The organism is Streptomyces sp. NPDC031445, assembly GCF_055581365.1.
This window is the reverse complement of record NZ_JBVIJO010000011.1, coordinates 222,390-277,861: the sequence shown is the minus strand read 5'-3', so window position 1 is coordinate 277,861 and position 55,472 is coordinate 222,390. Positions and strand designations below refer to the sequence as shown.

The 55,472-nt window shown below is 69.4% G+C and carries 53 protein-coding genes, 1 tRNA gene and 4 pseudogenes (1 of these 58 only partly in view); 18 read left to right on the top strand and 40 right to left on the bottom strand.

Annotated features, from left to right (window positions below):
* Window positions 1-58: 58 nt before the first annotated feature.
* The 19 genes from ACZ5DC_RS27815 to nrtL all read right to left on the bottom strand — a co-directional run bounded on the left by ACZ5DC_RS27815 (window position 59) and on the right by nrtL (window position 20,873).
* On the bottom strand, window positions 59-874 hold the full coding sequence (locus tag ACZ5DC_RS27815) for a F0F1 ATP synthase subunit delta (protein ID WP_468657099.1): 816 nt from the start codon (window positions 872-874) through the stop codon (window positions 59-61).
* Entirely contained in the window at window positions 871-1,422 is a 552-nt protein-coding gene (locus ACZ5DC_RS27810) for a F0F1 ATP synthase subunit B (protein ID WP_468657098.1), read from the bottom strand. The genes ACZ5DC_RS27815 and ACZ5DC_RS27810 overlap by 4 nt, the downstream gene beginning before the upstream one ends.
* Before the next feature lie 39 nt (window positions 1,423-1,461).
* Window positions 1,462-1,701, bottom strand: a complete 240-nt coding sequence (gene atpE, locus ACZ5DC_RS27805) for an ATP synthase F0 subunit C (RefSeq protein ID WP_030656107.1) — start codon at window positions 1,699-1,701, stop codon at window positions 1,462-1,464.
* 77 nt (window positions 1,702-1,778) lie between these two features.
* Window positions 1,779-2,549 (bottom strand): F0F1 ATP synthase subunit A, encoded by a 771-nt coding sequence (gene atpB, locus ACZ5DC_RS27800; protein WP_366752075.1) that lies wholly within the window; start codon window positions 2,547-2,549, stop codon window positions 1,779-1,781.
* Between the two features lie 273 nt (window positions 2,550-2,822).
* Window positions 2,823-3,260 (bottom strand): hypothetical protein, encoded by a 438-nt coding sequence (locus tag ACZ5DC_RS27795; protein WP_468657096.1) that lies wholly within the window; start codon window positions 3,258-3,260, stop codon window positions 2,823-2,825.
* A 301-nt stretch (window positions 3,261-3,561) separates the two neighbouring features.
* Window positions 3,562-4,887 carry an MraY family glycosyltransferase gene (locus ACZ5DC_RS27790; protein ID WP_468657094.1) on the bottom strand — a complete coding sequence of 442 codons (1,326 nt, stop codon included), beginning with the start codon at window positions 4,885-4,887 and terminating at the stop codon, window positions 3,562-3,564.
* Window positions 4,888-5,015: 128 nt separating this feature from the next.
* Window positions 5,016-6,254: a serine hydroxymethyltransferase gene (locus ACZ5DC_RS27785; protein ID WP_468657092.1), complete on the bottom strand. Its 1,239-nt coding sequence runs from the start codon at window positions 6,252-6,254 to the stop codon at window positions 5,016-5,018.
* A gap of 84 nt (window positions 6,255-6,338) precedes the next feature.
* Window positions 6,339-7,016, bottom strand: a complete 678-nt coding sequence (locus tag ACZ5DC_RS27780) for an arsenate reductase/protein-tyrosine-phosphatase family protein (RefSeq protein ID WP_366751878.1) — start codon at window positions 7,014-7,016, stop codon at window positions 6,339-6,341.
* Complete coding sequence (locus ACZ5DC_RS27775) at window positions 7,013-7,660, bottom strand: L-threonylcarbamoyladenylate synthase (RefSeq protein WP_468657089.1); 648 nt, start codon at window positions 7,658-7,660, stop codon at window positions 7,013-7,015. Before ACZ5DC_RS27775 ends, ACZ5DC_RS27780 begins: the two co-directional genes overlap by 4 nt.
* 52 nt (window positions 7,661-7,712) lie before the next feature.
* A complete protein-coding gene (gene prmC, locus ACZ5DC_RS27770; RefSeq protein ID WP_366751879.1) occupies window positions 7,713-8,558 on the bottom strand; it encodes a peptide chain release factor N(5)-glutamine methyltransferase in 846 nt (281 codons plus the stop codon).
* A 45-nt stretch (window positions 8,559-8,603) separates the two neighbouring features.
* Window positions 8,604-9,671: a peptide chain release factor 1 gene (gene prfA / locus ACZ5DC_RS27765; protein ID WP_468657087.1), complete on the bottom strand. Its 1,068-nt coding sequence runs from the start codon at window positions 9,669-9,671 to the stop codon at window positions 8,604-8,606.
* A gap of 106 nt (window positions 9,672-9,777) precedes the next feature.
* The gene (rpmE, locus tag ACZ5DC_RS27760) at window positions 9,778-10,002 is read right to left on the bottom strand and encodes a 50S ribosomal protein L31 (protein WP_019326867.1); all 225 of its coding nucleotides are present in this window, start codon (window positions 10,000-10,002) and stop codon (window positions 9,778-9,780) included.
* Between the two features lie 150 nt (window positions 10,003-10,152).
* Window positions 10,153-11,286, bottom strand: a complete 1,134-nt coding sequence (locus tag ACZ5DC_RS27755) for an LCP family protein (RefSeq protein WP_468657084.1) — start codon at window positions 11,284-11,286, stop codon at window positions 10,153-10,155.
* Between the two features lie 341 nt (window positions 11,287-11,627).
* Complete coding sequence (gene rho / locus ACZ5DC_RS27750; protein WP_468657082.1) at window positions 11,628-13,643, bottom strand: transcription termination factor Rho; 2,016 nt, start codon at window positions 13,641-13,643, stop codon at window positions 11,628-11,630.
* Between the two features lie 419 nt (window positions 13,644-14,062).
* Window positions 14,063-14,980, bottom strand: coding sequence for a homoserine kinase (gene thrB / locus ACZ5DC_RS27745; RefSeq protein WP_468657080.1), 918 nt, complete (start codon window positions 14,978-14,980; stop codon window positions 14,063-14,065).
* Between the two features lie 658 nt (window positions 14,981-15,638).
* The gene (gene thrC / locus ACZ5DC_RS27740) at window positions 15,639-16,697 is read right to left on the bottom strand and encodes a threonine synthase (RefSeq protein WP_366751884.1); all 1,059 of its coding nucleotides are present in this window, start codon (window positions 16,695-16,697) and stop codon (window positions 15,639-15,641) included.
* A gap of 6 nt (window positions 16,698-16,703) precedes the next feature.
* The gene (locus ACZ5DC_RS27735; RefSeq protein ID WP_468657078.1) at window positions 16,704-18,053 is read right to left on the bottom strand and encodes a homoserine dehydrogenase; all 1,350 of its coding nucleotides are present in this window, start codon (window positions 18,051-18,053) and stop codon (window positions 16,704-16,706) included.
* Window positions 18,054-18,210: 157 nt separating this feature from the next.
* A complete protein-coding gene (gene lysA / locus ACZ5DC_RS27730) occupies window positions 18,211-19,602 on the bottom strand; it encodes a diaminopimelate decarboxylase (RefSeq protein ID WP_468657076.1) in 1,392 nt (463 codons plus the stop codon).
* 53 nt (window positions 19,603-19,655) lie between these two features.
* Window positions 19,656-20,873, bottom strand: a complete 1,218-nt coding sequence (gene nrtL, locus ACZ5DC_RS27725) for an ArgS-related anticodon-binding protein NrtL (RefSeq protein WP_468657074.1) — start codon at window positions 20,871-20,873, stop codon at window positions 19,656-19,658.
* A gap of 411 nt (window positions 20,874-21,284) precedes the next feature.
* Here nrtL and ACZ5DC_RS27720 point away from each other — a divergent pair, with 411 nt between their 5' ends.
* The gene (locus tag ACZ5DC_RS27720) at window positions 21,285-21,416 is read left to right on the top strand and encodes a hypothetical protein (RefSeq protein ID WP_468657211.1); all 132 of its coding nucleotides are present in this window, start codon (window positions 21,285-21,287) and stop codon (window positions 21,414-21,416) included.
* On the opposite strand, the pseudogene ACZ5DC_RS27715 reads toward ACZ5DC_RS27720, so the two are convergent.
* Window positions 21,408-21,959: pseudogene (locus tag ACZ5DC_RS27715) on the bottom strand (response regulator); the annotation flags it as partial. The gene ACZ5DC_RS27720 and the pseudogene ACZ5DC_RS27715 sit on opposite strands and share 9 nt — an antisense overlap.
* 111 nt (window positions 21,960-22,070) lie before the next feature.
* Here ACZ5DC_RS27715 and ACZ5DC_RS27710 point away from each other — a divergent pair.
* Window positions 22,071-22,142, top strand: a tRNA-Arg gene (locus ACZ5DC_RS27710).
* Window positions 22,143-22,360: 218 nt separating this feature from the next.
* On the opposite strand, the gene ACZ5DC_RS27705 is transcribed toward ACZ5DC_RS27710, so the two are convergent.
* The 12 genes and pseudogenes from ACZ5DC_RS27705 to ACZ5DC_RS27650 form a co-directional block, all read right to left on the bottom strand.
* On the bottom strand, window positions 22,361-22,669 hold the full coding sequence (locus ACZ5DC_RS27705; RefSeq protein ID WP_402077279.1) for a putative quinol monooxygenase: 309 nt from the start codon (window positions 22,667-22,669) through the stop codon (window positions 22,361-22,363).
* Window positions 22,670-22,810: 141 nt separating this feature from the next.
* A complete protein-coding gene (locus tag ACZ5DC_RS27700; protein ID WP_468657072.1) occupies window positions 22,811-24,184 on the bottom strand; it encodes a tyrosine-type recombinase/integrase in 1,374 nt (457 codons plus the stop codon).
* A complete protein-coding gene (locus tag ACZ5DC_RS27695) occupies window positions 24,181-24,351 on the bottom strand; it encodes a helix-turn-helix transcriptional regulator (RefSeq protein WP_067237348.1) in 171 nt (56 codons plus the stop codon). Before ACZ5DC_RS27695 ends, ACZ5DC_RS27700 begins: the two co-directional genes overlap by 4 nt.
* Before the next feature lie 16 nt (window positions 24,352-24,367).
* A pseudogene (gene repSA, locus ACZ5DC_RS27690) lies at window positions 24,368-25,740 on the bottom strand (replication initiator protein RepSA).
* Window positions 25,737-26,042: a SpdD protein gene (locus tag ACZ5DC_RS27685; RefSeq protein WP_402216150.1), complete on the bottom strand. Its 306-nt coding sequence runs from the start codon at window positions 26,040-26,042 to the stop codon at window positions 25,737-25,739. Before ACZ5DC_RS27685 ends, repSA begins: the two are co-directional and overlap by 4 nt.
* Before the next feature lie 23 nt (window positions 26,043-26,065).
* Window positions 26,066-26,221: a hypothetical protein gene (locus ACZ5DC_RS27680; protein ID WP_168218148.1), complete on the bottom strand. Its 156-nt coding sequence runs from the start codon at window positions 26,219-26,221 to the stop codon at window positions 26,066-26,068.
* Between the two features lie 16 nt (window positions 26,222-26,237).
* Window positions 26,238-26,417, bottom strand: a complete 180-nt coding sequence (locus ACZ5DC_RS27675; RefSeq protein ID WP_167795699.1) for a mobile element transfer protein — start codon at window positions 26,415-26,417, stop codon at window positions 26,238-26,240.
* 15 nt (window positions 26,418-26,432) lie between these two features.
* Complete coding sequence (locus tag ACZ5DC_RS27670; protein ID WP_468657069.1) at window positions 26,433-27,113, bottom strand: DUF2637 domain-containing protein; 681 nt, start codon at window positions 27,111-27,113, stop codon at window positions 26,433-26,435.
* 87 nt (window positions 27,114-27,200) lie between these two features.
* A pseudogene (locus ACZ5DC_RS27665) lies at window positions 27,201-27,776 on the bottom strand (FtsK/SpoIIIE domain-containing protein); the annotation flags it as partial.
* A gap of 142 nt (window positions 27,777-27,918) precedes the next feature.
* Window positions 27,919-28,833: an ImmA/IrrE family metallo-endopeptidase gene (locus ACZ5DC_RS27660; protein WP_468657067.1), complete on the bottom strand. Its 915-nt coding sequence runs from the start codon at window positions 28,831-28,833 to the stop codon at window positions 27,919-27,921.
* Window positions 28,834-28,915: 82 nt separating this feature from the next.
* Window positions 28,916-29,245 (bottom strand): hypothetical protein, encoded by a 330-nt coding sequence (locus tag ACZ5DC_RS27655; RefSeq protein WP_468657065.1) that lies wholly within the window; start codon window positions 29,243-29,245, stop codon window positions 28,916-28,918.
* Window positions 29,238-29,339: a colicin E3/pyocin S6 family cytotoxin gene (locus tag ACZ5DC_RS27650; RefSeq protein WP_468657203.1), complete on the bottom strand. Its 102-nt coding sequence runs from the start codon at window positions 29,337-29,339 to the stop codon at window positions 29,238-29,240. Before ACZ5DC_RS27650 ends, ACZ5DC_RS27655 begins: the two co-directional genes overlap by 8 nt.
* A 364-nt stretch (window positions 29,340-29,703) precedes the next feature.
* Between ACZ5DC_RS27650 and ACZ5DC_RS27645 the strand changes: the two are divergent.
* Window positions 29,704-30,021: pseudogene (locus ACZ5DC_RS27645) on the top strand (IS1380 family transposase); the annotation flags it as partial.
* Window positions 30,022-30,164: 143 nt separating this feature from the next.
* Here the strand turns inward: ACZ5DC_RS27645 and ACZ5DC_RS27640 are convergent.
* On the bottom strand, window positions 30,165-30,821 hold the full coding sequence (locus ACZ5DC_RS27640; protein ID WP_468657063.1) for a PDDEXK family nuclease: 657 nt from the start codon (window positions 30,819-30,821) through the stop codon (window positions 30,165-30,167).
* A gap of 253 nt (window positions 30,822-31,074) precedes the next feature.
* Window positions 31,075-32,778 carry a DNA methyltransferase gene (locus ACZ5DC_RS27635; protein WP_468657061.1) on the bottom strand — a complete coding sequence of 568 codons (1,704 nt, stop codon included), beginning with the start codon at window positions 32,776-32,778 and terminating at the stop codon, window positions 31,075-31,077.
* Window positions 32,779-32,842: 64 nt separating this feature from the next.
* On the opposite strand from ACZ5DC_RS27635, the gene ACZ5DC_RS27630 reads away from it, so the two are divergent.
* The 5 genes from ACZ5DC_RS27630 (at window position 32,843) to ACZ5DC_RS27610 (ending at window position 39,678) form a co-directional block, all read left to right on the top strand.
* A complete protein-coding gene (locus ACZ5DC_RS27630; RefSeq protein WP_468657059.1) occupies window positions 32,843-33,082 on the top strand; it encodes a helix-turn-helix domain-containing protein in 240 nt (79 codons plus the stop codon).
* A 1,756-nt stretch (window positions 33,083-34,838) separates the two neighbouring features.
* Window positions 34,839-36,767 (top strand): ATP-binding protein, encoded by a 1,929-nt coding sequence (locus ACZ5DC_RS27625; protein WP_468657057.1) that lies wholly within the window; start codon window positions 34,839-34,841, stop codon window positions 36,765-36,767.
* Window positions 36,768-36,769: 2 nt separating this feature from the next.
* Window positions 36,770-38,179, top strand: coding sequence for a hypothetical protein (locus ACZ5DC_RS27620; RefSeq protein ID WP_468657055.1), 1,410 nt, complete (start codon window positions 36,770-36,772; stop codon window positions 38,177-38,179).
* 384 nt (window positions 38,180-38,563) lie between these two features.
* Entirely contained in the window at window positions 38,564-39,064 is a 501-nt protein-coding gene (locus ACZ5DC_RS27615; protein ID WP_468657053.1) for a hypothetical protein, read from the top strand.
* Between the two features lie 158 nt (window positions 39,065-39,222).
* Complete coding sequence (locus ACZ5DC_RS27610) at window positions 39,223-39,678, top strand: GNAT family N-acetyltransferase (RefSeq protein WP_468657051.1); 456 nt, start codon at window positions 39,223-39,225, stop codon at window positions 39,676-39,678.
* Here the strand turns inward: ACZ5DC_RS27610 and ACZ5DC_RS27605 are convergent, their stop codons facing one another.
* Both ACZ5DC_RS27605 and ku read right to left on the bottom strand, forming a co-directional pair.
* Window positions 39,679-40,275: a hypothetical protein gene (locus ACZ5DC_RS27605; RefSeq protein WP_468657049.1), complete on the bottom strand. Its 597-nt coding sequence runs from the start codon at window positions 40,273-40,275 to the stop codon at window positions 39,679-39,681.
* 123 nt (window positions 40,276-40,398) lie between these two features.
* Window positions 40,399-41,469 carry a non-homologous end joining protein Ku gene (ku, locus tag ACZ5DC_RS27600; protein ID WP_468657047.1) on the bottom strand — a complete coding sequence of 357 codons (1,071 nt, stop codon included), beginning with the start codon at window positions 41,467-41,469 and terminating at the stop codon, window positions 40,399-40,401.
* A 54-nt stretch (window positions 41,470-41,523) separates the two neighbouring features.
* Here ku and ligD point away from each other — a divergent pair, with 54 nt between their 5' ends.
* Window positions 41,524-42,411 carry a non-homologous end-joining DNA ligase gene (gene ligD / locus ACZ5DC_RS27595; protein ID WP_468657045.1) on the top strand — a complete coding sequence of 296 codons (888 nt, stop codon included), beginning with the start codon at window positions 41,524-41,526 and terminating at the stop codon, window positions 42,409-42,411.
* A 280-nt stretch (window positions 42,412-42,691) separates the two neighbouring features.
* Here ligD and ACZ5DC_RS27590 read toward each other — a convergent pair whose 3' ends face one another.
* Window positions 42,692-43,495, bottom strand: coding sequence for a nuclease-related domain-containing protein (locus ACZ5DC_RS27590; RefSeq protein WP_468657043.1), 804 nt, complete (start codon window positions 43,493-43,495; stop codon window positions 42,692-42,694).
* A gap of 100 nt (window positions 43,496-43,595) precedes the next feature.
* On the opposite strand from ACZ5DC_RS27590, the gene ACZ5DC_RS27585 reads away from it, so the two are divergent.
* From ACZ5DC_RS27585 to ACZ5DC_RS27565, 5 genes are all read left to right on the top strand, one after another.
* The gene (locus ACZ5DC_RS27585; protein WP_468657041.1) at window positions 43,596-44,102 is read left to right on the top strand and encodes a protein-tyrosine phosphatase family protein; all 507 of its coding nucleotides are present in this window, start codon (window positions 43,596-43,598) and stop codon (window positions 44,100-44,102) included.
* Between the two features lie 92 nt (window positions 44,103-44,194).
* Complete coding sequence (locus ACZ5DC_RS27580) at window positions 44,195-44,920, top strand: hypothetical protein (protein WP_468657039.1); 726 nt, start codon at window positions 44,195-44,197, stop codon at window positions 44,918-44,920.
* On the top strand, window positions 44,920-46,164 hold the full coding sequence (locus ACZ5DC_RS27575; RefSeq protein WP_468657037.1) for an ATP-binding protein: 1,245 nt from the start codon (window positions 44,920-44,922) through the stop codon (window positions 46,162-46,164). The genes ACZ5DC_RS27580 and ACZ5DC_RS27575 overlap by 1 nt, the downstream gene beginning before the upstream one ends.
* Before the next feature lie 158 nt (window positions 46,165-46,322).
* Window positions 46,323-47,684, top strand: coding sequence for an FtsW/RodA/SpoVE family cell cycle protein (locus tag ACZ5DC_RS27570; protein WP_468657035.1), 1,362 nt, complete (start codon window positions 46,323-46,325; stop codon window positions 47,682-47,684).
* 32 nt (window positions 47,685-47,716) lie between these two features.
* Complete coding sequence (locus tag ACZ5DC_RS27565; protein WP_468657201.1) at window positions 47,717-49,174, top strand: penicillin-binding transpeptidase domain-containing protein; 1,458 nt, start codon at window positions 47,717-47,719, stop codon at window positions 49,172-49,174.
* Between the two features lie 476 nt (window positions 49,175-49,650).
* Here ACZ5DC_RS27565 and ACZ5DC_RS27560 read toward each other — a convergent pair whose 3' ends face one another.
* The gene (locus ACZ5DC_RS27560; protein WP_468657199.1) at window positions 49,651-50,475 is read right to left on the bottom strand and encodes a hypothetical protein; all 825 of its coding nucleotides are present in this window, start codon (window positions 50,473-50,475) and stop codon (window positions 49,651-49,653) included.
* Window positions 50,476-50,533: 58 nt separating this feature from the next.
* Entirely contained in the window at window positions 50,534-51,643 is a 1,110-nt protein-coding gene (locus ACZ5DC_RS27555) for a ferritin-like domain-containing protein (protein WP_468657033.1), read from the bottom strand.
* Between the two features lie 123 nt (window positions 51,644-51,766).
* On the opposite strand from ACZ5DC_RS27555, the gene ACZ5DC_RS27550 reads away from it, so the two are divergent.
* From ACZ5DC_RS27550 to ACZ5DC_RS27535, 4 genes are all read left to right on the top strand, one after another.
* Entirely contained in the window at window positions 51,767-52,705 is a 939-nt protein-coding gene (locus tag ACZ5DC_RS27550; protein ID WP_468657031.1) for an AurF N-oxygenase family protein, read from the top strand.
* 96 nt (window positions 52,706-52,801) lie between these two features.
* Window positions 52,802-53,452: a TetR/AcrR family transcriptional regulator gene (locus tag ACZ5DC_RS27545; protein WP_468657029.1), complete on the top strand. Its 651-nt coding sequence runs from the start codon at window positions 52,802-52,804 to the stop codon at window positions 53,450-53,452.
* On the top strand, window positions 53,445-53,765 hold the full coding sequence (locus tag ACZ5DC_RS27540) for a hypothetical protein (RefSeq protein ID WP_468657027.1): 321 nt from the start codon (window positions 53,445-53,447) through the stop codon (window positions 53,763-53,765). The genes ACZ5DC_RS27545 and ACZ5DC_RS27540 overlap by 8 nt, the downstream gene beginning before the upstream one ends.
* A 112-nt stretch (window positions 53,766-53,877) precedes the next feature.
* Window positions 53,878-54,951 carry a C40 family peptidase gene (locus ACZ5DC_RS27535; protein ID WP_468657025.1) on the top strand — a complete coding sequence of 358 codons (1,074 nt, stop codon included), beginning with the start codon at window positions 53,878-53,880 and terminating at the stop codon, window positions 54,949-54,951.
* A gap of 126 nt (window positions 54,952-55,077) precedes the next feature.
* On the opposite strand, the gene ACZ5DC_RS27530 is transcribed toward ACZ5DC_RS27535, so the two are convergent.
* Window positions 55,078-55,472: the 3' portion of a tyrosine-type recombinase/integrase gene (locus tag ACZ5DC_RS27530; protein ID WP_468657023.1), read on the bottom strand. It continues 844 nt past the right edge of the window; only the last 395 of its 1,239 coding nucleotides appear in the window; its start codon lies off the right edge, out of view; the stop codon is at window positions 55,078-55,080.

Sequence of the window (55,472 nt, the reverse complement as noted above, 5' to 3'; positions counted from 1 at the left end):
GCACGGCCCAACCAGGGCCGTAAGTACGTACTGCTCTTCTCGGAATATCGAGTTGCTGCTAGCTCGCCATGCGGCGGGCGGCCTCGTCCAGCCGGTCCGCGACGGAGCCGTTGATGACCTCGTCACCGACCTGCACCCGGATCCCGCCGACGACCTCGGGGTCGACGTCGAGGTTGAGGTGCATCCGGCGCCCGTAGAGCTTGGTCAGTGCGGCGCCGAGGCGCTCGCGCTGCCCGTCGCTCAGCGGCACCGCGGAGGTGACGACGGCGACCATGCGGTCCCGGCGTTCGGCGGCGAGCTTGGACAGGGACTCCAGTCCCGTCTCCAGGCTACGTCCACGCGGCGCGGTCGCGAGGCGCGTCACCAGCCGCTCGGTGGCCGGCTTGGCCCGCCCGCCCAGCAGCCGGTGCAGCAGCTCGGTCTTGGCCGAGGCGCCGGCGGCACGGTCGGTGAGCGCGGCGCGCAGCCCGGTGCTGGAGGAGACGATCCGGCCGAACCGGAACAGCTCGTCCTCGACGTCGTCGAGGGTGCCCGTCTTCTCCGCGGCCGTGAGGTCGGCGATGCTCGCCAGCTCCTCAAGCGCGTCCACCAGGTCGCGGGGCTGCGACCAGCGGGACCGGGCCATTCCGGACACCAGGTCGGCGGCGGTGCCGCTGACCTGGCCGCCGATCAGGCGCTGGACCAGCTGCGCCTTCGCCTCCCCGGACTGCGCCGGGTCGGTGAGGACCCGGCGCAGGCCGCCCTCGCGGTCGAGCAGCGCGGTGACGGCCGCCAGCTCGTCCGCGAGCTTCGCGGCGTCGACGGACGTGGAGTCCGTCAGCACGTCGAGACGCTCACGTGCGGCCGCCAGGGCCTCGCGGCTCGCTCCGTTCATCGCGTGGCCTCGGCCTTCTCCTCGAGCTCGTCGAGGAAGCGGTCGATCACACGGCTCTGGCGGGCGTGGTCCTCGAGGGACTCGCCGACGAGCTTGCCGGCCAGTTCGGTGGCGAGCTTGCCGACGTCCTGACGCAGCGCGGACGCGGCGGCCTTGCGGTCGGCGTCGATCTGGGCGTGGCCGGCGGCGACGATCTCCTCGCGCTGCCGCTGGCCCTCGGCCCGCATCTCGGCGATGAGCGCGGCACCCTGCTCCTGCGCCTCCTGGCGCAGGCGCGCGGCCTCGTGCCGGGCCTCGGCGAGCTGGGCCTTGTACTGCTCAAGGACGCTCTGGGCCTCGACCTTCATGGCGTCGGCCTCTTCGATGCCGCCTTCGATCGCCGCGCGACGCTCCTCCAGAACCCTGTTGATGTTCGGAAGCAGCTTCTTCCAGAAGAAGAAGAACACGATGGCGAAGGCGATGGTGCCGACGAGCAGCTCAGGACCAGCCGGGACGAGCGGGTTCTGCTCCGTCTCCTCGGCCGCCAGCTGTGCCAGGTTGGCGATCACATCAGTGCCTTTCGTCGATTCGTGTCAGGTAAGGGGTGATTACTTACCGAACACGAACGGCATAACGATGCCGATGAGGGCGAGCGCCTCACAGAAGGCGAAGCCCAGGATCTGGTTGGCGCGGATCAGACCCGCGGCCTCAGGCTGGCGGGCCAGGGCCTGGGTGCCGTTACCGAAGATGATGCCGACGCCGATGCCCGGGCCGATGGCCGCGAGGCCGTAGCCGATGGAGCCGAGGGAACCGGAGACGCCGGCGGCGAGGTCGATGGCAGCGGACATGCCGTTTCTTCCTTCTCTTTTACGGACCGGTGGGGGTTGGCCACCGGACGACTGGGGATAGGGGCGGGTGGATCGGCTCAGTGGTGCTCGGCGAGAGCACCCTGAATGTAGGAGCAGGCCAGCAGTACGAAGACGTACGCCTGGACGGCCTGCACGAAGAGCTCGAAGCAGATCATGGCCATCGTCATCACGAAGGAGACGCCGGCGCCGACGACCAGCCAGCTGTTCAGCAGGTACCAGGAGGCGACGGTGAACATCACCAGCATCAGGTGGCCGGCGAACATGTTGGCGAAGAGTCGCACCGCGTGCGTGAACGGGCGGACGATCAGGTTCGAGAGGAACTCGATGACCATGACCAGCGGAAGGACCGCGCCCAGCGACTTGTCATAGCCCGTGACGTTCTTGAAGAAGCCGACGAAGCCGTGGCGCTTGAAGGTCAGGCCGACCCAGAGGAGCCACACGATGGCGGCCAGGACGACCGGGAAGGCGAAGACCGACGACACCGGGAACTGGGCCAGCGGGATCACGGACCAGATGTTCATGAGCCAGATGAAGAAGAAGAGGGAGACCATGAACGGCACCCACTTCTCGCCCTCGCGCTTGCCGAGGGTCTCGTACACGATGCCGCGGCGGACGAAGTCGTAGCCGGCCTCGCCGATCATCTGGAGCTTGCCCGGGACGACCTTGGCCTTGCCGAAGGCAGCCGAGAAGAACACGACGACCAGCAGCGTGGTGACGAGCGCGAGCAGCATCACCTTGTTGAACTCGAAGCCCCCCACCGTGGCGAGCGGCTTGAAGAGGAAGGAGTGCAGGCCCGGAGCCGGGAAGCCACACCCGTTGTCGGACATGATCCGACAACTCCAGTCGAAGGCGAGCTGGGTCTGGTCAGCACTCACCGCGGGCTCCTTCGGCGTGACGCATGGGTTCGGCAACCTCGTTGTGTCGGCGCGGCGCACGGCCGCGGTTCGGCACCGGACTGGTGTTACGGATGTGGGGGCGGCTGGGGGGCATCGAGCCTCGCGATCGAGCAGGCGTCAGCTCGGATGCCCGCGCCCGCGATGCCGCAGTTGGCACCGGACGATAGCAGGAGATCTCACAAGCCTTTATCCCGCCCCTACCCCTCACGGCTTCGGCCCTGTCTTCTCCGGCTTCTCACTCTTCGCGGAGTCCGGATCGACGTAGAAGATCTTGGCCTTCATGTGCGCGCGCGCCTGGGCGGCCATCCACACGACGGTCGCGACGACGAGCGACGCGGCGAACGTCTTCGCGTTGAAGAGGGAGGTGTCCTTGAAGACGGCGACGAAGATCAGCAGGAGGAGCAGCTGGGCGACGTAGAGCAGCAGCCCCATCGCCTGGAAGAGCTGCGGGAGCGTTTTCGCCGTCCACTGCAGCACGTAGAGGCCGAGTCCCATGAACAGGATGGCCAGCACCGTGCCGACGACCGCGCCGAGCGCGCCCTTGCCCCCCGCGACCGCGGCGCTCACGGCGACGGCGATCACGCCGGCGGCCGCTGTGGGCACAGCGATCTGCGCAAGGTTCCGGACGTCATTGGACGGCATGGCGGCAACTCCGCTTTTCACAGGGGGCAGGGTGTCGTCATGGACGAGCGTAGTCCCGGGCTGAGTGATCGAGACCTCACACCAATGGACCGTCGCACTCGGGTCCTTCGGTTCTATCCGGGGTTCTCGTGAACCGTATCACAAACTATTTGATGAGGTCTTTACCTGATGGGTGTGCTGGCTGTCACACATGAGAGTGACAGTGCCCGTCTGTGCAAAAACCGCGCCCACTTGTCTGGTATTAGGGGTCTTTGCTCCCCCACGAGATGGCAATGCTCTAGTCAGATTCTTACCTTGCGCGTCAACGGCGATCGAGGAATCGCGACCTGGCACCGAGCGCGGTCGCCCCGTTGACACCCGAGACGCCGGCCGTGACCGGGGTCCGCTCCTCGCCGTCCGGAGCCTCCGCTTCCGCGGCCCCGGCGGCCTCCGGAGCCGCGGCGGCCTCCGGAGCCCGGCGCCGCCTGCGGTACCGCGGCGGCACGAACCGCTGGGCCCACACCGGCACGCGCGGGGTGAAGCGCGGGAGCAGCAGCAGGACCAGGCCGACCGCGCTGAGGAACACCACGCCCAGCACGATCCACATCGACGCCGAGTTGACCGAGTACGCCAGTGCCCCGAAGCCGATCAGCGCCGACCAGAAGTACATGATCAGCACGGCCCGGCTGTGCGAGTGGCCGATCTCCAGCAGACGGTGGTGCAGATGGCCGCGGTCGGCGGCGAACGGCGACTGGCCGCGCCAGGTGCGGCGCACGATCGCCAGCACCAGGTCGGCGGCCGGCACGGCGATGATCGTCAGCGGCAGCAGCAGCGGGATGTACACCGGGACCGTCTGGTGGACCGCCGCCTTCTCCGAACCCGCGTACAGGTTCAGCGCGTCCGGGTCCACCTGGCCGGTGATCGAGATCGCGCCGGCCGACAGCACCAGGCCGATGAGCATCGACCCCGAGTCGCCCATGAAGATCCGCGCGGGGTGCATGTTGTGCGGCAGGAAGCCCAGGCACATGCCCATCAGGATCGCCGCGAACAGCGTGCCGGGGGCGGCGGCCTCGATGCCGTACGAGTACCAGATCCGGTAGGCGTACAGGAAGAACGCGGCCGCAGCGATGCAGACCATGCCGGCCGCGAGGCCGTCCAGGCCGTCCACGAAGTTCACCGCGTTGATCGTGATGACCACCAGCGCGACCGTCAGCAGCGTGCCCTGCCACTGGGTCAGCGCCACGTTGCCGACGCCCGGGATGGGCAGCCACAGGATCGTCAGGCCCTGCATGACCATCACGCCCGCGGCGATCATCTGACCGCCCAGCTTGATCAGCGCGTCGATCTCGAACTTGTCGTCCAGGACACCGATCAGCCAGATCAGGGCCGCGCCGGAGAGCAGCGCCCGCGGCTCGTTGGACTTCGCGAAGACCTCGTTGAGGTTGGTCAGGTGGTCGGCGACCAGCAGCCCCGCGCACAGCCCGAAGAACATCGCGATACCGCCGAGGCGCGGGGTGGGTTCCCGGTGCACGTCCCGGGCACGGATCTCCGGCATCGCCCCGGCCACGATCGCGAACTTCCGTACCGGTCCGGTCAGGAGGTACGTCACCGCAGCCGTGATGCAGAGCGTCAGGAGGTATTCACGCACGGGCTTCCCCACAGGTCTCGCTGGCCATCACAGCCCCACACCCTAGCGACGGACGCATATGGATGAGGACTTCCGGGTAGCGACGATGGTTGCACGAGTGGCTGTGCACCCCCGACGGCTGCCCCGGTTCAGCCGGGATACGGCGGAAACCGGCCGGTGAGCGCGCGGACCTCCTCCCGCGCCGCGACCGGCTCCGTCTCACCGCGCAGCACGGCCGCGAGCAGCGCCGCGATCCGCACCATCTCCGGCTCGCCCATGCCCTGGGTGGTCACCGCGGCCGTGCCCATGCGCAGCCCGCGGCCGTCGCCGTGCGGCAGCGCGCAGCAGTCCAGCACCAGGCCGGCCGCCAGCAGCCGGCCGCGCGCGGTACGGCCGTCCACCCCGAGCGGGGCGGTGTCGGCGGTGATCAGGTGGGTGTCCGTGCCGCCGGTGGTGACGGCCAGGCCCTCCGCGGCCAGATGACCGGCCAGCACGCGCGCGTTGGCGACCACCTGGTGGGCGTACACGGCGAACGCCGGGGTCGCCGCCTCGCCGAACGCGACGGCCTTGGCGGCGATGGTGTGCATCTGGGCGCCGCTCTGGGTGAAGGGGAAGACGGCCCGGTCCACGCGCTCGGCCAGCTCGGCGCCGCACAGGATCATCCCGCCGCGCGGGCCGCGCAGCACCTTGTGGGTGGTCGCGCACACGATGTCCGCGTACGGCACCGGGTTCGGCGCCGCTCCCCCGGCGACCAGGCCGATCGGATGCGCCGCGTCGGCGATCAGATACGCCCCGACCTCGTCGGCGACCTCGCGGAAGAAGGCGTAGTCCAGGTGCCGAGGGTAGGCGATGGAGCCGCACACGATCGCCTTGGGCCGGTGGTTGCGGGCGAGATGGCGCACCTGGTCGTGGTCGATCAGCCCGGTCTCGGCGTCGACGCCGTAGCCGACGAAGTCGAACCAGCGGCCCGAGAAGTTCGCGGGCGAGCCGTGGGTGAGGTGGCCGCCGTAGGGCAGTCCGAGGGCGAGGACGGTGTCGCCGGGGCGCAGCAGGGCCGCGTAGGCGGCCAGGACGGCCGAGGAGCCGGAGTGGGACTGGACGTTGGCGTGCTCGGCGCCGAACAGGGCCTTGGCCCGGTCGATGGCCGCGCGTTCGGCGACGTCGACGAGCTCGCAGCCGCCGTGGTGCCGGGCGCCGGGATAGCCCTCGGCGTACTTGTTGGCGAGCGCGGAGCCGAGGGCGGCGAGCACGGCCGGGGAGCAGAAGTTCTCGGCCGCGATCAGCTGGAGCGTGGTCGACTGCCTGTCCAGCTCGGCCAGGAGGATCTCGGCCATGGCCGGGTCCTGCCGGCGCAGGACGTCGGTCTCGAGGGGATGGGTGACCGACATGGCGGGCTCCCGGAGCGGTCGGCGGTGAGTATCCCCAATGTAGGCCGGGGAGGTGCGGGACGCCCGGTATTGCGGCCAGGCGCCCTACGTCCGTGCCGGAACCCCGGTCAGCGCCGTCACCACCGGGTCCAGGGCGTCCCGTATCTCGTCGCCGATCGAGCGGAAGAAGGTGAGCGGGGCGCCGTACGGGTCGTACACCTCGTCGGCCTCGGCGGTCGGGGCGAGCAGCCAGCCGCGCAGTGCCGCCGCCGCGCGCACCAGCGCCCGGGCCCGCATGACCACGCCGTCCTCCAGGGGCGGCAGGGTGGCCGGATCTATCGCCCGGACCAGACGGGTGAACTCCTTCAGGGTGAAGGTGCGCAGGCCCGCCGAATGGCCCATGGAGATGACCTGGGCGCGGTGGTCGCGGGTCGCGGTCAGCACCAGGTCCGCCCTGATCACGTGCTCGTCCAGCAGCTCCCGGCCGACGAAGCCGGAGGCGTCCGCCCCGAACTCGGCCAGCACGGTCTCGGCGTGGGACTCCATGGGCGCGCCCTCGTGGCCCCAGGTGCCGGCGCTCTCCACGATCAGCCCGCCGCCGAGCACGCCGAGCCGCTCCGCGACGAAGTGGCGGGTCAGCCGCTCGGTGATGGGCGAGCGGCACACGTTGCCGGTGCTGACGTGGAGGATGCGGAAGGTGTCGCGGGGGAACCCGAACGTGGTCGTCTCCTCCGCGCTGTAGCCCCCGCCGCCTATGCCACGCCCCGCTTCAGGGGCCGTCAATTCGCCACCTCGAGGTCGGGTACGACCTTGCGCAGCTCCTCCGCGGAGAGCGCGCCCGCCCGCAGCAGCACCGGCACCTCGCGCGAGACGTCCACGATGGACGACGGCACGTTGCCCGGGGTGGGGCCGCCGTCGAGGTAGACGGAGACGGAGTCGCCGAGCATCTGCTGCGCGGCGTCGCAGTCCTCCGGCGCCGGGTGGCCGGTGAGGTTCGCCGAGGAGACGGCCATCGGGCCGACCTCGGTGAGCAGTTCGATGGCGACCGGGTGCAGCGGCATGCGCACGGCGACCGTGCCGCGGGTGTCGCCGAGGTCCCACTGGAGGGACGGCTGGTGCTTGGCGACGAGCGTCAGCGCGCCCGGCCAGAACGCGTCGACCAGCTCCCAGGCCAGCTCGGAGAAGTCCGTGACGAGGCCGTGCAGGGTGTTCGGGGAGCCGATGAGGACGGGGGTGGGCATGTTGCGGCCCCGGCCCTTGGCGGCGAGCAGGTCGGCGACGGCCTCCGAGGAGAACGCGTCGGCGCCGATGCCGTACACCGTGTCGGTCGGCAGGACCACCAGCTCGCCCCGGCGGACGGCGGACGCGGCCTCGCGCAGACCCGTCACACGGTCGGTCGCGTCGTTGGTGTCGTATCGCCGTGCCATGTCTAGCTGGCCTCCTCGTACACGTACTGCGGGGTTGAGATCCGGGGGGTGCTCACGGCAGCGCCTTGCGGGCGGTGGCGAACCGCGGGCGGTTGTTGAGGTCGGGGTGATCGGCCGCGTCGGCCCAGCCCCGCTCCTCGGTGAAGATCCACGGCACCTGGCCGCCCTGGGTGTCGGCGTGCTCGATCACGACGACGCCGCCCGGGCGCAGCAGCCGGTGCGCGGTGCGTTCGATGCCCCGGATGAGGTCCAGGCCGTCCTCGCCGGAGAACAGCGCCAGCTCCGGGTCGTAGTCGCGGGCCTCCGGGGCGACGTACTCCCACTCGGTGAGCGGGATGTACGGCGGGTTGGAGATGACCAGGTCGACCTGGCCGTCGAGATCCGGGAAGGCGGTCAGCGCGTCGCCCTGGCGCAGGTCGACGCGGGAGCCGGCCATGTTCTTGCGGGTCCACACCAGGGCGTCCTCGGACAGCTCCACGGCGTGCACGCGCGAACGCGGGACTTCCTGGGCGAGGGCGAGCGCGATGGCGCCGGAGCCGGTGCACAGGTCGACGATGCAGGGCTCGACCACGTCCATGGCGCGCACGGCGTCTATGGCCCAGCCGACCACGGACTCGGTCTCCGGGCGGGGCACGAACACCCCCGGCCCGACCTGGAGCTCCAGGTACCGGAAGTAGGCCCGCCCGGTGATGTGCTGGAGCGGCTCGCGCTGCTCGCGCCGGGCGATGACCTCCCAGTACCGGGCGTCGAAGTCGGCGTCCTTCACGGAGTGCAGTTCGCCGCGCTTCACGCCGTGCACGAACGCGGCCAGCTCCTCCGCGTCGGTGCGCGGCGAGGGCACGCCGGCGTCGGCCAGCCGCTGGGTGGCCTGGGCCACCTCCGCGAGCAGCAGGTTCACGCGAGTCCTCCGTGTCGTACTCGTGCTCGTGCGTGCGTACGGCTCTCAGGCGGCGGCGAGCTTCGCCGCCGAGTCCGCGTCGACACAGGCCTGGATGACGGCGTCGAGGTCGCCGTCCAGGACCTGGTCCAGGTTGTACGCCTTGAAGCCGACGCGGTGGTCCGAGAGGCGGTTCTCCGGGAAGTTGTAGGTGCGGATCTTCTCGGAGCGGTCGACGGTGCGGACCTGGCTGCGGCGGGCGTCGGCGGCCTCCCTCTCCGCCTCCTCCTGCGCCATGGCGAGCAGCCTGGAGCGCAGGATACGCATCGCCTGCTCCTTGTTCTGCAACTGGCTCTTCTCGTTCTGGCAGGAGGCGACGACTCCGGTCGGGATGTGCGTGATGCGCACGGCGGAGTCGGTGGTGTTGACGGACTGGCCGCCCGGGCCGGAGGAGCGGTAGACGTCGATGCGGAGGTCGTTGGGGTTGATCTCCACGTCCACCTCCTCGGCCTCGGGGGTCACGAGGACACCGGCGGCGGAGGTGTGGATACGGCCCTGGGACTCGGTGGCCGGGACCCGCTGCACGCGGTGCACCCCGCCCTCGTACTTCAGCCGGGCCCACACGCCCTGGCCGGGCTCGATCTGCCCGCGGGCCTTCACCGCGACCTGGACGTCCTTGTAGCCGCCCAGCTCGGACTCGGTGGCGTCGATGATCTCGGTCTTCCAGCCGACGCGCTCGGCGTAGCGCAGGTACATGCGCAGCAGGTCGCCCGCGAACAGCGCCGACTCGTCGCCGCCGGCGCCCGCCTTGATCTCCAGGATGACGTCCTTGTCGTCACTGGGGTCGCGCGGGACGAGCAGCAGGCGCAGCTTCTCGGTCAGCTCCTCGCGCTGCTTGTCCAGGTCCTTGACCTCGGCGGCGAAGTCGGGGTCGTCGGCGGCCAGCTCGCGCGCGGTCTCGATGTCGTCGCCGTTCTGCTTCCAGGAGCGGTACGTGGCGACGATCGGGGTCAGCTCGGCGTAGCGCTTGTTCAGCTTGCGCGCGTTCGCCTGGTCGGCGTGGACCGACGGGTCGGCGAGCTTCTTCTCCAGGTCGGCGTGCTCGGCGACGAGTTCCTCGACGGCCTCGAACATCTTGGGCTCCTGTACTGCGGTGAAGGGAAGGGCGGGCGACCAAAAACGCCGGTCCCGGGCACACCCCCGTGAGGGGCGTGACCGTGGACCGGCGAAATGGGGCTCGCTACTTCTTGGAGCCGGCCGCAGCCTTGCCGAAGCGGGCCTCGAAGCGGGCCACACGGCCACCGGTGTCGAGGATCTTCTGCTTGCCCGTGTAGAACGGGTGGCACTCGGAGCAGACCTCGGCCCGGATGGTGCCGGACTCGATGGTGCTGCGGGTGGTGAACGACGCACCGCAGGTGCAGCTGACCTGCGTCTCGACGTACTCGGGGTGGATGTCGCGCTTCAAGGTGTCTCCTAGGTTCCGGGAGGGCGCCGGGTCGCTGCCGCGGGATGCGGAGGCGTGAACCGGAGCCGACGTACCAGTCTGCCAGGACTGGGGCCATCCCCCAAAACCGGGGGTGCGGCTGTTCTATTCCGGCTCGCGGTTCCCCGCGTCCTAACCGGCGCTGACGACGCCCTTGGCCTCGCCCGTGGCCGTGCCCCGAGTGGCCGACTTCGGGATCGGCCTGTCGCCCTTCAGCGCGTTCCACACCAGTTGGGCCTTGGACTTGGCGACGAGGACGCGGTTGGGGTTGGCCGGGTCGTACTGGACCGGCATCGTCACCATCGTCATGTGGGACGAGCCGATGCCCTTCAGTCCGCCGGCGAAGTCGATCAGGGAGTTGACCGAGCCGAGGTCGGAGTCGGTGGTGACGGCCTTGGTGGCGGTGTCGGCGAGGTCGTAGAGCTTCTTCGGGTTCGTGAGGACGCCGACGTGCTTGACCTGGTCGGTCAGGGCCTTGATGAACGCCTGCTGGAGCTGGATGCGGCCCAGGTCGGAGCCGTCGCCCACGCCGTGCCGGGTGCGGACCAGGCCGAGGGCCTGCTCGCCGTTCAGGGTGTGGGTGCCGGCCTGGAGCCTCAGGTGGCTCTGCGGGTCGTCGATGTCCTTGGTGGTGGTGACCCGGACCCCGCCGAGGTCGTCGATGAGCTTCTGGAAGCCCTGGAAGTCGACCTCCAGGTAGTGGTCCATGCGGAGGCCGGTGAGGGACTCGACGGTCTTGACCGCGCAGGCCGCGCCGCCGGTGGAGTAGGCCTCGTTGAACATCACGCCGGACGCGGCGGGATGGGCGGCGCCCTTGGTGTCGGTGCACTGCGGGCGGTCCACCAGGGTGTCCCGGGGGATGGAGACGACGCTGGCGCGCTGGTGGCCCCGGTACACGTGGACGATCATCGCCGTGTCGGAGCGGGCGCTGCCGTCGTCGCTGCCGCCGCCGAGCCTCTTGTTCGTGCCGGAGCGCGTGTCCGAGCCGAGGACCAGGATGTTCTCGGAGCCGTTGCCGGCCTTCGAGGGCCGGTCGGCGCCGAGGGCCTGGTTGATGTCGACGCTGTGCAGGTTGCCGTTGAGCTTGAAGTACAGGTACCCGGCGCCGGACCCGCCCAGCACCACCACGCCGGCCGCCGTCCAGGCGGCCGCGCGCACGGCCTTGCGCCCCGTGCTGGGCGCCTTGCGGCGGCGGCCCTTGCCCCCGCGGCGCGAGCCCGATCCCGGCTCGGGTATGGCGGGCTGAGGCGTACTCTCGGCGGCCACGTCGCTCCTAGGTCTCGTCGTTCGGTTACCCCCTGCGGTCAGGGTCAGGCGCCGTCGTCACCGCTCCATCCTCGCTCCGCCAGGTCAGACGGGGAAACCCGGGAAAGGGTTGCACGACGCACAGCGCCCACCCCCGTACGGCGACGGGCACGCTGCGTAGTCACCCGTTGCGGGAGCACGGCCCTCACCTGCGGATTCGGCGCCCGTGCCGGCACACCCCGGAGCCTGCGCCCACCGTGCCGGCTGTGGCAAAGATCTCGCTTGCGGCCTTTATGCCGAAAGCCCGCCCCCGTCGCTGCGGACGGGAGCGGGCTTCGGAAACGAGCCGTCGGGCGGAGCCGTCAGTCGCCGTTGCCGGGCGTCGGCGTCGTCTTCTGGATCTGCATCAGGAACTCGACGTTCGACTTCGTCTGCTTCATCTTGTCGAGGAGCAGCTCGATCGCCTGCTGCTGGTCCAGCGCGTGCAGGACGCGGCGGAGCTTCCAGACGACGGCCAGCTCCTCGTTGCCGAGCAGGATCTCCTCCTTGCGGGTGCCGGACGCGTCCACGTCCACCGCCGGGAAGATGCGCTTGTCGGCGAGCTTCCGGTCGAGCTTGAGCTCCATGTTGCCGGTGCCCTTGAACTCCTCGAAGATCACCTCGTCCATGCGGGACCCGGTGTCCACGAGAGCCGTGGCCAGGATGGTCAGCGAACCGCCGTCCTCGATGTTGCGCGCCGCGCCGAAGAACCGCTTCGGCGGGTACAGCGCGGTGGAGTCGACACCACCGGACAGGATGCGGCCGGAGGCGGGCGCGGCCAGGTTGTAGGCGCGGCCCAGACGCGTGATCGAGTCGAGCAGCACGACCACGTCGTGACCCAGCTCGACCAGGCGCTTGGCGCGCTCGATGGCCAGCTCGGCGACGGTCGTGTGGTCCTCGGCCGGACGGTCGAAGGTCGAGGAGATGACCTCGCCCTTGACCGACCGCTGCATGTCGGTGACCTCTTCCGGACGCTCGTCGACGAGGACGACCATCAGGTGGCACTCGGGGTTGTTGTGCGTGATCGCGTTGGCGATCGCCTGCATGATCATGGTCTTACCGGTCTTCGGCGGGGCCACGATCAGACCGCGCTGGCCCTTGCCGATCGGCGAGACCAGATCGATGATGCGGGTGGTGAGCACGCCCGGGTCGGTCTCCAGACGGAGCCGGTCCTGCGGGTAGAGCGGGGTCAGCTTGTTGAACTCCGGGCGGCCGCGGCCGTGTTCGGGCGCCATGCCGTTGACGGAGTCAAGGCGGACCAGCGCGTTGAACTTCTCGCGGCGCTCGCCCTCCTTCGGCTGGCGGACGGCACCGGTGACGTGGTCACCCTTGCGCAGGCCGTTCTTGCGGACCTGGGCGAGGGAGACGTACACGTCGTTCGGGCCGGGCAGGTAGCCGGAGGTCCGGATGAAGGCGTAGTTGTCGAGGATGTCCAGGATGCCCGCGACCGGGATCAGGACGTCGTCCTCGGCGAGCTGCGGCTCGGCGATCTCGTCGCGGCCACGGCGGCCCCGGCGGTCGCGGTAGCGGCCGCGACGGCCACGGCGGCCGCCCTCGAAGTCGTCGTCGTCCTGCGGACCCGTGTTGCGGTCCTGACGGCCGCCGCCCTGCTGCTGGCCCTGCTGCTGCCGGTCCTGCCGGTCCTGACGGTCCTGCCGGTCCTGACGTCCGCCGCCCTGGCCCTGCTGGTCGTCGCCCTTGTTGCGGCGGTCGCGGTCCCGGCCGCGCTCGCGGCGGTCCCGGCGGCCACGGCCCTCGCCGTCGGCGTCGCCCCTGGCCTCGCCCTGCGGCTGCGACTGCTGCTGCGCGGGCGCCTCGGCCCTGGACTCGCCCTTGGCCTCGGCGGCGACGGTCTCGGCGCCGCCCGCGGCCGGGCTGCCCGCCTCGGCGGTGGCGCGGCGGCGACGGCGCTCGGCCGGGGCGTCGTCGGACGCCGGCTGGCCGGGAATCTCGATCTGCTGCTGGGCCACGGCCTTCTCGGCGGGGGCCTCGGTCTTGGCCTCCGCCTTCTTGTCGGCCTCCTCGCCGGTGCGGGCCTTGGAGGTGGCCCGGCGCTTCGGCTTGGTCTCGGCGGCGGTGTCGGCCTTGGCGGCGGGGGCGCCCCCGGCGGCCTGCGCCTCCTTGATGACCTCGATCAGCTGGCTCTTGCGCATCCGCGCGGTGCCCCTGATCCCGAGGCCCGAGGCGACCTGCTGCAGCTCGGCCAGCACCATGCCCTCGAGGCCGGTACCGCGGCGCCGCCGGGAGCCGGCACCGGTGGCAGGCGCGGAGGCGTCCGTGGCGGGCGCGGCAGCGGTCTCCTCGACACGTGCGCCCATCAGATCGGTGGTGTCGCTCACGAAGGGTCCTTCCCTGGAGCGGACGTCGGCCTGTCTGGCTCGGCGACCGGTTGTGCTGTCCGGCTACGGTCCTGTCTTGTGAACCGTGCCGGGGCGGTGGTCCGCCAAAGCGGCGGAAGAAATGTGCGGTGATGGCGCTTCCGCGAGCCGTGGCACCCAGTGTCACGTGGCGTGGTAGCACCGATTCCGGAGCTCCCCCAGAGGGGATACCCCCACCGGCGGCCCGCTCAGTGCTCGCATACGACGTACTGCCCAGGTACGACGCGAGGAACACGGAGTGGCGCGGGAGGCTCCCGGAAGAATGTCTGTCCCGGACGGGGACACGAGGCACCTCGCCATGGTGGGGTCGGGTGCAGACTTGAGATTAACACTACCGGATCCAACAAACATTCCCCCTCTCCAAATCCGGCAACCGTGTGTCAGGTCGCAAGCGGCAGCACGCTCGCTCCCTGGACGTCCAGGTCCAGCCGGTTGGCGGCCCATCCCTCACCCGCGAGGTGGGACACCTTGTCCGCGCTGTCGGCGTCGGCGAGCGCCATGACGGTGGGCCCGGCGCCCGAGATCACGGCCGGGATGCCGTCGGCGCGCAGCCGCTCCACCAGTGCGGCGCTCTCCGGCATGGCCGGGGCGCGGTACTCCTGGTGCAGACGGTCCTCGGTGGCGGGCAGCAGCAGCTCGGGGCGCCTGGTCAGGGCCTCGACGAGCAGGGCGGCGCGACCCGCGTTGGCGGCGGCGTCGACGTGCGGCACGGAGCGCGGGAGCAGACCGCGCGCGGTCTCGGTCAGGACCGGCTTCCCGGGTACGAAAACCACCGGAACGATGGAATCGTGCGGCTCCATCCTGATGGCCCGGGCGGCGCCGGCCTCCATCCAGGACAGGGTGAAGCCGCCGAGCAGGCAGGCGGCCACGTTGTCCGGGTGGCCCTCGATCTCGGTGGCCAGCTCCAGCAGCGCGTGGTCGTCCAGGCGGGCCTCGCCGCCTATGGTCACCGCGCGGGCGGCGACGATGCCGGCGCAGATGGCGGCCGAGGAGGAGCCGAGGCCCCGGCCGTGCGGGATGCGGTTGGCGCAGACGATCTCCAGGCCCCGGGGCTGTCCGCCCAGCAGGTCGAAGGCGGTGCGCAGGGAGCGGACGAGGAGGTGGCTCTCGTCCCGCGGCAGGGTCTCGCTGCCCTCGCCCGCGATGTCGATGTGCAGCCCGGAGTCGGCCACCCGGACGACCACGTCGTCGTACAGCCCCAGCGCGAGGCCCAGGGCGTCGAAGCCCGGACCGAGGTTGGCGCTGGTGGCGGGAACGCGCACCCGGACGGCGGCGGCGCGGAACGCTGGACCGGCCATCGCTCGTTGACTCTCCTTGAGCTGCGTGACTGTCGAAGACATTCGATACGTACGGGAGACCCCCGGGGCCGCGCGGCAGGCGCGGCGTCGCCCGTGTGCGGGGGGCATGTGCCACGGGCGGGGTTCAGTACAGCCTATCGAAGGAAGGTTCTGTGGCGACATAGGGCGCACAGGAGGCGCACGATGCGTGTCGTAAGCCCCTTGTGCACCCCGTCAGGGGGAAGTCCCGGGCCTGGAACGCACGGGCACCGGCACCTGGGCTGCCGCACGGGCGGGCGGGCGGGCTCGGGCGCCGGTGCGGTGGGGCTTGGGCGCCGGTGCGGTGGGGCTCGGGGGCCGGCACCTGAGTCTGCCGCACGGGCGGGTGGGCTCGGGCGCCGGAGGCCGGTGCGGTTGGGCTCGGACGCCGGTGCGGCCGGAGTCAGACGCCCCGGCCTCCGGGCTCGGGCGCCCGGGCCCTCAAGCTCAGGCTCCCGTTCGGGCTCAGGCTCCCGTTCGGATGCCGGCTCCCGCCGGGCTCCGGCCCCGATTCAGACCCCGGCTGCGTTCAGCTCCGGCCCCTACCGGCCCCGGCTCCCGTTCGGCCCCGGCGCCCTTTCGGTCCCAGCCGCCGTTCGCCCCCGTCCTCCCCCGTCGGCCCCGCCCCCGCTCCCCGCGTTCAGGCCAGGCCGAGGCGCTCGGCCGCGGTGGCCGCGTCGACCGGGACGGTGACCGGCTGCGGGGCGCCGGCGACGGCCCAGTCGGGGTCCTTCAGGCCGTTGCCGGTGACGGTGCACACGATGCGCTGGCCCGGGTCCACCTTGCCCTGCTCGGCGGCCTTCAGCAGACCGGCCACGGAGGCGGCGGAGGCGGGCTCCACGAAGACACCCTCCTGCGCGGCCAACAGGCGGTAGGCGCGCAGGATCTCACGGTCCGTCACCTCGTCGATGGCACCGCCGGACTCGTCGCGGGCGGCCAGCGCGTAACTCCAGGACGCCGGGTTGCCGATGCGGATGGCGGTGGCGATGGTCGACGGGTCCTTGACGACCTCGCCCCGCACGATCGGTGCGCTGCCGGACGCCTGGAAGCCCCACATACGAGGGGTCCCGCCGGAGACGCCGTCGGCGGCGTACTCCTTGTAACCCTTCCAGTAGGCCGTGATGTTGCCCGCGTTGCCGACCGGCAGGACGTGGATGTCGGGCGCGTCGCCGAGCATGTCCACGATCTCGAAGGCCGCCGTCTTCTGGCCCTCGATGCGCACCGGGTTGACCGAATTCACCAGCGCCACGGGGTAGTTGTCGCTCAGCGCCCGCGCCAGGGTGAGGCAGTCGTCGAAGTTGCCGTCGACCTGGAGGATCTTCGCGCCGTGCACGAGGGCCTGGCCCATCTTGCCGAGGGCGATCTTGCCCTGCGGCACGAGCACGGCGGAGACCATCCCGGCCCGCACGGCGTACGCGGCGGCGGAGGCGGACGTGTTGCCCGTGGAGGCGCAGATGACGGCCTTCGCCCCCTCCTCCTTGGCCTTGCTGATGGCCATGGTCATACCGCGGTCCTTGAAGGACCCGGTGGGGTTGGCCCCCTCCACCTTCAGGTGGACCTCGCAGCCCGTGCGCTCGGAGAGCACCTGCGCGGGCACGAGGGGCGTGCCGCCCTCACGGAGCGTCACGACCGGCGTGGTGTCGGATACCGGCAGCCTGTCCCGGTACTCCTCGATGATTCCGCGCCACTGGTGGGTCATTGCTGGTTACTCTCCTTCAACCCGCATGATGCTGGCGACACCCCGCACGGTGTCGAGCTTGCGCAGTGCCTCGACGGTCCCGGAGAGGGAGGCGTCGAAGGCCCGGTGGGTGACGACGACGAGGGAGGCCTCGCCGCCCTCCCGTCGCCCGCCGCCACCCTGTTCGATGGCGACTGCGTCGCCGCTGCTTGGATTCCTGCCCTGCTGCCGGACGGTGTCGATCGACACGCCGTGCTCGGCGAAGACGGTGGCGACCTGGGCGAGCACGCCCGGTTTGTCGGCCACGTCGAGACTGATGTGGTACCGGGTGGCGACCTCGCCCATCGGGGAGACGGTCAGGTCGGCGTAGGCCGACTCGCCCGGCCCGGTGGCGCCGTTCAGCCGGTTGCGGCAGACGGCGACCAGGTCACCGAGCACGGCCGAGGCGGTGGGCGAACCGCCGGCGCCCGGGCCGTAGAACATCAGCTGCCCAGCGGCGTCGCTTTCCACGAAGACGGCGTTGTACGCGCCGCGCACCGAGGCGAGCGGGTGGCTGAGCGGGATCATCGCGGGGTGCACGCGCGCGGTGACGGCCGTACCGTCCGCGGACCGCTCGCAGATGGCGAGCAGCTTGATGGTGCAGCCCATCTCCCTGGCGGAGCGGAAGTCGGCGGCCGTGACCTCGGTCATGCCCTCGCGGTGGACGTCGTCGAGGCGTACGCGCGTGTGGAAGGCGATCCCGGCGAGGATGGCGGCCTTGGCGGCGGCGTCGAAGCCCTCGACGTCCGCGGTCGGGTCGGCCTCGGCGTATCCCAGCGCGGTGGCCTCGTCGAGGGCCTCCTGGTAACCCGCGCCGGTCGAGTCCATCTTGTCGAGGATGAAGTTGGTGGTGCCGTTGACGATGCCGAGCACGCGGTTGACCTTGTCGCCGGCGAGCGATTCGCGCAGCGGCCGGATCAGCGGGATGGCGCCGGCGACGGCGGCCTCGTAGTAGAGGTCGCGACCGTGCTCCTCGGCGGCGGCGTGCAGGGCGGCCCCGTCCTGGGCGAGCAGGGCCTTGTTGGCGGAGACGACGGAGGCGCCGTGCTCGAAGGCGGCGGTGATGAGGGACCGGGCGGGCTCGATCCCGCCGATGACCTCGACCACGACGTCGATGTCGCCGCGTTTGACGAGGGCGGTGGCGTCGGTGGTGACCAGGGAGGGGTCGATGCCCTCGCGCACCTTGGCGGGCCGCCGGACGGCCACGCCCGCGAGCTCCACGGGCGCCCCGATCCGCGCGGCGAGGTCGTCGGCGTGCGTCGTCATGATGCGCGCCACCTCTGAGCCGACCACTCCACAGCCCAGCAGCGCCACCTTCAGCGGACGCGTACGCATCATCCGACCTCGTTTCCCTCTTACCGTCTACGGTTGGACCAGTCTCACTCACCGGACGGGAGTTTCTACCCTTCGTCCGGATCGTGAGACATCTATTTCATCTGTACGGGACCGGCGGACCGCAGATCTTCCGGCCCCTCCCCCGGAGCGGCCGGCCCCGTCACCCGACGTCGAGACGCAGGAGGTCCTCCTCCGTCTCCCGGCGGACGATCACCCGCGCCTCGCCGTCGCGCACGGCGACCACGGGCGGCCGCAGCACGTGGTTGTAGTTGCTGGCCATGGACCGGCAGTACGCGCCCGTGGCCGGTACGGCGATCAGGTCGCCCGGCGCCAGGTCCGAGGGCAGGAACGCGTCCTTGACCACGATGTCCCCGCTCTCGCAGTGCTTGCCGACGACCCGGGCGAGCATCGGCTCGGCGTCGGACGCGCGGGACACGAGGGCGACGCTGTACTCGGCGTCGTACAGCGCGGTGCGGATGTTGTCCGACATCCCGCCGTCGACGGAGACGTACGTACGCAGCCCGTCGAGCGGCTTGACCGTGCCGACCTCGTACAGCGTGAAGGCCGTGGGGCCGACGATGGCTCGCCCGGGCTCGACGGAGATCCGGGGCGTACGCAGCCGGGCGGCCTCGCACTCCCGGGTGACGATCTCGGTGAGCGCCTTGGCGATCTCGTGCGGCTCGCGAGGGTCGTCGTCACTGGTGTAGGCGATCCCGAGCCCGCCCCCCAGGTCGATCTCCGGCAGCTCGACCCCGTGCTCGTCCCGGATGTCCTTCAGCAGCCCGACGACCCGGTGGGCGGCGACCTCGAAGCCCGACATGTCGAAGATCTGCGACCCGATGTGCGAGTGGATCCCGATCAGCTCCAGCCCGTCGAGCTGAAGGGCCCGCCGCACGGCCTCGGCGGCCTGCCCCCCGGCCAGCGGGATCCCGAACTTCTGGTCCTCGTGGGCGGTGGCGATGAACTCGTGGGTGTGCGCCTCCACGCCCACGGTGATCCGGATCTGGACGCGCTGGCGGGTGCCCAGCTCCTGGGCGATGTGGGCGACCCGCACGATCTCCTGGAAGGAGTCGAGCACGATCCGCCCCACACCGGCCTCGACGGCCCGGGTGATCTCCGCGGTGGACTTGTTGTTGCCGTGGAAGGCGATGCGCTCGGCGGGCATCCCGGCGGACAGCGCGGTGGCCAGCTCTCCGCCGGAGCAGACGTCCAGGTTGAGGCCCTCCTCGTTCAGCCACCGCACGACGGCCCGGGAGAGGAAGGCCTTGCCGGCGTAGAAGACGTCGGCGTCCGGCCCGAACGCGGTGCGCCAGGCCCGCGCGCGGGACCGGAAGTCGGCCTCGTCGAGGACGTAGGCGGGGGTGCCGAACTCCTCGGCGAGCCGGCTGACCGGAATCCCGCCGACGCTGACCACGCCGTCGTCGCCGCGCGTGACGGTCTGGGCCCACACCTTCTGGTCCAGGCCGTTGAGGTCGGCGGGCGGCGCGGAGTAGTGCCCTTCGGGCAGGACGTCGGCGTGGCGGGGCCCGGCGGGATGGGCGGAACGGCTCATGACGTGACTCTCAGACTCTCTGTCTCTCTTGAGGACGCATCCAGTCGCGCGCCTCAGAGGTGTTCGGGTGCGTCGATGCCGAGCAGGGACAGGCCACCGGCCAGCACCGTCCCGGCAGCTTCGGCGAGGGCCAGCCGGGCGCGGTGGGCGGCCGAGGGTTTCTCCTCGCCGACGGGAAGCACGCAGGGCAACAGGGGCAGCACGGCATCGGCGACGGTGACGAGATGCCGGGCAAGCCGGTCCGGGGCACGACGGGTGGCGGCCACGGCGAGGATGCGGGGGTGGGCGGCCAGGGGGGTGAGGAGGGGGGTGCCTTCGGCGATTACGGCGGCGGGGGTGCCGGCGTCGAGGGGAAGGGTGTCGGACGCCGGAGGGGCGAGGGGGCCGGCGCCGGTGTCCGCGTGGCTGGCCTGCGCGAGGGGGGTCCCGCGGAGGCTGCGGCCACCGGAGCCGGCGGAGGTGCCGAAGGGGTCGACGGCAGCCTGGGCGGAAGCCCCCGGAGGGCGCATGGCACCCAGTGCACGGATGCCGGACGGCCCGGTGCCGGAACGGTCGCCGAGTCCGAGCGGGCCGGGCTCGGCGGAGAAGCCGAGGCGGGCGGCGTTGCGGCTGAGGGCGCGGATGCGGGCGTGGGCGTATCGCACGCGGAACAGCGGATTGCTCTCCCGCTGGATCAGGTGATCGGCGGTGATCCGGGGCCGGTCGTGCGGGGCGGGGTGGAGGAGGGCCCACCGGGCGGCGTCGGGCCCGAGCGGGGCGGGGTCCTCCGGCGCGGGAACGGGCCGCAGGTTGACGGGCTCGCCGTGCTCGACGGTGGCGCGCCCGCCCTGCGTGGCGACGAGCCGTACGACGGCGTCGGCGACGACCTCGGCCCGCACCTCGTACGGCACGCGGAGCGCGACGACCTGTCCGGCGAGGGCGTCCCCGTAGCCGTAACGGGTGCCCTTCTCCCGGATCTCCCGGACCAGCCCGGCGACGGGATCGACCTGCTCGGCGAGGCTGATGTTGAGGAACCCGGGCCCGGTGACGACGACGTCCTGGACGCCCTCGGCCTCGGCGAGCCGGGTACGCAGGATCTCGGCGACCCGCAGCGCCGGCTGCCCGGCCGGCCGGGCGAGCTGGAGCGCGATGGTGGTGGCGAAGTCCCCGCACCCCCCGGGCCCCGGCTCGGTCACCACGGCCCGCTCGGGCACGGTCACGCTCAGCTCCCCGTCATCGACAGCACGACGCACCGCGTGCAGCACGGTGCGGGAGAGCTCGACGGGGGTCACGGGACAAGCGTAGGGGAGGAGGGGGGTGGGTAGGCGAGGCGGTTATCACTACGCGCCCCCGCCGACCTAGGAGAGACCACCGCCCAGCGAACCACGCCCGTCGAGCACCCCGGAACCCTCGGACGATCCGGAGGGAGGGGTGACGGGGTGAGCGGGGATGCCTCGGTGAAGGTAGGAGGCTCCGCGAGCGGAGGGGGCGTGGGGAGGGGAGGGGGGTGTGGGTGGCTGGGGGGAGGGGGCGTCGGGAACGGCGGGGGCTCCCTGAGCGAAGGGGTCGCCGGAAGCGGAGGGAGTTCCCTGAGCAGGGGGGCGGTCGGGAACGGAGGGAGTTCCCTGAGCAGGGGGGCGGTCGGGAACGGAAGCGGAGGCAGCTCCCTGAGTGGAGGGGACGTCGGGAACGGAAGCGGCCTCATGAGCAGGAGAGCCCCCATCACGATCGACCTCTCCTTCACCACCCCCTCCCTCTCCCTGCTCTCCGCCCCCGGGATATCCGCCACCGGCGCCTCCCCTACTGGGACCTACACCCCCGCGATCTCCCCCTGAGCCCCCGCAGCCCCCAGGCACCCCAGGCATCCCAGGGAACCCAGACATCCCGGGCCCCCCAAGCCCCTGATGGCCCTCGCGCCCCTCGTGACCTTCATGCCTCCCAGGCCCGATCCGCCGCTCCATGAGCTGCTTCACGAGCCGCACCAGCTCGGCCGGCTCGAAGGGCTTGGCGAGGAAGGCGTCCACGCCGACATCGAGGCCGGTCTCGACCTCGTACTGCGAACACGCGCTGATGATGGCGAGGGGCAGGTGGTACGTGCGGGGATCGGCCCGGAGGCGGGCGGCGGTGCGGAGCCCGTCAAGCCGGGGCATGACGACGTCGAGCGTCACGACGTCGGGCCGCACCTCGTGCACCACGTCCAGACACTCGGCACCATCGGCCGCGGTCACGACCTCTAGCCCTTCCAGTTCGAGGTTGACCCTGATCAGCTGCCGGATGACCTTGTTGTCGTCCACAACAAGCACCCGACCCGAAGCGCCTGGCACACGTCGAGAGTAGGTCGGGACCCGCCACCGCGTCCGGGTTTTCCCCACTTCCACCCCGTACAGGGGACCCGCCGACCCCGACCCGGGGAAACGGGTTCCTGATCACCCCACCGGACCTGCTAATGTTCTACCCGTCGCCGCAAGCGAGAGCTCAGCGCCCGACACGCCCCCGTAGCTCAGGGGATAGAGCAACGGCCTCCGGAGCCGTGTGCGCAGGTTCGAATCCTGCCGGGGGCACCCAGCATGAGGTGCCCAAAGACCCCGTCACCAGCGGAAACGCTGAGGCCGGGGTCTTCGCGTATGTGCAGACGTATGCGGGTCGGAGCGGCCGTATGCCGGGGTCTGTGGACTATTCGTGGACAGAGTCTTGGGGCGTCTGTGCAGGTCAGCCCGGCAAAGCGGAGGCCTGGCGACGTCGACCCATCACGGCCCAGGCCCTACCTAGTCGGCGGCACTCAGCCTTCCACACCCTTGCCAGAGACGAAGTTCAGGCGATCAACCTCCGTGGCCGAGAGGTACTTGTCCCGCTCAGAGAGGAAGGCACGCACGTAGTCCTTCGACTCGTGCTCGTCGAAAGCCGCCTCGTCCTGATAGAGCTCGTAGAAGGCACGCTGCAGCGGCTGGCCATCAACACGGTGCACCGCGTAAATCACCGTCCCAGGCTCGTGGGCCCGGATCTGCTCACCGGTCCGCGCCACCAACTCATCAAACGCGGTGGCGGCCGCTTCGTCCTTGCACGTGAATCGCACGAACAGCCCGAACATGCTTAGTCCACTCTCCCATCGACATCCGGTCGGCGCCCGCTCATATGATGCCGGAAGCATCTGAGCCTTCCTGGGGATTCCCGAGCAAAACGAAGGCCCCCGGACTCATCCGGGGACCTTCGAATCGAGCAACGCCCGTGCCTACTCGTATTCGCGCAACAGCTCTTCGATCTTGCGGTTAGCGACCTCCTGCCGTCCATCAAGGCACTTGGCGTAGCGGCTCAGCAGGACCTCCACGCTGTTGCCCGCGCGTTCGGCCACCTCTGTCGGATCTACCCCGGAGTTGAGCCAGGTCGACAGCGCCGAGTGCCGAAGGTCGTACGGTCTGGCGGCGAGCGGTGAGGGGACCGCGGCCGGCGGAAGCGCCAGCGCACGGGCCTCCTGCCACACTCGGTAGTACGTCGAGGAACCGACCACTCCCCCGCGCTCGTTGGTGAACAGCCGTCCGTCCTCCGCAGTGCCGAACGTGTCGAGGTGCTCCCGTAGGAGGGTGACGAGCTGGGGCGGAGCCGGGACGAGCCGAACCTCTTCCGCCGGGCGGTTCTTGAGGCCTCGGTCGTCGTGGGTCTCGCCGGAATCGGTCCACTGCTTCCCGACGCTGGGGCGCGTTCGGTTCAGCAGCAGTGTTCCCCAGCCAGTCTCGGGCATCTTCAGGTCCGCATTCGTGAGGCCGACTGCCTCAGCCGGACGCAAGACGCCGTAATACATGCAGACGAACAGCCCGACGAGCCGGCGGCCACGTGCCCGGCCGTACCCACCGACGTAGGAGACCGCAGTCAGCAAAGAACGGGCCTGCGCCGGATTGGCGACCACCCGAGGGTCAACCTCCCCGACCACCTTCGGCTTCTTCCAACGGATGCTCGCGATCGGGTTCTCTTTGAACTCCCCAAGGTCGACCGCATAGTGCAGCGCGTTGACGAGCGTCCGCCGCTTGCGCCGGACGGTTTCCGCAGCGGCCGCCGTCCCATCAAGCTTCAGCCTGAGGGAATCCAGGACCGCCCTGCCGATCGCAGCGTCCCCGAGGTCTGACAGCGGACGCGATGCCTTGGCCACCCAGTGCAAGGCGTTGGCGACGTCGGGCGGCAAGTCGCGCTTGTCCGGTCCGGGAAGCACAAAAGCCCAGTTGCGCAGCGCCCTCCTGATCAGGTCCTCGGGCGGCTGTCCCGGACGCTCTTCGAGAAGGGCCATCGTAACGGCGGTCAGGGACTCATTGATCCCGTTACGCGTGTTCGGTGCCGCATGCGGCCACTTCATGGCCAAGTACTTGAGGGCGAAGGCGTACCAGGTCATCGAGGCCGCCTTTTCGACCATCGACTCTGGCAGCCCCGTCCCCGTGTCGAACTCTTCGCCAGCGTGTGCGGCCTGGAGAAGTTTCGACCGGTAGTGATCCGCAAGGCCCTTGGTGCGGAACTGTTCGGAGAAGACGTTGCCGGCGACAGTCCAGCGGACGTCATAGGAAGACTTCTTAGTGTTCCTCTTGCGGACGCCCCACACCTTGACGTCGAGTGACTTCATGCCGCCGCCTCCAACTGCCGCAACCACGTGGTGAAATCACTCCGCCAAACGCGCAATTCTCCATTCGGCAGCTTGAAGGCCGTGGGCCCCATCCCAAGCTCGCGCCAGCGGTAGAACGTACGGCGCGAAACCCCGCCCAACTCATCGAGGATCTGCGGGACGGTCATCAGCTCATCTCTCACGTCAGGCTCCTTCCAAGGCGGCAATTTCTTCGCGGGCGGTTTCGCGGTTGAGCTGGATGTCCCGGCGGATGGTGGCGGCGATCCAGGATTCGCCGGGGGTGTGGCCGTGGCCGGCATAGGTCCAGTGGGCGAGGGTCAGGGTGGTTGCCTCCGTGTCGTCCGGGTTGGGTAGGCCGAGGGCTTCGCGTTGTTGGGCTGCGCGGTAGTCGGCGCGGGTCTGGCGTAGGGCGCCGAGGGTGGTGGAGTAGCGGCGGGACTTGGTGGAGAAGTGGCCGCGGAAGCCGAGCATGTGGGCCCAGTCGCGTAGCTTGCGGTCTGGGTAGAGCGGGTGCAGGTCGAGGCAGGCTGCGATGAGCCGGGCGGGGTGCTCGGGGACGTCGAGGAGGACCAGGGCCTCTTTATTGCCGATGCGGCGTTCCACGGTGCCGGTGTTCTCGGCTGCCTTGGTGGCGTACTTGGCGACGTAGGAGGCCACGGCCTGTTCGGTGATCTCCTCGCCGTTTCCGAAGGCGCCGATGGGCTGGACGTCGAGCTGCGTGCCCCAGCGCAGGATGCGGGCGGATTGGTCACCGGCCGGGGGCACGTCGACCGCGACGCGGGCAGCGGCAGCCTTGATCGCGCTGGTGAGGAGGTCGAGGGTGGCCCAGGCCGGGGGCGGCGAGTCGGGTCCCTCCGGGCCGTCGAAGCGGACCACCGCATGGAAGTGCACGGCCCCGCGCTTCTGGTACTCCGCGACCTTGCCGAAGGAGACGCGGGACTGCTCCCGGGCCGCCTTCTGCGTGAGACCGGCCCGCTTGGCGACCTCGCGGCGCAGGTAGATCGTGAAGTACCGCCAGAGCTCCGAGGCGTGGTTGTTCCACAGCACGGCGCCCGCGTAGTCATAGGTGCCCGGGTCGAGCGGCGTGCCCAGTTCCGGCGCGTCCTCGGCGTGATGGGCGCCGCAGCGGCACGGCCGGTTGCCGGGGCGGTTGTGGACCGGGCCGAACGAAGGCGCGGTCAGGGTCGCGAAGACGCGCGGGTGGTCGCGGACGGTGTCCGGGGTGCCCTTGGCGGGGTCTCCGACTAGGCCGGCGCGGATGAGGTGGTAGCGCCCGCGTAGGTCCAGGAGCAGGCGGGGCAGCGGGAGGCGCGGCGGTTGCCGCACGCGATGCGCAGACGGCCGCCGGGTTCGCTGTCGGTGCTGTAGCGGTGAAGGACGCGACCGGAGGCCCGGTCGCGGGTGACGGTCGAGCCTTGCAGGTGGATCGGGTTGGAGCATCCGCCGGTGCGGCGGATCTGGTCCTGTACGCTGTCGAAGCCGGGGGACCCGGCCAGTCTCAGCACGTCGGCGAGGGTGGCCGGCTCCAGGCCCGCCATGGTGGCGGAGTGAGTCACCTCTTGTTCCCCTTGAGGATCGAGCGGACGACGACGGCGCAGACCGCGACCGAGGCGGCGGTGACGGCGACCGCGAGGAGCATGGAGACCAGGACGGCGCCCACGACCAGGACCGCGGCGCCGCCACCGGCGACCAGGGCAAGGGTGCTTCCCGCGGTCAGCTGGACGGAGGGCCGGTGGGCCGGCGGGGCGGACGGAGCCGGGATGTGGGCGGGGGCGTAGGGCACCGGCCGGTAGACGGTCTGCACCGTCGGCGTGGGGGCGGGGGCGGTGTCCTGGGGCGGGTACTTCGGGGTGAACACGTCGGTGGTCCCTTCTGCGGCGGTCAGTCGAGGAGCGTGGCGACGGCAGGTGCGAGGACGCTGTTGGCGACGAGGTAGCCGCCGAGGAGCAGCAGGGCGACCAGCCACCACGGCGGGCGGGCGAGCTGGATGCCGAGGACGGCGACGACGAGCACGGCGAACCAGAGCGGGACGCTCATGGCGGTGGTCTCCTTCTCAGGCCTTGCAGCGGTGGGTGCGGGCGGCGAGTTCGGCGGCGGCGCGGCTGTCGTACTCGGCGGAGAAATCGCAGCGGGGCGCGGTGCAGGCGGCGAGATGGCGGTTGCGGCCTCGGGCGAGGAACGAGGCGACCTGCACGGGACCGAAGCGGCGGACGTTGCGGAAACGCGGGTTCACAGGGGCGGTCCTTTCTCAAAGGTGAGCGGCGACGGAGGCCGTCATGGACGCGGGCAGGCCGAGCCGGGCGCGTACGGCGTCGGGGTCGGCCGGTTGGCCGGTGGTGGCGCGGTGTTCCTCGGCGAGGGCCTGAACGCGGTCGACGAGCGCGGGCGGCAAGGCGACAGCCCGAGGAGCGGGAGCCGGGGCAGGGATCGGGTCCGGGGTGTCATCCGGCGACGGGGCCGGGAGGGCGTCGCGGGGGGACTCGTCGACCGGTGGAGCCGAAGGCGTCTCGGCGTCCCGCTCCGGAGAGACAGCAACCGGAGTTGCCTCGGACGCTCGTGGTTCGTGCGCCAGGAGGGTTCCGCCGAAGAAGGCGACGGCCGGCCACCCGGCCACCACGACCCGCAGCGGGGCGGGAACGTGGTCCAGGTCGAGGAGACCGGCCGTGGCGACGTTGGCGCCGAGGGACGCTGCCAGGGCGACCAGGAACCACAGCCGCGCTCCCCCGGCCGGTTGCCCGGCACGCTGGTGGGCTCGCATGCGGCGCCAGGCGGCGACCAGCAGCAGGTCGACACTGATCGGGTAGGCCCACGCCTTCCAGCCGCCCTGTCCTGCCGCTTCGGCGAGGTCGTGCAGGTGGGCGAAGGACAGGGCGCCCGCGATGACGGCTTGCACGATCACGGCGTCCACGCGGGCGAGGTGGGCACGCATCGGCTCGTCTTCCTTCCGGTTCGAGGCATGGGAGGGGTAGGGACCTGGCGCGAGGCGGACACGCCGACCGTGGGAAGCGAGGGAGGGTTACTCGGTCACCGGGCGCGCGGTGGGCACGGGGGTGACGGGGGCCGTCGTTCCGGCGGGCTCGACGGCGACGGCGGGCCGGAAGGCGTCGAGGCGGGGCAGCTTGGGAACGAGGGCGGAGGTGGCGCGGCAGACGGCCGCAGCTTCCTCGAGGCTGAGGTGCGGGGACTGGATGCGCGACCAACCTCCGGAGGAGTCACCGACGATGGCGACGCCGGGACGCTCGGCAGGGACCGCGGTGGCGGCGAGGGCCGCTTCCGGGGAGACGTCGGCGAGCGCCATGTTCGCCGACGACTCGTCGTTGACGCGGTGGCAGACACGGCCGGTGAGCTGGGCCCGGAGCATGGTGGCGCCCTTGCCGAGTTCGGAGCCGAAGCGCTGCCCGCACACCTCCAGGTAGATGCCGGCCGCGCGGCCGAGCTGGGCGATGCGGATGAGCTTGGTGACCATGGCGTCACGCCGCTTCTCGTCGTCCCGGTTCGCGGCGAGGAAGAGTTCCGCGACCTCGTCGACGACGACCACAACCGGCACCGGCCGCACCTTCTCGGGCAGGCCCCACACGTCCGAGGTGAGGACGCCGAGCAGACGCGGCCCAGGGCGTCAAGGTCGTTCGTACAGTGGCGCGCTCCACCTTGACGCCCTGAACCACGCCCACTCCAAGGTGTGTGGGTCGACGGCGGACGGGATGGGAGCTTGGGCGAGATGTGGTGCGGGCTTTTTACCGGCGACGGGTTTTCTTAGCCCCCGATCGCGCCTCCGAGATTTCTATGGACCTTTTCGTGAGGTAGAGTTGAAACTCTTCCTCGTGCAGTAGATTGGCATATCTTGCGTCCACTTGGAACTTATAAATAAGCAGCATGCGAATATCATTGGCCTCGCTGAGGTCTTTTCTCTGGGACAAAACACCGCCAACTTTAGCGGTGATCGATTGCGCCAAAGAGGGAATTGCATCCGCTGGGGAGAAGACCCTCAGCGCAGTCATGAGGATCTCGGAACTTCGGCGGCCGTCCGTGATCGTGGAATTAAGTTGGCCAGTCTCGAAGAACTCGCACCACTCGACCTGCTGCTCCTGGTGTATGACGGACCCCGAGCGTGCGCAACCCTCCATGAGTGACTCTCGCAGGTCGTTCAGAGATCCGTTCAACGAAAAGGAGACCTCTGTTCCTGGGCTCCTGACCATCCGGTTCATGCCGCGGACGAGGAAAACGTAACCGGCTGGAAGGTGGCTCGCCAGCGCCATGGCGCCGGCAGCGGCTGAGACATCAGCGCGCTCTAGCTCCTCTAGCACCTCCGGCAAGTGCACGTAGCCAGGAGCGATAGCCGACAGGAATGAGCGTGGGACGAGTAGGTGAGAGGCGAACATGTTGGCTTGGCACTCTTGTGAAATGCCGATCGCGTTCGCTTTCTCTGGCACATCCGCCTCAGAATCACTCATCTTCTGTGTGGTGTCGCAGTGGATTGTTTCGACATGCCACGGAAGCAAGACGTGAGCTAGTTCGTGAGCTAGCGTGAAACGCATACGGCGCCGATTCTGGATCTTCTTTAGGAAGATCTTTGGGCGGGCTGAGTCCAAATGAAGTGCGACGCCATCACAGTTGGAGGGCCAGTCGCATTCTTCGACAGATGCGTACATATTCGCGACGCTAGAAATGTCGACTGGTGGAGTCAGGTTAAGGCGTTCGATGAGGGTTGCGGCTAGCCGCTTCTCAGGCGAGTCAGCTTTCAATGCGTCCGGTCTTAATCAGCCATTGCAGGACACTGGAGGCCTCTGCGTCATCCTTTGCTCTGGCAGCGAGAGCGACACTCGACAGGTCGCCCGCCCTCTTTGGGGTGACGCCAGCACGGCGGCCGGCGAAGATGAAGCGTAGAGAGCTCGGCTGCTCTACCCAGAGTGAGTACTCTTCGTCGGTCAATCCCAGGAAGGCAGGGAGCGGCCCAAGATCTTCGGTTGATTCGCGCCACATCTCGACGTAGTCGTCAATGTCCGACAAGAGGGCACCGCCGGACATCACCTGATCCGCATAGGTCGGCTGCATGCTAGACATCGATGCGTCTATCCTTCCTGGGATCCTTGATGCGAACACCGGACTGCGCATCTAGAGCGCCGAGATGGTACCCACGACTGTTGAAGACTTCGATCTCGCCATGCCGTCTAGCGTTGCTTGTCCTTTGACCGCCACCGCATTTCTCCGTTGAAGGCGCCTAGGTACTCCTGATCATCCAGGAAGCAGGGCTTTGGGCGCGGTATGTAGGACAACCCCCGACCCCCCATGATTCGTAGTGCTGGGCCAATCTTAACGCTAATGCGTCCCTGCGGACAGGCTTTTGAGTAGCTCCGTAGAGCCTGCGAGGGCCGAGGTGAGCGGGCAGCAACGTCGTGCAAGGGCGGCAGAGGATGCCAGGCGGCCGAATCAGACGTGTCGCATTACGCGGCAGGAGTCCACTCCTGGGCCGTCCGAGGCCACCCAAGAGGGAAACGACCACTACCGATAGTCATAGAACCACCCCTGACCGGCCGATCGCCAAGCTCGAGCTCCGCCACCGGCTGCGGGCCCGGGCCGAGGACCGAATCCGGGCCGCCCGGGCCATCAGCCAGCGCAACCTGCCCCTGCATACAACCGCCCAGAACAAGGTCTGGCTGGAGATCGCCCCCGACCTGCTGGCCTGTATGTCCATACTTGCCCTCGCCGGCAAGGCCCGACTCTGAGAACCCCGCCGCCTGCGATTCCACCTGTTCTCCGCGGCCACTCAGCACTGACCCTGGACCGGCGGGATCACCACCGCCCTCGAACAGATCCCGCTCCTGGCCAGCCCCGACTGATGAGCAAACTCCCGCCGTCTCGACGACACCCCGCCGGGCCGTGGAACCCGGCGCCCACCCGACGCGACATGAGCAGCCGAGCACCCGCCGAGGCATGGCGGCCCGCGGGGAGCATCAGCCGATAGCTGATCCCAGCCGAGGACTCACTCGGTGAAATCTTTGGCTTCCTCGAGTCCTTCCTGAACGTAGTCCGGAAGCATGGTCTGAGCGGGACCATCAGGAGGCCAAACTCTTACACCGTGCCGAGCAACGAAGTTCAGGGGGATCTTGGGGTTATTGAGGTGAGGACGTGCACCTCCGCCCCGAAGAGCATCGATCTCGATCTGTTTCTTGAGCGCCGATTCCCACTTGGAGAAATACGGCTCTAGATTTCTCGGGTGGATCTCATAAATCGCTTCCGGCGTCGATTGGTCGAAAACCGCAACGATCCAGAGATGCGCCGACCTGTAGCGATCAATATTGTCGAGAGTGAGCGTGTGTTCCGTAGTGATATCAAGCTTCTTCTTGCGCTCACCTCTAAAATTCAACCGCGCAACAGTTTTGATTTCATACTCCCGCCCCAGTGCATCGGTTGCATCATTCCCGACTCGCCCCCCTCCCTTGGTGAGGTTAAACAATTGAAGTAGCAAGAGTTCCTTATAGCCTCCGTCGTCGAACACATTATGAATATGCCGCTCCGAGGCGCTCCTCTGAAGCTGTAGACCAAGTTCGACGATCTTACGGATGTCACCTTGCGGGCGGAGTAGAGCCCCCTGACCTTCCGGGTCTCTCTGCCTCGGGACGGAACGATGATCAGTCACATAGGAACAGTCGCTCGCACCTAGATCAACGTCCACAGACTATAAGTAACATGATGAATACGGAACGCGAGATTCCGACGTTCGAGCGCGTACGGTTGCGTCCCTCGAAGTGGCGTTCGAGCTTCCACCTGATCCGTACGCTGGCCTGGCGCCTGAGTGAGTTCCCAGATGCAAAAGCAGCCACCGGTTGATCTTCGAGTAAGGCGGCCACCCATTTGGAGACGGCGGCCGCCCTTCTGGCTCCTCGAAGCGCCTACTCGGGCTCGACCAGCAGACCCGTCTTTGGGTCGATGCTCCACCCGTCATCCAGCAGCGTTGTCGTCGCCGTGTGCAGGTTGATGTCCGCGACGCTCCATCCCTCCCGAAGCGCGTGGCGGAGCAGCTCCAGGTACAGGTGGCTCGGAGAAGCAGGGCCGGCAGCACCAACCAGCTCACGCGTCGCCGCAGCAACAGCCGCAGCCGTCGGCTTCAGGAACGAAGCCTCGGCATCGTCCTGCGGAACCATCGTCAGGACAAGGTCGAGCGTGGCGACGTGCTCAAAGCCCGAGGCCAGCCCCTTCACAGAGCGCTGCCCCTTGTTGAGGATGGCGATCTTCTCCGGCTCGATGCGCAGGCCGGCTGCTGCGACTGCTCGCTGGACTACTGCCCAGATTTTACCCGAGGAGTTACCGAAGACCATCGAGATGCGCCCGCCGGGCTTTAGGACGCGGCGGCATTGCCTAAGCGACTCCGTCAGCAGCGCCTCGTAGCGGTCCGCCGTGCGCTTCGTGCCGGTGGAGCGATCGATCACCGCTTCCTTGCCGACGTCCGTGAAGCCATCCAACCAGCCCTCCTGGAACAGGGCCATATCCGCGTAGAAGAGGTTCGAACCGAACGGCGGGTCCGTGAATACGTAATCCACGCTCGCGTCCGGCAGGGACAGCTCCGCAGCACTCTCCGTGACGTACTCCGCGGGCACCGTGTCCGCGTCCACGTTGTACGTAAACGCCTGCGTCCGGATCCATTCATCAGCCTTCAGCACGGCGGTCGTCTTGCGCTCGAAGAGCTCGAAGACGTTCCACTCGTAGAAGACCGGAGCGATGTAGTAGTTCTGGTTTGCGGCGTTCAGCGGGCGTTTGTGCGACCACTGGTACCGCTTGCTTGCCCGAGTCAACGTCGCGGTGAACGCGAACAGGAGCTTTTGACTCAGGGCGCGGTCCTCAATCCCACGAATCTCATCGCGCAGGGCCACAAGAGCGCGCAGGTTACGCGGCGAATAGAATGAAGCCACAGTCGTATAGCCGTTCTTGCCCAACGCAGACGCCCGGTACATCTCCCGGTCAGGCGTAATCTCAACGTTTGGGAAGTCCAGACCACCGACGTCGATGCACGGCGCGGAGACCGCCGGCTGCTCACGCTGCTTCGAGGAGCACGCGCAGTTGACGTAGTCGACCACGGGCTCCTCACCCACCCGCTCGAGCTTGCTCGAGATGTGCGCCGAACAATTGGGACAGACCATGTTCGGCTTCGACCACTCCGCGGCCTTGAGCGAGTGGTAGTAGTTCACGGGCTTCTCGCAGTCCGCGCACCTCACCAGAACGCTCCAGACGGTCTTCGCAAGCTGGCCGCTTCCCCTGCACCCACCGCAGGGGACCTCGTAGATCTTGCCGACAGCGTCCTGGGCCCGCTTGATGACGGCTTGCGCCGCTCTGGTGAACTCGTGCCCTTCCACCATGTTTAGGTAATTGGAGCCAATGTGTCGCCCTAGTACAGAGATGTCCGACAGGCGTGCCTTGCGCCCGGTGATCCGCGCCGCGACCCCCGTCATGCCAGACCCCGCGAACGGATCAACCACGACGCCGTTGGGTGGGCAGTAGGCCTCGATGAACGGCGTGATGGCGGGCACAGGGACCTTCGTCAGGTAGGCGTGCGCGAGATAGGCAGGGTCACCACGACCCACCACGATCTCCTCAGCCATACCGCCACTGTTACTCATAGTCTGTAGACCCATCGTCTGCACCGTCCTAGCGTCCCTAGACATCATGACGCAAGCCGCCGACAAGCTCCGCATCCAGCGGCAGCGCGAGGTGTTCGGACACCGTGTGCGCAAATATCGTCTCTCGGCAGGCCTCTCGCAAGAAGAGCTCGCGGAGGCTGCGGGGATCCACCGCACCTACGTCTCTTCACTGGAACGAGGTCAGCGCAACGTAAGCCTTGACAACATCATTGCCCTCGCGCGTGCGCTCAAGGTAGATGCCGCACAACTACTCGAAGGTATTTGATGGGCATCAAGGAAGACGTTGATTTCGCTCGGATCCTGAACATGGGAGCTTCCGACGCTTCGCCAGTAACACAGTGACTCGAACACTGCTCTGCGTCCTGGCGAACCCACCTGTGGGTGAAGGTGCCCGCACTCGCGCTCGAGTCGCACTCGCAGGTGAAATTCTCGGCTACGACGTCGTCACCATCGGCAACCTCTTCGCCATCCCATCGCCTAGCGTCACGGACATCGCCACCCTTGGGGCCGGCCCTGCTGGCTGGATGAAGGCTCGTGTAGGGCTCCAGGCGCAACTGGAGGCCTGCGCAGGTGTGCTGCTCGCTTACGGCGTAGCGGCTCCGACGGGTCCTGCGCGTCATCACTACAAGGGGCAACTGGAGTGGCTTGACAGCGCGCTCTCTGGAGCCTCAGCGCCCCGATACAAGGTTGGAGGGATGCCTAGGCATCCGTCTCGCTGGCAGCGGTGGACGGCCCGACAATACCCACAGCTCGAGTTTCGTGATGCTCTGCGACGTAGCTTCGGGCTTCTGCAGAACCAGCAGCACCATGCCCCTTCGGGGGAGACTGGTGTCGTACTCCAGCCGAACTTCATGCCCTGACCTGCTGGTTGGCGTATCCATGCGTGGAAGCGATGCCTAAAGTCGATGGTTGAAGGCTGAGTCAGAGCCGGGGCTCGCATAAGCCGAGCCCGCGCTAGGCCGGATTCCCAGTGCGCTGGAAGGTGCCACCGCGGAGGGCAAGCAGGCAGCGTGATCCCTGACTGCTGGTGCGGATAACGCGGCTGTGCAGATTGCGTGGATAGGCGACCCACTGTGCAACTACCAGCGTGTGAGCCGGGATTGGCGGGGCGGGTGGTGCCCGTCTGGGATGACAGAGCCCTCCTCGTTTACGTTGAGCAGCAGGTGGGGACGGCTTCCCAACCTGTGAAGGTGCGACAGGCCAAGCCCATCTCGTGAAACGCGTGGATGGCGTCGAGGAGAGTGTCAACGTCGGCCTGCATAAGCGGGGCAGTCAGCGGCGCCATACTCCGCCGGCCTGGGCCGCAACCCCGTCGCACGCTGGCCTGCCGGTGTGCACCGAGTTCCTGGCACCTCGGCTCACAAAGATGCTGCAACGCCTGCCCCGCTGGTCGGGCAGTCTGCTCCCACGCACAGGCTTAACCACCGCACCTCGGCAGTCGGACCGGACGCCGCCGCCAAGAGCGCCAACCCGCGAGCCTGTTCGATCACACAGCACTATCAGGTTGGCCTGACACCCTCAAGCTGCCGCGAAAGCAGGCAGCTTGCGACGGCGCCGCCTCGGGATCAACCAGGACCTACATGTTGATACCAACGCTACCTTGATGATTGTGGAGAAAACGGGCGTCACCAATCAGCCCTATTAAGGGGGCTTCACAGGTTCCGGCTCCCACCATCTACCCCCACGGCAGGCACTGCCCCATTACGAGTGGGGCTCAGACAGGTGCCTGTCCGGACCTGCCCTCAGCCTCAGACGAATACAGGCATTCCATGTACACAGACTGGCTGACAGGATGTAACGTTGTCTCACTTCGCGCAGCATGCTGGTCTGCAGATGCAGCAGGCTACGCGTTTAGGGGCAGGGGCGTTTCAGCGAGCTTGTGAGTCCATGAACATTCGTAACAACGGCGCTCAATCCGACACCACAGTAAGCGGATGACCGCCGTACTGGCCTAGCACCTGTCGCTCGCAGACGTACACAGCTTAGTAGAAATTCACAAGAGGGGGGCCAATACAATGACTATGTTTGAGGAGCTCCGGCAGCTTGCCAGCATTGACCTGTTTGCAGAAAGCCGTAAAGAGGACGCTTTCGTAGGGCGTCCCTTCTACCTCGACTTCGACCGTCTCCGGTTGATGAGCAACGACAAGTGGAAGCAGGGGGTCGGCGGTGTGCCGGCCGGGGCTTTCCTGCTTGCGCTTTACAACGGCGAAGTCGATGTAGATGAAGCCATTCTACTGCGGGTGTTGCGGCCCACCAAGCTTCCCACGGATGACGACATGGTCATGGCCATGGTGGACCATTATAAGGAGACTCCTCGGGACGGTAGCGGCACTCCCTTGGACTCCTATACGCGATCTGAGTTCCAGTTTTCTGGTCTCGAATGCCGCGTAATCGGCACATTCTACCGCGACGACACGCATGTAACGCGATTCGCCGGGGATTTGGATAACTTCTACGCTCCACACAACTACCGGGTCGTCAAGCCCAGCGGAAATATTCTAGAGTATATCGTCAACTTCCGCGAGCAGGGCATTCCCGGCGGCAAGGGTGACGAGCGCATCGGGCGCGTTCGATACAGCTCGAGTATGCGACACCATGCCGGTGACGAGGTCCCGGTGTACGTCTCGGCCTTGGACTTCCTTGGCAAACGGACTGCACTCTTTGGTATGACCCGCACTGGGAAATCAAACTCCGTCAAGAAGATCATCCAAGCTACCGTCGGAATCTCGGAATCCGGGATCAAGATCAAGGATGAACCCATCCTTCCCGTCGGTCAAATTATCTTTGACATCAACGGCGAGTACGCCAACGCCAACCAGCAAGACGATGGCACTGCGATTTTCGAGCAGTACCCGAACGATGTCACGCGCTACAGTGTCCTTGAGAAGCCCGGCTTCAAGGTCATGAAGCTGAACTTCCACCACTCGCTCGTTGAAGGGTACGGACTACTCGCCAGCCTCCTGGCCGATGACAAGAGTACGTACACTCAGGCGTTCTGCTCGATCGACTGGACCGAGCCCGACTCGGGCGACTACGCCGCCGTGACTCGCTACGCCGTTAAGAAGGCGGCTTACCAAGCGTGTCTCAAGGCAGCCGGTTTCGACAACGGGGGCAAGAAGGTTCGCTTCGCGGCGAACCAAGAGATCAAGAGTAGCGGCATTGCAGGCCTGGACGGAATCGACCCGAGCCAGGGCATCTCCCTCGATGAGGCCATCGCCTGGTTCCAGGCCGCCTGGGCGCATTACGACGACCTCAAAGGCCCCTTCCAGGCTTACAAGGCAAAAAAGGGCCGAGACTGGGCGGATGAGGACACCAAGACGCTGATGCGCTTCCTCACCCGCTGCCCAAAGCCAGGGGCTGCTCCCAACGAAGCTGGCTACCGCAAGTTGATCGCGCATCGATCACTGCACACTGACAAGGCAACGGGTTCCTTCGAGGTTGAGATCGTCGACCTCCTGCGCGCAGGGAAGATCGTGATCTTGGACTTGTCTCAGGGTAATCCCGACATTCAGCGCACCTATTCCGACCGCGTCTCTCGCACAATCTTCAACGAAGCGATGGGCCGGTTCATCGACAACGATCTTACCAACTTCATTCAGATGTACTTCGAAGAGGCCCACAATCTCTTCCCTCGCCGGGAGGACAAGGATCTCACCCAAATCTATAATCGCATCGCCAAGGAGGGTCAAAAGCTCCAGCTGGGTTTGTGCTATGCAACACAAGAAGTCAGCTCGATCTCTGGGAGCATTCTAAAGAATACTCAGAACTGGTTCGTGTCACACCTAAATAACCGCGACGAGCTTCGGGAGCTGGACAAGTTCTACGACTTCGAGGACTTCACGGAGAGCCTGCGAAGGACGACCGACAAGGGATTCATTCGACTTAAGACCGACTCGAATACGTTCATCGTGCCCATTCAGGTTGACCCCTTCAAGGTGGCGGGAGTCTGAACATGGCTTACTCCAGCCTTCACGGGCGCAAGCCTATGGAACGTGCCAGCAAGATTTCGCACACCAATATCGTTGCCTCGCAGGAGGTACAGGACCTCCTGGCCGAGTGCAGCATTCCGCGGCCGGCTGACACGCAGACCGTCCAGCAGCTTCTGGCACAGGTACCACTGCCCGAGAAACAGACCATCAAGCACGTCATTGCTGTAGATGGCAGCTTCAGCGAGGCTTTGGTGCGTGATGAGTTTCCCTCAGCCACGGTAACGTTCTTCGCATTCGGCTCGCTGATCTTCAAACTCGATGACCTCCGGCAGCTCGATCAGCAGACGTTCATTGCGCCTGAGGACCTGGCTAAGCTCAAAAAAATCCAGCGTTACCAGTTCGCTCTTCCTACGCGCAACATCTCTCGGAGAGGGCTGGGACTTCAAGACTCGATCCGCTTGACGCTTCACGAGTTCCTTGCACGCCATATAGATGGCGAGTTGTCCCTCTACGACACACTACGCTGGCTGGTCTTCCGGCGTTGGCTGAGCACTCCGGATGCGCGTCGGGTCCTTCGACACTGTCCGAACAAGGACGTTAATCAGTGCACTCGTGAAGAAATCGTGTTGACCCCAGATACTCCATATCAATCGGAGTGCACTAGCTGCGGGGGTCCGATCTACCTGGCCGACGTGCTGCGGCTACACGAACTCGTCGACGACGAGCAGGGGGCCAGCAGCGTTACGTACTATCTCCTCTCCGCGCTGGAAACTCTCGCCTTGGTCAACGTGATCCACGCGTTGTGGGACCTCAAGCCCACCCTTTTGCGCGAGTTTCTCTTCATCAAGGATGGCCCGCTTGCCCTCTTCGGCCAAGTCTTCACTCTGACCGACCCCCTGCGGGACCTGGCGAATTTCCTGGCCTCGTACCCAGACCCAGCGGATAGGAGTAAAGTCCTCCCACTGCTCAACATCGTGGGCCTTGAGAAGAGCGGCGCTTTCGTGGAACACGCGGCACAGATCGAGAAAAGTCTCGACAAGGCGCTTTCGGAAGCCCAGGCTGATGTGGCGGTCTCCGGAGTAGTACTTCCACTTTCCAGCGAGTACATCTACAAATACGTTGTACCAGGGAACCCTGGCGGGACAATCACGTACGGACAGAACACGTACTGGGGCGGAAAGATGATCTTCAAAGCGAAGGACGGGAGTACGTATGTGGCGACCGTACCGACCCTCGGCGGACACAAATCAGCGCCTGAACTGGGGGATTACGTCAACCTCCTAGATGTAATGGCCGGCGTATCGGAGCTCCGCTGCTCGATGTACGACAATGCTTTGATCCCCGTCGCGCTAGCAAACCGGCTTGTTTCGCTCTCGGAGGTGCCGAGCAGTCGCATTCTTGAGAACTTCGCCCGCGGCACCATCCAGAGATAGCACCGAAGGGCATGGCCGCAGACGCCGCTTCCTTTGGCCAGGGAGGCTCGTGGACTATCCGTGGACAAGGTGCTGTCCGCGACCGGGCGTCGAGCCTTCGACCTGGAGCGACAACAGCAACGCCAGGGCCCTCCGGAGCCGTGTGGGCGGGGCCGGGGGCACGTCGCATGGAGTGCCTGAAGACCCCGCCGTCAGCGAGTTCGCTGAGTGCGGGGTCTTCGTGTGTGTGCAGGCGGTGCCCCCGAGGGCCAGCGTGTTTGTCTTGGCGGCCTCGCGGCAAGCCACGGAGCTTCCCCTGCGGGTGGGCGCGGCATCGGCGGCGTCGGTTCGGCCTTGACTCGCCCATCTGGTGCCGCCGTTGCCGGATGGCTCAAGCTGGCCCGCATGGACTGGTTGCCATTGCTCTCCACCCTGGTCGGGGCCGCGATCGGGATCGTCGCTCCTCTCGTCGCCGATCGGAATCGGTGGAAGCGTGAGGATGCCAAGGACGCCCTTCGGCTGCGGCTCGACGTCTACACGCAGTACACGACCACCGTGAAGGTCCTCGGGGAGAACCTGCGGGCCCTGGCCGAGCGAGGGCACGCGTCCGATGACGAGCGGGCGCTTGCGTTGCGCGAAGCCTTTCGGGGGTCCGGCATAGCCATCGCCTCTGAACGGATGTGGCTCATCGCGCCCCAGCCTGTCGTCAATGCCTGCAACCGCGTGTTCCACTGCCTTCGCAGCATCTGCGACGGCTACGCCGACGGCACCGCTGTCAGCAGTCCGGAGGACCGCGCCCGCTGGCAAGCCCGCGGCAAGGCAGCCGCCGAGATGCGCAGGCTCATGCGTGAGGATCTCGGCGTCGGCCCACTCACCGAGCGCCACAGCCCCCTTCTCGGCGACTAGGACAACCCCATGCGCAGCCGCCTCGGGACAGTCAGCGTCCGGCGTGCCGGTCCCCTTTCGCGTCCACGGTGCCGCATACGCTGCCAGGACGTCCGATTCGGCGTCCTTGACAGTGGCTGCGCACATCTGGGAAAGGGTGTGGCATGAAGCCTCCCGGCGTGCACCTGCGAGAAGTCACCGACGACAACCGGGATGCCGTTCGTTCCCTCCGCGTCCGGCGTGATCAGAAGCAGTTCGTCGCCTCCGTGTCCAAATCGCTCAAGCAGGCGGCACAGCACCCGGAGGCCAATCCCTGGTACCGCGCCATGTACGTCGGTGACGAGCCGGTCGGGTTCGTGATGCTGTCATGGAAGCCGCCGGCTGGTCCTTACAAAGGGCGGCACTTCATCTGGCGCCTCCTCGTCGACAAGCGGCACCAGAGGCGAGGGATCGGCCGGGAGACTCTGACGCAGATCGCCGCCCTGGTGCGTGCGGACGGCGCCACCGAGCTGCTGACCAGCTACGATCCCGGCGAGGGTGAACCGTGGCCCTTCTACCAGAAGTTCGGCTTCCGGCCCACCGGGGAGATCGATGACGGAGAGGTCGTACTGCGGCTCGTCTTCCCCACCCGCTGATCACCTGTCCGAGCTCCCTCCGCCTCGGGGTGACAGGAGTCTGGCGCGGGTCTCTCTCATGAAGTCGGGTTCTGACCAGGGGGTGCGTCGGTGGCGGAGGTGGCGTATCTGCCGGTGGGTGTGAGGGCGGAGCAGCCAGCCCCAGGGGGTCAGCTCTCTTCGCATCGCCAACAGGCACAGCTCCTGCTCCGGTTGGTTGTCGTAGGGGAAGTACGCCCTCCCGGACATGTCCGAGTCGGTCGCGACGGGGGGTGTGTTCCAGGCCTCCAGGCGGTGGGGGCCGGCGTGGCGGCGGGTCTGCTGGAACAGGTCGGCGTACGCCTCGCCGACTACGTAGGAATCCATGAGCAGGAGGTTCTGGTGCAGGTTGATCTTCGTGAAGACATCGCTGATCTGCTGGGCCAGCGCCGCCCTGGTCGGGGGGTCTGACGCGGGGCGGCATCTGATCAGGTAGGGGAGGTCTTCGTAGGAGTGGATGACCTGGAGCGCCTCCGCGTACATGCGGCTCTTCTGCTCACGGCGTTTGGCGTGCTGGTTGATCCAGTAGCCCATGAGCGCCACCAGCGCGGTGGTGAGCGCGGCCAGCAGAGTGGCCATCGAGGCAGCATCCATCGTCGCCGGCGCCCGGGCAGGCGCCTCCCCCCTTCGCGCGACCAAGACCCTGTGGGCAGGTTCGGCAGCAGGAGGGCTCTGCGTAAAGAGCGTGAATCGGACAGATCCTCACGCCGTGCTTCTGCGTGACGCCGTCTTCTTCGTCGTCGCCTTCTTCGCCGTACTCTTCGACGCCCCCGTACTCTTCGAGGCCCCCGCGTTCCTCGCCGTCGCCGTGCTCTTCGCGGTCGTCGTCTTCTTCGTCCCCTCCCCCGTCCTGGCCGTCGACTTGCGGGCCGGCGCCGTCTTCTTCGTCGTGGCCGGCTTCCTCGTGGACGCCGACTTCTTGCCCTCCGTCTCCTTCGGCTCGGGTCGGCCCCGGCGCAGGGGTCTGACTTCGGCCTCCTCACCGGGGGGCGGGGCGCCGCGGGACTCGCGGGCCGCGCGGACGCTGTTCTCCAGGGCTGCCATCAGGTCCAGCACCTTGCCGCCGGCCGCGGGCTCCGGCGTTTCGGGCGGGGCCTCGCCGGAGGCCTTCGCGGCGATGACCTCCTCCAGCGCCTCCCGGTACTCGTCGTGCAGGTCCTCCAGGTCGACCTCGCCGAGGGTGTCCATCAGGGCGTCGGCGAGGTCGAGTTCCTTGTCGCGGATGGTGACGTCGGTGTCGGGGGCGACGCCCTCCGGGGAGCGGACCTCGTCCGGCCAGAGCAGGCCGTGCATGGCGATGGCGTCGCCGACCACGCGGAGCATGCCGAGGCGTTCCCGGCCGCGCAGGGCGTATTTGGCGATGGCGACCTTGTTGCTGCGTTTGAGGGCCTCGCGCAGGAGCGTGTACGGCTTGGCGGCGGGGGCTCCGCCGGCGGCCAGGTAGTAGGCCGCGCCCATCTGGAGCGGGTCGATCCGTTCGGCCGGTACGAAGGCGACGATCTCGATCGTGCGGGCGGTCGGGATCGGGAGGCGGGAGAGGTCCTCGTCGGTGATCGGGATGATCGAGCCGTCGGCGTCCTCGTACGCCTTGCCGATCTCGCCCTGGCTGACCTCGCGGTCCTCCAGTTCGCACACCTTGCGGTAGCGGATGCGGCCGTTGTCCTCGGTGTGGATCTGCCGGAAGGAGATGGCGTGGCTCTCCGTGGCGTTCACCAGCTTGATCGGGATGCTGACGAGCCCGAAGGAGATGGCGCCGTTCCATATCGATCGCACGTGCCGCACCCTTCCCTTTGCCGATTCGTCCGGTTCGTCTGGGATTGTCATCCTATGACGCCTATCACAGAGGTGGAGGGGCGCCGCATCGCGCTCAGCAACCTGGAGAAGGTGCTGTATCCGGAGAGCGGCTTCACCAAAGGGGAGCTGCTGCACTACTACGCGACCACCGCCGCGGCCCTGCTGCCGCACCTGCGCGACCGGGCGGTGTCCTTCCTGCGCTATCCGGACGGCCCCGAGGGGCAGCTGTTCTTCACGAAGAACGTGCCGCCGGGTACGCCCGACTGGGTCACCACGGCCGAGGTCCCGCGGTCGTCGGCGGACAGCCCGGCCCGGATGGTCGTCGTGCAGGACCTGCCGAGCCTGGTCTGGGCGGCGAACCTCGTCACCGAGTTCCACACCCATCAGTGGCTGGTCCGGTCCCCGCTGGAGGCGGACCGGCTGGTCTTCGACCTCGACCCGGGCGCGCCCGCGACGATCGTGCACTGCTGCGAGGTCGCCCTGTGGCTGCGGGAGCGGCTCGCGGCGGACGGGATCGAGGCGTTTCCGAAGACCGCGGGGTCCAAGGGGCTGCATCTGCTGGCGGCGGTGCGCGGGAGCTCTTCCGAGCGGACGTCCGATTACGCGAAGGCGCTGGCGGTGGAGGCCGAGCGGGCGATGCCCCGGCTGGTGGTGCACCGGATGACGAAGAGCCTGCGGCCGGGGAAGGTGTTCGTCGACTGGAGCCAGAACGCCGCGCGCAAGACCACGGCCGCCCCCTACACCGTGCGCGCCCGCCGCCTCCCCCTGGTGTCCGCGCCGGTGACCTGGGAGGAGGTGGCCGGCTGCCGCAGTCCCGGGCAGCTGGAGATCCACGCGGAGGACATGGCTGCACGGTTGCGGGAGCACGGGGACCTGATGGAGCCGTTGCTGGACCGGCGGTCGGCGGTCCCGCTGCCGTGACGGCGCACGTCAGCCGCCCGCGCGGCCGGGTTCCGCGAGCGGTCCCAGGCCATCCCGTGCAGCGCCCCCACGTCCGCCGCCCCGAACACCCCGCCCACCCGGGCAGGCCCGCAGGCTCCGCATCCATCACGATCCCCACCCTGCGCGGACCGCCTCCGCCACGACCCCGGGGCCATCCCGTGCAGCGCCCCCACGTCCGCCGCCCCGAACACCCCGCCCAGCCGGAGCAGCCCCGTCGGGGCCGTACCCGTCGGGGTCACCGCTCCGCACAAGCCCCCCGCTACACCCTCCCCCACGTGTTCCGGTCCCGGGCCATCCCGTGCAGGGCCTCCACGTCCGTCGGCTTGAGCACTCCGCCGAGCCTGGACAGGTTCGCCAGTTCCATGTCCGTCATGATCCGCAGGCCGCGCGGCTGCGCCGTCACCGTCACCTCGGACGGGCCGACGAGGGCCAGCAGCGGGTGGACCTCCGCGGTCAGGGCGTAGGAGGCGCGGTCCGCGTCCGCGCGCAGCCGGCGCAGCAGCGGCTCGGGCTCGTGGCGGCTCAGGGTGACCATCGGGTCGGCGACCAGGACCCGGCTCTTGCGGGCGTACAGGGCGTGGACGGCGTACAGACCGCCGGGGCCGATCACCAGGTGGTGGATGCGGTCGCCGCCGGGCAGGGGGAGGGAGTGCAGGGTGTGCCAGCCGGCCCCCTCCAGGCCGTCCAGGGCCTCGCCGACGCTCTGCTCGGCGGTCAGGGCGCGGCGGCGCGGGTCGGGGCGCAGCCGGTGGGCGGGGCCGGGGTCGCGGTCGAGGGCGACCAGCAGGGCCTCGCCGGGGCGGTTGGGGGCCAGGTCGTCGTCCGGGTGCAGGGTCAGCCGGGCGAGTTCGGCGGGGGTCGGGACCGGGGGCGGGCCCACGGTCACCGGGCCGGTCAGGAAGGGCTTCAGGGCGTGGAGCACCTCGTCCCTGCTGTCCTCGCCGAGCAGGTTGACCCGGCCCGTCTCCCGGTCGTACCAGGCGATATTGCCGCCGTCCTCGCGGCAGACGTACAGCCGTTCCCGGCCGTGCCGGAAGGCCGGCACCACGCGCAGTCCGCTCATGCGCCATCACCCCTCGACCATGGGAACAGGCGGGGTGCTCCGGGGGCAAGACCGGTTACCGTGGAGGGCGTCCCGGTGAGGGGGAGTTGGGGAGGCGCCGTTGCGGACCCGCGGAAAGCAGCCCGGCGTACCGGCTCCGGACAGCCCGTGGAGCGAGATCGTTCCCGGCCTGTGGATGGGCGGGCACGAGTTCCGGAGCGGGTCCGGACGCCTGGAGTTCGCCGTCGTCCAGGACGAGTTCGATGTGGTGCAGTCCTTGCTGCGGCTGCCCGGGTACGGCCCTGATCCGGGCGTGGAGCACCATGTGTGGCCGATCCCGGACGGTCCGCTGGACGGGACGCAGCTCGCCGGGGTGATCCGGCTGGCGCGCGCGGCGAACGAGGCGCTGGACGCCGGCCGCCGGGTGCTCGTGCGCTGTTACCACGGGTACAACCGCTCGGGGCTGGTGATCGCGCACGCCCTGGTGCAGCGGGGTGACTCGGCCGACCAGGCGATTCAGCTGATCCGGGCCCGGCGCTCGGCCTGGGCGCTGCACAACGAGCTGTTCGTGGAGTACCTGCGGGCCGGTCTGTCGACCGTGCGGCTGCTGGAGGAGCTGGCCGAGTAGCCCCGCCGGACGCCGGGCACGATCAGTCTGTCCCCCTGCCCCGCCCCGGACCCCCGAAGCAGCACAAAGCTCACTTCCGTCAGAATGTGACCATGCCAGTCCCCCGTCCCGCGCGCACCGCCCTCGCCGTGGCCGCCGTCGCCCTGGTCGCGGCGACCGCGACGGCCTGCGGGGACACCGGCGAGCTGCGCGGCGCCGGGCCGGCCCGCACCGCCGTCAGCCCCGCCCGGCTCTGGCCCGATCTGCGTCCGGCGTCCAGCCCGGCCTACCCGTACGACGTGGCGACGCGGGCGACGGTGCGGGGCGTCACGGTCCCCGGTGACGACATCCGCCGGGTGGACCCGGTGGACGTGGTGGAGGCGGAGCTGAAGGCGCACCCCGACGACTACGGGTCGAAGGGCGCCTTCCACGGGACCGTGGACCGGATGAAGGAGTGCCGCCCGGGCGGGGAGCGGTCCCGGTGCCCGCTGCTGAAGCCGTACTACCGGGACCTCACCGGGGACGGCCGGGCCGATCTGACGCTCGGCTTCCGGCTGTACCCGACGAACCAGACGGCCGTACGGGTCTACACCGTCGAGCGGCACGGGCTGGTGCAGGTGCTCGCGGACAACGACGCGATCACCGGGGTGGAGCTGGCCGGCCGGGCGCTGATCGAACGCTCGCCGGCCGACATCTCCGGCTACGAGTACCGCACCACCTGGCTGTGGGACCCGGGGCAGCGCGCGATGGTGTTCTCCCGCGACGAGTACCTGCACGTCGGTGACGGCCGGCACGGCAAGACGCCGTCCCCGTCGCCCTCCCCCGCGCAGAGCCCGTGATGCGGCTCGCGCTTCCCCGGTGGGCCGGGACCCTCGCCGTCAAGGCCGCGGCGTTCATCACGGTGATGTGCTGCGCGCTGGCCGCGCTGCTCGGCGTGCTGGTGCACGTGTCGGTGCGGAACCAGACCGTCGGCCAGGCCCGTGACCTGGCGCTGTCGCGGCTCGCGGATGCCACCGAGGCGTACGAGGCCGGGGACACGCTGCTGCCGGGCGCCGGCGTGGACCCGCGGGGGCTGCCGGCGTCGCTGCGGACGCTCGCGCTGGCCGGGCAGCGGGGCACGATGGTGGCCTCGTACCGGGGGCGCCCGACCATGTGGGCGGCGGGGCCGGCGGCCGGGCGCCGGGCACTGGCCGTGGAGGTCGACTACTCGCAGCAGTCCCGCACCATCGCCGGTCTCGACCAGTCGATCCTGTGGTCGTCGGGGCTGGCGATCGGCGCGACCGTGCTGGTCGGCGTGTTCGCGGTGACCCGGGTCACCCGGCGGCTGCACGGCACCGCCCGGGTGGCCCGGCGGATCAGCGCGGGCGACCTGGACGCCCGGGTGCACGATCCCCGGACGCGGGACGCGACGCGTCCGCAGGACGAGGTCGCGGCGGTGGCCGCCGCCCTGGACACGATGGCGGCGAGCCTCCAGGGCAAGCTGCTGAGCGAGCAGCGGTTCACCGCGGACGTCGCGCACGAGCTGCGCACTCCGCTGACCGGGCTGCACGCGGCGGCGGAGCTGCTGCCTCCGGGGCGGCCGACGGAGCTGGTGCGGGACCGGGTGGCGGCGCTGCGCACGCTGACCGAGGACCTGCTGGAGATCTCGCGGCTGGACACCGGGCGGGAGCGGCTGGAGGCCGACACGGAGGAGCTGGGCGCGCTGGCCGGGCGGGTGGTGCGGGCGTCCGGTACGCGGACGGAGGTGCGCGTGCTGCGGGACGCGCGGGTGGACACGGACCGGCGGCGGCTGGAGCGGGTGCTGGGGAACCTGGTGGCCAACGCGCACCGGCACGGGGCGCCTCCGGTGGTGCTGACCGTGGACGGTCCCGTGGTGACCGTGCGGGACCACGGGGGCGGGTATCCGGAGTACCTCCTCGCGCACGGCCCGCAGCGGTTCCGTACGGAGGGCGGGGCCACGGGGCACGGGCTGGGGCTGACCATCGCGGTGGGCCAGGCGGAGGTCCTGGGCGCCGCGCTGACCTTCGCCAACGCGGTGGACGGGGGCGCGGTGGCGACGTTGACGCTGCCGGTGGCCGAGTAGAGCCCGGGAGCCGCCGGCGGTGGTCGGGCTTCCCGCCGTGCGCGGTCGCTCGCGCCCAGGCGGCGGAGCCGCATGCCGGCGCCGACACGGTCCCGCCCCTTCGGGGGCGCGGCCCCGCCCTCCCCGCACAAGACGCCCCGTTTAGGTAGGTTCCGGACATGACGAAGGCCGGAACCACCCTGGCGGCGGCTCCCGCTCCCGCGCGTGCCGTGCGCCTGCCGCGGCGCCGGGGCGTCGAGCTGTCCCTGCTCGTGCTGGCCGTCCTGCTGTCCGTGTACGGCTACTGCGCGGTGGGGCTGGCGCGGGCCGGTACCGTGCCGCCCGGCGCCGTCGGGTACGGCGCCGGGCTCGGCGTGCTCGCCCTGTCCGCGCATGTCGCGGTCCGCATCCGGGCGCCGTACGCCGATCCGCTGCCGCTGCCCATCGGCGTGCTGCTCAACGGGCTCGGGCTGGTCCTGATCTACCGGCTGGACCTGGAGACACCGGGTGACCGGGCGGCCCCCGCGCAGCTGGTGTGGTCCACGCTGGGAGTGGGTCTGTTCATCGCCGTCGTGCTGGTGCTGCGCGACCACCGGGTGCTCCAGCGGTACGCGTACGTCTGTGTGGTGGCGGCCCTGGTGCTGCTGGCGCTGCCGATCCTGTTCCCGCCGGTCAACGGGGCCCGGATCTGGATCCGGATCGCCGGGTTCTCCATCCAGCCGGGCGAGTTCGCGAAGGTGCTGCTCGCGGTGTTCTTCGCCGCCTACCTGGCCGCCAACCGCAGCGCGCTCGCGTACACCGGGCGCCGGCTGTGGCGGTTGCAGTTCCCGACCGGGCGGGTGCTCGGGCCGATCCTGACGATCTGGCTGGTGAGCGTGGGCGTGCTGGTGCTGGAGCGGGACCTCGGGACCTCGCTGCTGTTCTTCGGGCTGTTCGTGGTGCTGCTGTACGTGGCGACCGGGCGCACCGGCTGGATCGCGGTCGGGCTGCTGCTGGCCGTGCTCGGCGCGTTCGCCGTGGGGCGGCTGGAACCGCATGTGGGCGCGCGGATCGAGGACTGGCTGCACCCGTTCGCCACCATCGAGGCCGGGCAGGGCCCCAACCAGCTCTCCCAGTCGCTGTTCGCCTTCGCCGCCGGCGGGTTCCTCGGCACCGGGCTCGGACTCGGCCACTCCATCCTGATCGGCTTCGCCGCCAAGTCGGACTTCATCCTGGCCACCGCCGGTGAGGAGCTGGGCCTGGCGGGGCTGGCGGGGATCGTGCTGCTGTACGCCCTGCTGGTGGAGCGGGGTTACCGGGCGGGCCTGGCGCTGCGCGAGCCGTTCGGCCGGCTGCTCGCGGTCGGGCTCGCCTCGATCGTGGCGCTCCAGGTGTTCGTGATCGCGGGCGGGGTCACCGGGCTGATCCCGCTGACCGGGATGGCGATGCCGTTCCTCGCCCAGGGCGGCTCCTCGGTGGTCACCAACTGGGCGATCGTGGCGCTGCTGGTCCGGGTGAGCGATTCGGCGCGCAGCCAGTACGACGGCCGGGAGGCACCGTGACCGAGTACGGCCTTCCCGACGGCGGGCGCCCGATGGGGAAGTACATCCGGCACGCGTGCGTGTTCTGCGCCCTGCTGCTGGCGGCCCTGCTGGCCAACGCGACCCGGGTGCAGGTGGTGCGGTCGGAGGAGTACAACACCAGCCCGGCGAACCGCCGGGCCGCGATCGCCCGGTACCAGGTGCCGCGCGGGAACATCCTGGTGGACGGCGTGCCGGTCACCGGGTCCGTGGACACCGGCGAGCAGCTGCGCTACGAACGCACCTACGGCAACGGCCCGTTGTACGCGCCGGTCACCGGCTTCTCCTCGCAGAAGTACGGCACCACGTACCTGGAGCACGCGGCGGACGGGGTGCTCTCCGGCACCGATCCTGCGCTCGCGCCGCTGCCGCTGTGGACCGACGTGACGCGGGCGCCGAACCGCGGCGGCGACGTCGTCACGACCCTGAACCGGCAGGCGCAGGAGGCCGCGTACCGGGGGCTCGCCGGGCGGAAGGGCGCGGTGGCCGCCATCGAGCCGGCCACGGGCCGGGTCCTGGCGCTGGTGAGCAGCCCGTCGTACGACCCCTCGGAGCTGTCCGGCAACAGCGAGGCGGTGACGTCGGCGTGGGCGCGGCTCAACCAGGACCCGGAGAAGCCAATGCTCAACCGGGCGGTGCGGCAGACGTATCCGCCGGGTTCGACGTTCAAGGTGGTCACCGCGGCGGCGGCGCTGGACGCGGGGGTGGTCAGGGACCTGGACGCGCGCACCGACTCCCCCGACCCCTACCGGCTGCCCGGGACCACCACCCGGCTGACCAACGAGGGCGACGGCTGCCGGGACGCGTCGGTGCGGGACGCCTTCGAGTGGTCCTGCAACACGGTCTTCGCCAAGCTGGGCGTGGACGTGGGGGTGCGGGCCATGACGACCACGGCCCAGGCGTTCGGGTTCAACGACACCGGGGTGCGCATCCCGTTCTCCGTGGCGCCCAGCACGTTCGACACGCGGGTGGACAGGGCGCAGCTGGCGCTGTCCTCGATCGGCCAGTACAACACCCGGGCCACGCCGTTGCAGATGGCGATGGTCGCGGCGGCGGTCGCGGACGGCGGGCGGCTGCGTCCGCCGTACCTGGTGGAGCGGACCACCCGGCACGGCGGCGAGACGGTCTCGGGCAGCGCGGCCCGGCCGGGGCGGCAGGTGATGCGTCCGTCCACTGCGGCCCTCATGAAGGAGCTGATGGCCGGCGTGGTGGAGGACGGCACCGGTACCAACGCGGCCATCCCCGGCGCGCTGGTCGGCGGCAAGACCGGCACCGCCCAGCACGGGCTCGGCAACGCGGGGGTGCCCTATGCCTGGTTCGTCTCCTGGGCGCAGGCCGAGGACGCCCCGGAGCCGCAGGTGGCGGTCGCGGTGGTGGTGGAGGACGCCTCGGCGGACCGGGGCGAGATCAGCGGCGGCGGGGACGCGGCGCCGATCGCGCGGGAGGTGATGCGGGCGGTGCTGGGACGGTGAGACCCAGCGGCCGGCTCCGGCGCCACCGAGCGGATCGCGGCCGATCGGTACCGCGCCGCGGGTCGGATCGTGAGGGCCGGCCCATCGGTCCCACGCCCTGGGGCGGTTGACGAGGGCCGGCCCATCGGACCCGCGCCCCGGGCGCATGGCAAGGGTCGGCCGATCGGTCCCGCGCCCCGGGGCGGTTGACGAGGGTCGGTCCATCGGTCCCGCGCCGCGGGCGCATGGCGAGGGTCGGCCGATCGGTCCCGCGCCCCGGGGCGGATCGTACGGCTGAGCCCATCGACCCCGCGCCCCGGGCGCATCGCGAAGCTCAGCCCATCGGCCCCGCGCCCCGGGCGGATCGCAAGGCTCAGCCCGTCGGCCCCGCACCCGCGGGCGGACCGTGAAGGCTCAGCTCATCGGCCCCGCGCCCCAAACGCATCGTGAAGCCCAGCTCCTCGGCCCCCGCCCCCGGGGCGGACCGTGAGGGTGGGTCAGCCGATCGGGCCCCGCATCTCCGAGCGGATCGTGAGGGTCTTGTGCGCGAACGCCTCCAGGTCGACGTCCGAGGGGGCCTGGTCCATGGCCGCCGTGGCCACCTCGGCGACCGTGGCCCCGGTGTTGCCGTCGGCCCAGGCGCAGACCGGCACGGTGACCTTCGTGCCGAGGTGCTCCTCGGTCATCACCTCGCAGCTGATGGTGACGCCGTCCAGCTCGAACTCCTTCGCCGGTACGGCGACGGTGGCGCCGGCGCCCTCGCCGGCGCCCTTCATCATGTTCGTGCGGGCCTCGTCGGTGTTCTTGAACCGGCCGTACATGCCGGACACCACCAGGGTGCCCTTGGTCTCGTCACCGCCGGGGCTGTAGGTGCCGACGACGCCGTGGATGTCCTTGGCGTCCCAGGCCCCGTCGGCCTCCTCGCTGATCTTCCTGCCCTCGGACCCGGAGAGGTCGTCGACGAGCCGGTACTTCCCTTCGAGCAGCGTGCGGGGCAGGGTCAGCTTGTGCTCCGCCGCGGGGAAGCCGCTCTCGGCGACCATGCCGAGCGCGATGAGCAGCACCACGACGGCCGCGACGACCCCGCCCACGATGCCGAGCACCAGACCGATCCGCCGCTTCTTGGGGGGCGGGGCCATCGGCGGCACGCCCCAGCCGGGATAGGGCTGCTGCGGGTACGGCTGCTGGGCGGGGTAGGGCTGCTGGGCCGGGTACGGCTGCTGCTGCGGGTAGGGCTGCTGGGGATACGGGGAGCCGTACGGCCCCGGCTGGTGCGGGGGCTGCTGGCCGTAGGGGCCGGGATTCTGCGGCGGCGGAGGCATGGACACGCCAGCACGCTACTGCACCCGGGTGACGGACCGGCACCGCGTGCCGCGCCGGTCAGTCCTCCGCCGCCCCCGACGCGATCGCCGTCTCCACCTCGGCCACCCGTTCCCGCTCCTCGGCGGCGAAGCGCTCGGCGTCCAGCCGCTCGGCCAGCTCCTCGTCCTGGGCCATCAGCAGGTCCAGGTCGGAGTCGCCCAGCTCCAGCACGCCCATGTCCACGTAGGCCTGCTGGAGCCGCCTGCCCCACAGCCCGATGTCCTTGACGCACGGGACGATGCGGCTGAACAGCAGCTTGCGGAAGAGCTGGAGGAACTCGGAGCGCTCGCTCAGCGCCTCCGCGTCGGCCTTGGGGATGCCGAAGTTCTCCAGGACCTCGACCCCGCGCAGCCGGTCGCGCATCAGGTAGCAGCCCTCGATGACGAACTCCTCACGCTCGCGCAGTTCGGCGTCGGTGAGCTGCTTGTAGTAGTCGCGCAGCGCCATCCGGCCGAAGGCCACGTGCCGGGCCTCGTCCTGCATGACGTACGTGAGGATCTGCTTCGGCAGCGGCTTGTCCGTGGTGTCCCGGATCATGCCGAAGGCGGCCAGCGCCAGGCCCTCGATCAGTACCTGCATGCCGAGGTAGGGCATGTCCCAGCGGCTGTCGCGCAGGGTGTCGCCGAGCAGCGACCTGAGGTTGTCGTTGATCGGGTAGACGAGGCCCATCTTCTCGTGCAGGAACCGGCCGTAGATCTCGGCGTGCCGGGCCTCGTCCATGGTCTGGGTCGCGGAGTAGAACTTGGCGTCCAGGTCGGGCACCGACTCCACGATCCGCGCCGCGCAGATCATCGCGCCCTGCTCGCCGTGCAGGAACTGGCTGAACTGCCAGGAGGCGTAGTGCCGGCGCAGCTCGCCCTTGTCCCGCCCGGAGAGCTTGTCCCAGTACGGGGTGCCGTACAGGGACATCGCCTCGTCGGGTGTGCCCAGGGCGTCGCAGGGGTCGACCTCCAGGTCCCAGTCGATCCGCGTCCGCCCGTCCCACTGCTTGTCCTTGCCCTTCTGGTACAGGGCGAGGAGGCGGTCGCGGCCGTCGTCGTACTCCCAGCTGAACCGGGCCGCGCCGGCGGCGGGCACCTGCCAGGGGGAGTCTCCCGGCTCGTCGGCGTAGAGCTCGTGGGTCGGCATACCCCGCAGGCTCACACGCGGACGCCGGGTCAACAAGTCATGCCCAAGGGATTGACGGCCTTGCTGACAGGCAGTCTCATAAGAGGCAGGACGACTACCCCCGGGTAACGAGGTGAGGGAGCCATGACGACCCTGACGGAAGCGGACGCGCTGGAGGGGCTGCGCGACGCGCTCGGCCTGCTCAAGGACCGGGAACAGGTGGCCGAACGGCTGCTCGTCTCTTCCGCCAAGCACTCCTTCGACCCGGACAAGGAGCTGGACTGGGACGCGCCCTTCGAGGAGGGCAAGTGGTACTGGCCGCCGGAGCTGGTGTCGCTGTACGGCACGCCGATGTGGAAGCGGATGAGCGAGGAGCAGCGCATCCTGCTCTCCCAGCACGAGGCCGCCGCGCTGGCCTCGCTCGGCATCTGGTTCGAGATCATCCTCATGCAGCTGCTCGTCCGGCACATCTACGACAAGGCGGCGACGAGCGCCCACGTGCGGTACGCGCTCACCGAGATCGAGGACGAGTGCCGGCACTCGAAGATGTTCGCGCGGCTCATCTCGCGCGGCGGCACGCCCTGGTACCCGGTGAGCCGCGCCCACCAGAACCTGGGCCGGCTGTTCAAGACGATCTCCACGACCCCCGGTTCCTTCACCGCCACGCTGCTCGGCGAGGAGGTGCTGGACTGGATGCAGCGGCTGACGTTCCCCGACGAGCGGGTGCAGCCGCTGATCCGGGGCGTCACCCGCATCCACGTGGTCGAGGAGGCCCGGCACGTCCGGTACGCCCGTGAGGAGCTGCGGCGCCAGATGGTGACCGCGCCGAAGTGGTCCCAGGAGTTCACCCGGGTCACCTCGGGCGAGTTCGCCCGCGTCTTCTCGGTCGCCTTCGTCAACCCGGAGGTCTACACCAACGTCGGCCTGGACAAGCGGGAGGCGATGGCGCAGGTGAAGGCCAGTGCGCACCGGCGGGAGGTCATGCAGACCGGTGCGAAGCGGCTGACGGACTTCCTGGACGACATCGGGGTGCTGCGCGGTGCGGGGCGGCGCCTGTGGAGGTCCTCCGGCCTGCTGGCCTAGGGAACCGCCCGAGCGGTCACCGCGGGCCGGCGGCCGGAAGACGGCCGGAGCCGCGGGGAAGCCGGCCGGGGCCGCGCGGCGATTAGGCTGCGGGGCATGACCCCGTCGGCCACCCCCGCATACCGCCGGCTCAGCGTCGAGGAGCGGCGAAGCCAGCTCCTCGACGCGGCTCTGGGCCTCTTCGCGCACCGCGCGCCCGAGGACGTCTCCCTGGACGACGTGGCGGAGGCGGCCGGGGTGTCGCGGCCGCTGGTGTACCGGTACTTCCCCGGCGGCAAGCAGCAGCTCTACGAGGCCGCGCTGCGCTCCGCCGCCGAGGAGCTGCGGCAGTGCTTCGACGAGCCCCGCGAGGGCCGCCTGCTGCCCCGGCTGTCCCGCGCCCTGGACCGCTACCTGGCCTTCGTGGACGGGCACGACACCGGCTTCAGCGCGCTGCTGCAAGGCGGCAGCGTGGTGGAGACCTCCCGCACCACCGCCATCGTGGACGGGGTGCGCCGGTCCGCCGCCGAGCACATCCACCAGCACCTCGGCGTCGTGGACCCGGGTCCCCGGCTGCGCATGACCGTCCGGATGTGGATCACGGCCGTGGAGGCGGCCTCCCTGATCTGGCTGGACGAGGGCAAGCAGCCCCCGGTGGAGGAGCTGCGCGACTGGCTGGTGGAGCAGTTCCTTGCCGTCCTCACGGTCACCGCGGGCCGGGACCCGCAGACGGCCGCGCTGGTCACCGCGCTGTCGGCGGATGGCTGAGACTGGACCCGTGAAGAGCCAGGACACCCCGTTCGAGGGCGGCCCCATGGACGGGCGCGTGCTGCCCGTCCTGGTCGGCCCCACCGGGCACCCCCCGAAGACGTACCGCATCCCCGTCCCGGACCCCGCGGGCGGCCCGCCCACGGTGCTGGTCTACCGCCGCGTGCCGAGGGGGCACAGCAGGAGGCTGGGGCTGATCCAGGGGTGGAAGTACCGGTACGACCCGGACGACAGCTCGGGCGGGAAGCTCCGCTGGCCCTGGTCCCGGCCGGACGCCACGCCGTCCGTCAAGCCGGACGACGCGAACGGGTGAAACCGCTGCGCCGAACCGCGCAGGCTTCGTATCCAGCCGGCACCGACACGTCTGATTATCGGGTTGCGCCGGGAGGCGGAGATTCCGTTTCCCGCGCAGCGGAGGTGATGACGTGTCAGGAAGGCTTCTGCGTCTGGCCTGTACGACGGCGGTGGCGGCCCAGGCCGTCCTCGCGCCCGTGCCCGCCGCGGCCACGCCGGACCCCCAGCGGTCCGTCGCCGGACTGCTGACGGACCTTCAGCGGCTGTACCGCAGGACCGAGCAGGCCGCCGAGACCTACAACGCCACGACCGAGCGGCTGGAGCGGCAGCGCGCCGAGGTGGCCCGGCTCGACGGCGAACTCGCCGGTGCCCGGCTCCTCCTGCGGGACAGCCGGGCCGAGGCCGGGCGCCTGGCCCGGCAGCAGTACCAGAGCAGCGGCGGCCTCGGCCCGTACGTGCGCGTGCTCCTCGCGCCCGACCCGCAGCACGCGCTGGACGAGGGCCACGTCCTCGGCGAACTGGCACGCGAGCGGGCCCGTACGGTCGCCCGGCTGACCGCGGCGGAGCAGCGCAAGGACGCGCTCGCCCGCGCGGCCCGCAAGGCCCTGGACACCCAGCTCGGCCTGGCCGCCCGGCAGCAGCGGCAGCGCGACGACGTCCGGGGGAAGCTCGCCGACGTGGAGCGCCTGCTGGCCGGTCTCACCCCGGCCCAGCTCGCGGCCGTGGCCCGGCTGGAGCAGCAGGGGGTCGCCGCGGCCCAGCAGCGCCTGACCACCGCGGGCGCCCTGCCCGCCGACCGCGCGGCCACCCCGGCCGGCGACCGCGCCGTCCGCTACGCCCTGGACCAGATCGGCAAGCCGTACCAGTGGGGCGCGCAGGGCCCCGACGCGTACGACTGCTCGGGCCTGACCTCACGGGCCTGGTCCCAGGCGGGCACCCCCATCCCGCGCACCAGCCAGGAGCAGTGGAACCGGCTGCGCAGGGTCCCGCTGAACCGGCTGCGGCCGGGCGACCTGGTGGTGTACTTCCCGGAGGCGACGCACGTGGCGATGTACGTGGGCGGCGGGAAGGTCGTGCAGGCGCCCCGACCGGGTGAGAAGGTCACGGTGTCACCGATGGCCAGCTATCCGGTCCTGGGCGCCGTACGTCCCGGTACGGCGCCCATGGCCGGTACTCGCGGGGACGGACCCGTCAGGCCCCGGTGAGCGAGCCCAGGTACGCGGACGTCTTCTCCGGGTCGGAGAAGCAAGCTAACGGCCCCGCAAGGCTTCTACCAGCGGTTTCCACCGAACTGGTCAACCTTCACGGGGCCGTGGGCCGTCTGCGGGCCGTCAGGCAGGACGTTGGGACTTGGCGTAGACCGTCGCGATTGCCGTCCGGGTCCGCTCCTGGCTGCTCGGCATGAGGTGCGCGTAGATCCGTAGCGTCAGGGCTGCATTGCTGTGCCCGAGGTACTCGCTGACCGCCTTGATGCTCTCGCCGCCGTCCAGGAGCGCGGACGCGTAGAAGTGCCTGAGCGCATGCATGCCGTGCTCGCGGGCCGCCGCATAACCAGCCGTCTTGGTCTCCGGCTCCGGGATCACGCCGGCCGCAACGAGCGCAGGCTTCCACGCCTCTTCGTTCAGGGATGTACGCCACACGTGGTTGCCCCCGGGCGCCATGAAGATGAGCCGTCGGGTCACCTTCGGTCCGTCCGGCGTCTTCCAAGGCAACGTGATCTCGACCG

What these genes read in the sequence shown, in the direction of transcription:
- atpE (WP_030656107.1), bottom strand. Translation starts at nt 1,701, where the DNA reads ATGTCCGCTGCCATCGACCTCGCCGCCGGCGTCTCCGGTTCCCTCGGC.
- prfA (WP_468657087.1), bottom strand. Translation starts at nt 9,671, where the DNA reads ATGTTCGAGGCCGTCGAGGAACTCGTCGCCGAGCACGCCGACCTGGAG.
- ACZ5DC_RS27720 (WP_468657211.1), top strand. Translation starts at nt 21,285, where the DNA reads ATGAGCAGGAGAGCCCCCATCACGATCGACCTCTCCTTCACCACCCCC.
- ACZ5DC_RS27630 (WP_468657059.1), top strand. Translation starts at nt 32,843, where the DNA reads ATGACGCAAGCCGCCGACAAGCTCCGCATCCAGCGGCAGCGCGAGGTG.
- ACZ5DC_RS27575 (WP_468657037.1), top strand. Translation starts at nt 44,920, where the DNA reads ATGCGGCTCGCGCTTCCCCGGTGGGCCGGGACCCTCGCCGTCAAGGCC.
- ACZ5DC_RS27695 (WP_067237348.1), bottom strand. Translation starts at nt 24,351, where the DNA reads ATGACCGTCCCGCAGATCCTCGATGAGTTGGGCGGGGTTTCGCGCCGT.
- ACZ5DC_RS27545 (WP_468657029.1), top strand. Translation starts at nt 52,802, where the DNA reads ATGACCCCGTCGGCCACCCCCGCATACCGCCGGCTCAGCGTCGAGGAG.
- ACZ5DC_RS27570 (WP_468657035.1), top strand. Translation starts at nt 46,323, where the DNA reads ATGACGAAGGCCGGAACCACCCTGGCGGCGGCTCCCGCTCCCGCGCGT.
- ACZ5DC_RS27625 (WP_468657057.1), top strand. Translation starts at nt 34,839, where the DNA reads ATGTTTGAGGAGCTCCGGCAGCTTGCCAGCATTGACCTGTTTGCAGAA.
- ACZ5DC_RS27615 (WP_468657053.1), top strand. Translation starts at nt 38,564, where the DNA reads ATGGACTGGTTGCCATTGCTCTCCACCCTGGTCGGGGCCGCGATCGGG.
- ACZ5DC_RS27635 (WP_468657061.1), bottom strand. Translation starts at nt 32,778, where the DNA reads ATGGCTGAGGAGATCGTGGTGGGTCGTGGTGACCCTGCCTATCTCGCG.
- ACZ5DC_RS27795 (WP_468657096.1), bottom strand. Translation starts at nt 3,260, where the DNA reads ATGCCGTCCAATGACGTCCGGAACCTTGCGCAGATCGCTGTGCCCACA.
- thrC (WP_366751884.1), bottom strand. Translation starts at nt 16,697, where the DNA reads ATGACCCACCAGTGGCGCGGAATCATCGAGGAGTACCGGGACAGGCTG.
- ACZ5DC_RS27555 (WP_468657033.1), bottom strand. Translation starts at nt 51,643, where the DNA reads ATGCCGACCCACGAGCTCTACGCCGACGAGCCGGGAGACTCCCCCTGG.
- ACZ5DC_RS27655 (WP_468657065.1), bottom strand. Translation starts at nt 29,245, where the DNA reads ATGTCTAGCATGCAGCCGACCTATGCGGATCAGGTGATGTCCGGCGGT.
- ACZ5DC_RS27580 (WP_468657039.1), top strand. Translation starts at nt 44,195, where the DNA reads ATGCCAGTCCCCCGTCCCGCGCGCACCGCCCTCGCCGTGGCCGCCGTC.
- ACZ5DC_RS27660 (WP_468657067.1), bottom strand. Translation starts at nt 28,833, where the DNA reads ATGTACGCATCTGTCGAAGAATGCGACTGGCCCTCCAACTGTGATGGC.
- ACZ5DC_RS27560 (WP_468657199.1), bottom strand. Translation starts at nt 50,475, where the DNA reads ATGCCTCCGCCGCCGCAGAATCCCGGCCCCTACGGCCAGCAGCCCCCG.
- ligD (WP_468657045.1), top strand. Translation starts at nt 41,524, where the DNA reads ATGACGCCTATCACAGAGGTGGAGGGGCGCCGCATCGCGCTCAGCAAC.
- atpB (WP_366752075.1), bottom strand. Translation starts at nt 2,549, where the DNA reads ATGTCCGACAACGGGTGTGGCTTCCCGGCTCCGGGCCTGCACTCCTTC.
- ACZ5DC_RS27590 (WP_468657043.1), bottom strand. Translation starts at nt 43,495, where the DNA reads ATGAGCGGACTGCGCGTGGTGCCGGCCTTCCGGCACGGCCGGGAACGG.
- ACZ5DC_RS27605 (WP_468657049.1), bottom strand. Translation starts at nt 40,275, where the DNA reads ATGGCCACTCTGCTGGCCGCGCTCACCACCGCGCTGGTGGCGCTCATG.
- ACZ5DC_RS27775 (WP_468657089.1), bottom strand. Translation starts at nt 7,660, where the DNA reads ATGGCACGGCGATACGACACCAACGACGCGACCGACCGTGTGACGGGT.
- ACZ5DC_RS27565 (WP_468657201.1), top strand. Translation starts at nt 47,717, where the DNA reads ATGGGGAAGTACATCCGGCACGCGTGCGTGTTCTGCGCCCTGCTGCTG.
- lysA (WP_468657076.1), bottom strand. Translation starts at nt 19,602, where the DNA reads ATGAGCCGTTCCGCCCATCCCGCCGGGCCCCGCCACGCCGACGTCCTG.
- ACZ5DC_RS27785 (WP_468657092.1), bottom strand. Translation starts at nt 6,254, where the DNA reads ATGTCGGTCACCCATCCCCTCGAGACCGACGTCCTGCGCCGGCAGGAC.
- ACZ5DC_RS27815 (WP_468657099.1), bottom strand. Translation starts at nt 874, where the DNA reads ATGAACGGAGCGAGCCGCGAGGCCCTGGCGGCCGCACGTGAGCGTCTC.
- ACZ5DC_RS27680 (WP_168218148.1), bottom strand. Translation starts at nt 26,221, where the DNA reads ATGAGCGTCCCGCTCTGGTTCGCCGTGCTCGTCGTCGCCGTCCTCGGC.
- ACZ5DC_RS27670 (WP_468657069.1), bottom strand. Translation starts at nt 27,113, where the DNA reads ATGCGTGCCCACCTCGCCCGCGTGGACGCCGTGATCGTGCAAGCCGTC.
- thrB (WP_468657080.1), bottom strand. Translation starts at nt 14,980, where the DNA reads ATGGCCGGTCCAGCGTTCCGCGCCGCCGCCGTCCGGGTGCGCGTTCCC.
- ACZ5DC_RS27550 (WP_468657031.1), top strand. Translation starts at nt 51,767, where the DNA reads ATGACGACCCTGACGGAAGCGGACGCGCTGGAGGGGCTGCGCGACGCG.
- ACZ5DC_RS27620 (WP_468657055.1), top strand. Translation starts at nt 36,770, where the DNA reads ATGGCTTACTCCAGCCTTCACGGGCGCAAGCCTATGGAACGTGCCAGC.
- ACZ5DC_RS27735 (WP_468657078.1), bottom strand. Translation starts at nt 18,053, where the DNA reads ATGATGCGTACGCGTCCGCTGAAGGTGGCGCTGCTGGGCTGTGGAGTG.
- ACZ5DC_RS27700 (WP_468657072.1), bottom strand. Translation starts at nt 24,184, where the DNA reads ATGAAGTCACTCGACGTCAAGGTGTGGGGCGTCCGCAAGAGGAACACT.
- ACZ5DC_RS27540 (WP_468657027.1), top strand. Translation starts at nt 53,445, where the DNA reads ATGGCTGAGACTGGACCCGTGAAGAGCCAGGACACCCCGTTCGAGGGC.
- ACZ5DC_RS27705 (WP_402077279.1), bottom strand. Translation starts at nt 22,669, where the DNA reads ATGTTCGGGCTGTTCGTGCGATTCACGTGCAAGGACGAAGCGGCCGCC.